At 63.7% G+C, this 53,163-nt stretch carries 64 protein-coding genes and 1 tRNA gene (2 of these 65 running past the window's edge); 33 read left to right on the forward strand and 32 right to left on the reverse strand.

From position 1 onward, the window contains the following. Positions 1-214 carry the 5' portion of a DMT family transporter gene (locus tag I6A82_RS01010; protein ID WP_198093370.1) on the reverse strand. Its footprint begins 683 nt before the window's first position, so 214 of the gene's 897 nt are visible here — the first part of the coding sequence; it begins with the start codon at positions 212-214; its stop codon lies off the left edge, out of view. A gap of 160 nt (positions 215-374) precedes the next feature. On the opposite strand from I6A82_RS01010, the gene I6A82_RS01015 reads away from it, so the two are divergent. Continuing rightward, positions 375-899 (forward strand): hypothetical protein, encoded by a 525-nt coding sequence (locus I6A82_RS01015; protein ID WP_198093371.1) that lies wholly within the window; start codon positions 375-377, stop codon positions 897-899. Here the strand turns inward: I6A82_RS01015 and I6A82_RS01020 are convergent. From I6A82_RS01020 to ispG, 3 genes are all read right to left on the reverse strand, one after another. Then, positions 890-1,828 carry a histone deacetylase family protein gene (locus tag I6A82_RS01020; RefSeq protein ID WP_198093372.1) on the reverse strand — a complete coding sequence of 313 codons (939 nt, stop codon included), beginning with the start codon at positions 1,826-1,828 and terminating at the stop codon, positions 890-892. The genes I6A82_RS01015 and I6A82_RS01020 overlap by 10 nt on opposite strands. 66 nt (positions 1,829-1,894) lie before the next feature. Further along, the gene (locus I6A82_RS01025; RefSeq protein WP_198093373.1) at positions 1,895-2,383 is read right to left on the reverse strand and encodes a GNAT family N-acetyltransferase; all 489 of its coding nucleotides are present in this window, start codon (positions 2,381-2,383) and stop codon (positions 1,895-1,897) included. Further along, on the reverse strand, positions 2,380-3,522 hold the full coding sequence (gene ispG / locus I6A82_RS01030; protein ID WP_198093374.1) for a flavodoxin-dependent (E)-4-hydroxy-3-methylbut-2-enyl-diphosphate synthase: 1,143 nt from the start codon (positions 3,520-3,522) through the stop codon (positions 2,380-2,382). Before ispG ends, I6A82_RS01025 begins: the two co-directional genes overlap by 4 nt. Before the next feature lie 102 nt (positions 3,523-3,624). Here ispG and I6A82_RS01035 point away from each other — a divergent pair, with 102 nt between their 5' ends. Continuing rightward, complete coding sequence (locus I6A82_RS01035; RefSeq protein ID WP_198093375.1) at positions 3,625-4,290, forward strand: SDR family oxidoreductase; 666 nt, start codon at positions 3,625-3,627, stop codon at positions 4,288-4,290. Positions 4,291-4,345: 55 nt separating this feature from the next. Here the strand turns inward: I6A82_RS01035 and I6A82_RS01040 are convergent, their stop codons facing one another. Beyond that, positions 4,346-5,641 (reverse strand): OmpP1/FadL family transporter, encoded by a 1,296-nt coding sequence (locus tag I6A82_RS01040; RefSeq protein ID WP_187334634.1) that lies wholly within the window; start codon positions 5,639-5,641, stop codon positions 4,346-4,348. Positions 5,642-5,847: 206 nt separating this feature from the next. Here I6A82_RS01040 and I6A82_RS01045 point away from each other — a divergent pair, with 206 nt between their 5' ends. The 3 genes from I6A82_RS01045 (at position 5,848) to I6A82_RS01055 (ending at position 8,330) form a co-directional block, all read left to right on the forward strand. After that, positions 5,848-6,975, forward strand: a complete 1,128-nt coding sequence (locus tag I6A82_RS01045; RefSeq protein ID WP_232343189.1) for an isoaspartyl peptidase/L-asparaginase family protein — start codon at positions 5,848-5,850, stop codon at positions 6,973-6,975. A 47-nt stretch (positions 6,976-7,022) separates the two neighbouring features. After that, positions 7,023-7,862, forward strand: coding sequence for a S1/P1 nuclease (locus I6A82_RS01050; RefSeq protein ID WP_198093376.1), 840 nt, complete (start codon positions 7,023-7,025; stop codon positions 7,860-7,862). Positions 7,863-8,087: 225 nt separating this feature from the next. Then, entirely contained in the window at positions 8,088-8,330 is a 243-nt protein-coding gene (locus tag I6A82_RS01055) for a hypothetical protein (protein ID WP_187337197.1), read from the forward strand. 205 nt (positions 8,331-8,535) lie between these two features. Here the strand turns inward: I6A82_RS01055 and I6A82_RS01060 are convergent, their stop codons facing one another. Then, the gene (locus I6A82_RS01060) at positions 8,536-10,743 is read right to left on the reverse strand and encodes a M3 family metallopeptidase (protein WP_232343190.1); all 2,208 of its coding nucleotides are present in this window, start codon (positions 10,741-10,743) and stop codon (positions 8,536-8,538) included. Positions 10,744-10,953: 210 nt separating this feature from the next. Between I6A82_RS01060 and I6A82_RS01065 the strand changes: the two genes are divergently transcribed. Then, positions 10,954-11,883: a hypothetical protein gene (locus I6A82_RS01065; RefSeq protein ID WP_198093377.1), complete on the forward strand. Its 930-nt coding sequence runs from the start codon at positions 10,954-10,956 to the stop codon at positions 11,881-11,883. A 27-nt stretch (positions 11,884-11,910) separates the two neighbouring features. Here the strand turns inward: I6A82_RS01065 and I6A82_RS01070 are convergent. Then, a tRNA-Val gene (locus I6A82_RS01070) sits at positions 11,911-11,986 on the reverse strand. A gap of 33 nt (positions 11,987-12,019) precedes the next feature. After that, positions 12,020-12,646 carry a TlpA family protein disulfide reductase gene (locus I6A82_RS01075; RefSeq protein WP_232343192.1) on the reverse strand — a complete coding sequence of 209 codons (627 nt, stop codon included), beginning with the start codon at positions 12,644-12,646 and terminating at the stop codon, positions 12,020-12,022. A 16-nt stretch (positions 12,647-12,662) separates the two neighbouring features. On the opposite strand from I6A82_RS01075, the gene argH reads away from it, so the two are divergent. From argH to I6A82_RS01095, 4 genes are read left to right on the forward strand one after another with little or no spacing between them, the layout of a single operon-like run. Continuing rightward, positions 12,663-14,033, forward strand: coding sequence for an argininosuccinate lyase (gene argH / locus I6A82_RS01080; RefSeq protein WP_198095431.1), 1,371 nt, complete (start codon positions 12,663-12,665; stop codon positions 14,031-14,033). Continuing rightward, a complete protein-coding gene (locus tag I6A82_RS01085) occupies positions 14,030-14,320 on the forward strand; it encodes a hypothetical protein (RefSeq protein WP_232343194.1) in 291 nt (96 codons plus the stop codon). The genes argH and I6A82_RS01085 overlap by 4 nt, the downstream gene beginning before the upstream one ends. Before the next feature lie 5 nt (positions 14,321-14,325). Further along, entirely contained in the window at positions 14,326-15,588 is a 1,263-nt protein-coding gene (lysA, locus tag I6A82_RS01090) for a diaminopimelate decarboxylase (protein WP_198093379.1), read from the forward strand. 7 nt (positions 15,589-15,595) lie between these two features. After that, positions 15,596-16,363 carry a precorrin-2 dehydrogenase/sirohydrochlorin ferrochelatase family protein gene (locus I6A82_RS01095; RefSeq protein WP_198093380.1) on the forward strand — a complete coding sequence of 256 codons (768 nt, stop codon included), beginning with the start codon at positions 15,596-15,598 and terminating at the stop codon, positions 16,361-16,363. 79 nt (positions 16,364-16,442) lie between these two features. Here the strand turns inward: I6A82_RS01095 and I6A82_RS01100 are convergent, their stop codons facing one another. The 3 genes from I6A82_RS01100 to I6A82_RS01110 form a co-directional block, all read right to left on the reverse strand. Continuing rightward, a complete protein-coding gene (locus I6A82_RS01100; RefSeq protein ID WP_187334641.1) occupies positions 16,443-17,060 on the reverse strand; it encodes an opacity protein in 618 nt (205 codons plus the stop codon). Positions 17,061-17,189: 129 nt separating this feature from the next. Beyond that, positions 17,190-17,603 (reverse strand): PaaI family thioesterase, encoded by a 414-nt coding sequence (locus I6A82_RS01105; protein ID WP_442945040.1) that lies wholly within the window; start codon positions 17,601-17,603, stop codon positions 17,190-17,192. Then, entirely contained in the window at positions 17,600-18,061 is a 462-nt protein-coding gene (locus tag I6A82_RS01110) for a PaaI family thioesterase (protein WP_187334642.1), read from the reverse strand. The genes I6A82_RS01105 and I6A82_RS01110 overlap by 4 nt, the downstream gene beginning before the upstream one ends. Before the next feature lie 94 nt (positions 18,062-18,155). Between I6A82_RS01110 and I6A82_RS01115 the strand changes: the two genes are divergently transcribed. Continuing rightward, on the forward strand, positions 18,156-18,641 hold the full coding sequence (locus tag I6A82_RS01115; RefSeq protein ID WP_187334643.1) for a DUF2721 domain-containing protein: 486 nt from the start codon (positions 18,156-18,158) through the stop codon (positions 18,639-18,641). A gap of 60 nt (positions 18,642-18,701) precedes the next feature. Here I6A82_RS01115 and I6A82_RS01120 read toward each other — a convergent pair whose 3' ends face one another. The 6 genes from I6A82_RS01120 to I6A82_RS01145 form a co-directional block, all read right to left on the reverse strand. Then, positions 18,702-20,285 carry an amidase gene (locus I6A82_RS01120; RefSeq protein ID WP_198093381.1) on the reverse strand — a complete coding sequence of 528 codons (1,584 nt, stop codon included), beginning with the start codon at positions 20,283-20,285 and terminating at the stop codon, positions 18,702-18,704. Beyond that, on the reverse strand, positions 20,285-21,097 hold the full coding sequence (locus tag I6A82_RS01125; protein ID WP_198093382.1) for a pyrroline-5-carboxylate reductase family protein: 813 nt from the start codon (positions 21,095-21,097) through the stop codon (positions 20,285-20,287). Before I6A82_RS01125 ends, I6A82_RS01120 begins: the two co-directional genes overlap by 1 nt. Before the next feature lie 92 nt (positions 21,098-21,189). After that, positions 21,190-21,681 carry a YbjN domain-containing protein gene (locus tag I6A82_RS01130; RefSeq protein ID WP_187334646.1) on the reverse strand — a complete coding sequence of 164 codons (492 nt, stop codon included), beginning with the start codon at positions 21,679-21,681 and terminating at the stop codon, positions 21,190-21,192. Positions 21,682-21,832: 151 nt separating this feature from the next. Beyond that, positions 21,833-22,171 carry an accessory factor UbiK family protein gene (locus I6A82_RS01135; protein WP_198093383.1) on the reverse strand — a complete coding sequence of 113 codons (339 nt, stop codon included), beginning with the start codon at positions 22,169-22,171 and terminating at the stop codon, positions 21,833-21,835. A 25-nt stretch (positions 22,172-22,196) separates the two neighbouring features. Further along, positions 22,197-22,745: a TspO/MBR family protein gene (locus I6A82_RS01140; RefSeq protein WP_198093384.1), complete on the reverse strand. Its 549-nt coding sequence runs from the start codon at positions 22,743-22,745 to the stop codon at positions 22,197-22,199. A gap of 58 nt (positions 22,746-22,803) precedes the next feature. Next, positions 22,804-23,589, reverse strand: coding sequence for a TlyA family RNA methyltransferase (locus I6A82_RS01145; RefSeq protein ID WP_198093385.1), 786 nt, complete (start codon positions 23,587-23,589; stop codon positions 22,804-22,806). 51 nt (positions 23,590-23,640) lie between these two features. Between I6A82_RS01145 and I6A82_RS01150 the strand changes: the two genes are divergently transcribed. Beyond that, complete coding sequence (locus I6A82_RS01150) at positions 23,641-24,213, forward strand: hypothetical protein (RefSeq protein ID WP_198093386.1); 573 nt, start codon at positions 23,641-23,643, stop codon at positions 24,211-24,213. Positions 24,214-24,791: 578 nt separating this feature from the next. Next, positions 24,792-26,666, forward strand: coding sequence for a signal peptide peptidase SppA (sppA, locus tag I6A82_RS01155; protein ID WP_198093387.1), 1,875 nt, complete (start codon positions 24,792-24,794; stop codon positions 26,664-26,666). A 7-nt stretch (positions 26,667-26,673) separates the two neighbouring features. On the opposite strand, the gene I6A82_RS01160 is transcribed toward sppA, so the two are convergent. From I6A82_RS01160 to I6A82_RS01185, 6 genes are all read right to left on the reverse strand, one after another. Then, entirely contained in the window at positions 26,674-27,390 is a 717-nt protein-coding gene (locus I6A82_RS01160) for a PepSY domain-containing protein (protein WP_332310920.1), read from the reverse strand. A 13-nt stretch (positions 27,391-27,403) separates the two neighbouring features. Continuing rightward, positions 27,404-27,868: a crossover junction endodeoxyribonuclease RuvC gene (gene ruvC, locus I6A82_RS01165; RefSeq protein ID WP_198093388.1), complete on the reverse strand. Its 465-nt coding sequence runs from the start codon at positions 27,866-27,868 to the stop codon at positions 27,404-27,406. Positions 27,869-27,878: 10 nt separating this feature from the next. Continuing rightward, positions 27,879-28,631, reverse strand: a complete 753-nt coding sequence (locus I6A82_RS01170; RefSeq protein ID WP_187334653.1) for a YebC/PmpR family DNA-binding transcriptional regulator — start codon at positions 28,629-28,631, stop codon at positions 27,879-27,881. Positions 28,632-28,734: 103 nt separating this feature from the next. Next, positions 28,735-29,052: a heavy metal-binding domain-containing protein gene (locus tag I6A82_RS01175; protein WP_198093389.1), complete on the reverse strand. Its 318-nt coding sequence runs from the start codon at positions 29,050-29,052 to the stop codon at positions 28,735-28,737. Between the two features lie 92 nt (positions 29,053-29,144). Next, positions 29,145-29,393 carry a DUF2312 domain-containing protein gene (locus tag I6A82_RS01180; protein ID WP_187334655.1) on the reverse strand — a complete coding sequence of 83 codons (249 nt, stop codon included), beginning with the start codon at positions 29,391-29,393 and terminating at the stop codon, positions 29,145-29,147. A gap of 157 nt (positions 29,394-29,550) precedes the next feature. Beyond that, on the reverse strand, positions 29,551-29,862 hold the full coding sequence (locus I6A82_RS01185) for a DUF1244 domain-containing protein (RefSeq protein WP_187334656.1): 312 nt from the start codon (positions 29,860-29,862) through the stop codon (positions 29,551-29,553). A gap of 121 nt (positions 29,863-29,983) precedes the next feature. Here I6A82_RS01185 and pyk point away from each other — a divergent pair, with 121 nt between their 5' ends. Next, entirely contained in the window at positions 29,984-31,435 is a 1,452-nt protein-coding gene (gene pyk / locus I6A82_RS01190; protein ID WP_198093390.1) for a pyruvate kinase, read from the forward strand. Between the two features lie 36 nt (positions 31,436-31,471). On the opposite strand, the gene I6A82_RS01195 is transcribed toward pyk, so the two are convergent. Continuing rightward, the gene (locus I6A82_RS01195; RefSeq protein WP_198093391.1) at positions 31,472-32,080 is read right to left on the reverse strand and encodes an HAD family hydrolase; all 609 of its coding nucleotides are present in this window, start codon (positions 32,078-32,080) and stop codon (positions 31,472-31,474) included. Between the two features lie 160 nt (positions 32,081-32,240). Next, positions 32,241-32,366, reverse strand: a complete 126-nt coding sequence (gene ykgO, locus I6A82_RS01200) for a type B 50S ribosomal protein L36 (protein WP_022673177.1) — start codon at positions 32,364-32,366, stop codon at positions 32,241-32,243. Between the two features lie 147 nt (positions 32,367-32,513). On the opposite strand from ykgO, the gene I6A82_RS01205 reads away from it, so the two are divergent. The 10 genes from I6A82_RS01205 (at position 32,514) to I6A82_RS01250 (ending at position 39,395) form a co-directional block, all read left to right on the forward strand. Further along, a complete protein-coding gene (locus I6A82_RS01205; RefSeq protein WP_198093392.1) occupies positions 32,514-33,134 on the forward strand; it encodes a hypothetical protein in 621 nt (206 codons plus the stop codon). Further along, positions 33,131-34,255 (forward strand): M14 family metallopeptidase, encoded by a 1,125-nt coding sequence (locus I6A82_RS01210; RefSeq protein WP_198093393.1) that lies wholly within the window; start codon positions 33,131-33,133, stop codon positions 34,253-34,255. The genes I6A82_RS01205 and I6A82_RS01210 overlap by 4 nt, the downstream gene beginning before the upstream one ends. Beyond that, positions 34,255-34,398 (forward strand): hypothetical protein, encoded by a 144-nt coding sequence (locus I6A82_RS01215; protein WP_198093394.1) that lies wholly within the window; start codon positions 34,255-34,257, stop codon positions 34,396-34,398. The genes I6A82_RS01210 and I6A82_RS01215 overlap by 1 nt, the downstream gene beginning before the upstream one ends. Positions 34,399-34,488: 90 nt before the next feature. Continuing rightward, positions 34,489-35,175, forward strand: a complete 687-nt coding sequence (gpmA, locus tag I6A82_RS01220) for a 2,3-diphosphoglycerate-dependent phosphoglycerate mutase (RefSeq protein ID WP_198093395.1) — start codon at positions 34,489-34,491, stop codon at positions 35,173-35,175. Positions 35,176-35,275: 100 nt separating this feature from the next. Beyond that, a complete protein-coding gene (gene purE, locus I6A82_RS01225; RefSeq protein WP_198093396.1) occupies positions 35,276-35,761 on the forward strand; it encodes a 5-(carboxyamino)imidazole ribonucleotide mutase in 486 nt (161 codons plus the stop codon). Next, positions 35,758-36,831 carry a 5-(carboxyamino)imidazole ribonucleotide synthase gene (locus I6A82_RS01230; RefSeq protein ID WP_198093397.1) on the forward strand — a complete coding sequence of 358 codons (1,074 nt, stop codon included), beginning with the start codon at positions 35,758-35,760 and terminating at the stop codon, positions 36,829-36,831. Before purE ends, I6A82_RS01230 begins: the two co-directional genes overlap by 4 nt. Before the next feature lie 32 nt (positions 36,832-36,863). Further along, complete coding sequence (locus I6A82_RS01235; protein ID WP_198093398.1) at positions 36,864-37,352, forward strand: dihydrofolate reductase; 489 nt, start codon at positions 36,864-36,866, stop codon at positions 37,350-37,352. Between the two features lies 1 nt (position 37,353). Then, positions 37,354-38,298, forward strand: a complete 945-nt coding sequence (locus tag I6A82_RS01240) for a bifunctional riboflavin kinase/FAD synthetase (RefSeq protein WP_198093399.1) — start codon at positions 37,354-37,356, stop codon at positions 38,296-38,298. 97 nt (positions 38,299-38,395) lie between these two features. Then, positions 38,396-38,905, forward strand: coding sequence for a signal peptidase II (lspA, locus tag I6A82_RS01245; RefSeq protein ID WP_187334666.1), 510 nt, complete (start codon positions 38,396-38,398; stop codon positions 38,903-38,905). Beyond that, the gene (locus tag I6A82_RS01250; RefSeq protein ID WP_198093400.1) at positions 38,898-39,395 is read left to right on the forward strand and encodes a DUF3035 domain-containing protein; all 498 of its coding nucleotides are present in this window, start codon (positions 38,898-38,900) and stop codon (positions 39,393-39,395) included. Before lspA ends, I6A82_RS01250 begins: the two co-directional genes overlap by 8 nt. Before the next feature lie 62 nt (positions 39,396-39,457). Here the strand turns inward: I6A82_RS01250 and I6A82_RS01255 are convergent, their stop codons facing one another. From I6A82_RS01255 to I6A82_RS01270, 4 genes are all read right to left on the reverse strand, one after another. Then, positions 39,458-39,862, reverse strand: a complete 405-nt coding sequence (locus I6A82_RS01255) for a hypothetical protein (RefSeq protein WP_198093401.1) — start codon at positions 39,860-39,862, stop codon at positions 39,458-39,460. Positions 39,863-39,875: 13 nt separating this feature from the next. Then, positions 39,876-41,822, reverse strand: a complete 1,947-nt coding sequence (gene dxs, locus I6A82_RS01260) for a 1-deoxy-D-xylulose-5-phosphate synthase (RefSeq protein WP_198093402.1) — start codon at positions 41,820-41,822, stop codon at positions 39,876-39,878. Positions 41,823-41,871: 49 nt separating this feature from the next. Next, a complete protein-coding gene (locus I6A82_RS01265; RefSeq protein ID WP_198093403.1) occupies positions 41,872-42,330 on the reverse strand; it encodes a Fur family transcriptional regulator in 459 nt (152 codons plus the stop codon). A 70-nt stretch (positions 42,331-42,400) separates the two neighbouring features. Beyond that, positions 42,401-42,769 carry a MerC domain-containing protein gene (locus I6A82_RS01270; RefSeq protein ID WP_198093404.1) on the reverse strand — a complete coding sequence of 123 codons (369 nt, stop codon included), beginning with the start codon at positions 42,767-42,769 and terminating at the stop codon, positions 42,401-42,403. A 131-nt stretch (positions 42,770-42,900) separates the two neighbouring features. Here I6A82_RS01270 and I6A82_RS01275 point away from each other — a divergent pair, with 131 nt between their 5' ends. The 5 genes from I6A82_RS01275 (at position 42,901) to I6A82_RS01295 (ending at position 47,207) form a co-directional block, all read left to right on the forward strand. Further along, positions 42,901-43,971 carry a COX15/CtaA family protein gene (locus I6A82_RS01275; RefSeq protein ID WP_198093405.1) on the forward strand — a complete coding sequence of 357 codons (1,071 nt, stop codon included), beginning with the start codon at positions 42,901-42,903 and terminating at the stop codon, positions 43,969-43,971. Next, positions 43,968-44,288, forward strand: coding sequence for a divalent-cation tolerance protein CutA (cutA, locus tag I6A82_RS01280; RefSeq protein ID WP_198093406.1), 321 nt, complete (start codon positions 43,968-43,970; stop codon positions 44,286-44,288). The genes I6A82_RS01275 and cutA overlap by 4 nt, the downstream gene beginning before the upstream one ends. A gap of 150 nt (positions 44,289-44,438) precedes the next feature. Further along, entirely contained in the window at positions 44,439-44,918 is a 480-nt protein-coding gene (gene rplM / locus I6A82_RS01285) for a 50S ribosomal protein L13 (RefSeq protein ID WP_187334674.1), read from the forward strand. Next, entirely contained in the window at positions 44,918-45,439 is a 522-nt protein-coding gene (rpsI, locus tag I6A82_RS01290) for a 30S ribosomal protein S9 (protein WP_198093407.1), read from the forward strand. The genes rplM and rpsI overlap by 1 nt, the downstream gene beginning before the upstream one ends. A gap of 139 nt (positions 45,440-45,578) precedes the next feature. Beyond that, positions 45,579-47,207, forward strand: coding sequence for a methyl-accepting chemotaxis protein (locus I6A82_RS01295; RefSeq protein ID WP_198093408.1), 1,629 nt, complete (start codon positions 45,579-45,581; stop codon positions 47,205-47,207). A 49-nt stretch (positions 47,208-47,256) separates the two neighbouring features. Here the strand turns inward: I6A82_RS01295 and I6A82_RS01300 are convergent, their stop codons facing one another. Further along, complete coding sequence (locus I6A82_RS01300) at positions 47,257-47,985, reverse strand: metallophosphoesterase family protein (protein ID WP_198093409.1); 729 nt, start codon at positions 47,983-47,985, stop codon at positions 47,257-47,259. Further along, positions 47,982-48,818, reverse strand: coding sequence for a diacylglycerol/lipid kinase family protein (locus I6A82_RS01305; protein ID WP_198093410.1), 837 nt, complete (start codon positions 48,816-48,818; stop codon positions 47,982-47,984). Before I6A82_RS01305 ends, I6A82_RS01300 begins: the two co-directional genes overlap by 4 nt. Positions 48,819-48,963: 145 nt before the next feature. Here I6A82_RS01305 and I6A82_RS01310 point away from each other — a divergent pair, with 145 nt between their 5' ends. From I6A82_RS01310 to zapE, 3 genes are read left to right on the forward strand one after another with little or no spacing between them, the layout of a single operon-like run. Next, complete coding sequence (locus I6A82_RS01310) at positions 48,964-49,746, forward strand: succinate dehydrogenase iron-sulfur subunit (RefSeq protein WP_187334679.1); 783 nt, start codon at positions 48,964-48,966, stop codon at positions 49,744-49,746. A 49-nt stretch (positions 49,747-49,795) separates the two neighbouring features. Then, positions 49,796-50,284, forward strand: coding sequence for a PaaI family thioesterase (locus I6A82_RS01315; RefSeq protein ID WP_198093411.1), 489 nt, complete (start codon positions 49,796-49,798; stop codon positions 50,282-50,284). Next, a complete protein-coding gene (zapE, locus tag I6A82_RS01320) occupies positions 50,281-51,393 on the forward strand; it encodes a cell division protein ZapE (RefSeq protein WP_198093412.1) in 1,113 nt (370 codons plus the stop codon). The genes I6A82_RS01315 and zapE overlap by 4 nt, the downstream gene beginning before the upstream one ends. On the opposite strand, the gene I6A82_RS01325 is transcribed toward zapE, so the two are convergent. Next, positions 51,329-52,510 (reverse strand): acyltransferase family protein, encoded by a 1,182-nt coding sequence (locus I6A82_RS01325; RefSeq protein WP_198093413.1) that lies wholly within the window; start codon positions 52,508-52,510, stop codon positions 51,329-51,331. The two genes, zapE and I6A82_RS01325, sit on opposite strands and share 65 nt — an antisense overlap. 72 nt (positions 52,511-52,582) lie before the next feature. On the opposite strand from I6A82_RS01325, the gene I6A82_RS01330 reads away from it, so the two are divergent. Continuing rightward, positions 52,583-53,163, forward strand: partial view of a GNAT family N-acetyltransferase gene (locus I6A82_RS01330; protein WP_198093414.1) — the 5' portion only. It continues 349 nt past the right edge of the window; the window shows 581 of its 930 coding nt (coding positions 1-581); it begins with the start codon at positions 52,583-52,585; its stop codon lies off the right edge, out of view.

Consider the following 53,163-nt stretch of genomic DNA (forward strand, 5'->3'; position numbering starts at 1 on the left):
GATGCAGCCGCATCGCCGCGCGCGTGGGCCGCTGTCGGCGGCGCAGGATTAGGTATAGCGGCAACAGCATCGCCAGCGCGGCGAGCGAGCGCCATAACATCGCATCGTACACACCGATGGTCAGCACCAGCTGCTTCATCAGCGCGTCCATCAGCGAAAAGCAGCCGATACCAAGGCAGGCGGCGAGAAAGGGCAGGATCGGACGCTCGGCCATGATGGGCGCTATCGGTTGGCGGACGGGGTGTGTCTACAGCAATGCTGCTCGATCCGTTCGCCCTGAGCTCGAAAGGGGGTCGGGAAGGAAGCAATTCGGAACTCCCCACGCTCCCGGCGCGTCGTTTTGGCAGAGCCCTACCAATTCGGAGACCCGCCCTATGATGCGCACCATCGCCCTCTTCGCCCTCCTGCCGCTCGCCGCCTGCGTCTCGCAGGACATTGCCGGGCCAAAATCGCCTTATGAGGTGCAGCAGCAAGTGCGCGCGGAAGCGCCCGCAGGCACGCTCGATATGGAGCAGACGAACGGTACGGTGGTGGCGAGCGAGGAAGCGCTCGACCGGCTACGGAACAATAGCGGCATCACGCTCCAGTGGATCGGCTGGGAGAAGCGCGGAGAACTGGAGGTGACGCAGCCGGACAATGTGGTGATGCTGAAAGGACGCCAGCAGGGCAGCGATGAGCGGCCTGGCACACTCAGCATCGACGGGAAGGTGACCGCGATCGAGAAGGACCGCTTCACCTTTGACGGTACGGTGCGCATCGCAGACGCGCCCGATCCGGGCCGCGATTGCGTCCGTAGCGGGCCGATGGAATTTCTCGTGACGCAGGACCGCAAATATTGGCGGCTGCAGGACATGGTCGCCTGCGACGGGCTGACCGATTATGTCGATATCTACTTCTGACGCGCAGCCCGCTGCTCGGGCGGCGGCGGGAACTTCGCATTTTCATCAGCCATCGCCAGCATGGCATTGGCGTGACGCTGCGCGACGGCGCGCTGATCCTGTCCGTAGCCGCCGCCCATGGCGCTGGCGACCGGCAGCCCGCGCCGGCGGACCTCTCCGATCACGAACCGGTCCCGCCCTTCTAGCCCGGCGTCGGTGAGCGCCAGGCGGCCCAATTTATCGTCTCCATGCGGATCTACCCCCGATTGATAGAGCACCAGATCGGGCCGCACCTCGTCCAGCAGGCGGGGAAGATGCGTGGACAGCACCTCCAGATAGGCTTCGTCCCCGGTGCCATCGGGCAGGCCGACATCGCAATCGGACCGCGCCTTGCGCGTCGGAAAATTCTTCTCGGCGTGCATCGAGAAGGTGACAATGTCGTCGCGTCCCGCGGTGAGCGAGGCGGTGCCGTCGCCCTGATGCACATCGCAATCGACGATCAGGATGCGCCCCGCATCGCGCTGCGCGATCAGCCGGTTGGCGGCTACGGCAAGATCGTTGAACACGCAGTAACCCGCACCGGTATCGTGCAGCGAATGATGGCTGCCGCCCGCGCTGTTCGCGGCAAAGCCGTGCTCCATGGCGAGATGCGCGGCGCGCCAGGTGCCGCCATTGGTGTGCTGAACGCGCTGCGCGATATGCGGCGTCACCGGAAAGCCGATGCGCCGTTCCTTTTCGCGCGGTACATCGGCAGCCAGCACGCTGTCGACATAATCGGGATCGTGCACCGCCGCGAGCCAATCGCGCGGCATGGGCGGGGGCGCATGCTCGGTCATCGCCGCGCCGCTTTCGCGCAGGCAGATCATGACGAGCTGATATTTGTCGAACTTGAAGGTGCCGCGCTCGGGCGGCGGCGCCATGTAATCGCGATGGTGGACGACATGCAGCATCGGGAGAATGTGGCGATTGGGAACAACGGATCAACCGACCCGAGTATAAGCGAGAAACCGAACCCTTTATCGGGCGGTGCTTGCAAATTCCGTCAGCGCATCGCCTTCCATGCGCATGACGCGCCATTCGGGCTGCATCTTCGCGCCGATATGTTCATAGACGCGGATCGCGCTCTCATTCCAATCGAGCACCACCCATTCGAAGCGCGCGCAATCGCGCTCGACCGCGATTTCCGCCAGCCGTTTCAGCAGCGCGCTGCCGATGCCGTGGCCCCGCATCGCCTCGCCGACATAGAGGTCCTCCAGATAGAGGCCCTTGCGGCCCTCCCAGGTCGAGAAATTGTGGAAGAACAGCGCAAAGGCAGCAGGATCGCCGTCCCACTCCGCGATCAGAGCCTCGGCCACCGCATGCTCGCCGAACAGCGCGTCATGCAGCCGCTCCGGCGTCGCCTTCACCGCGCCCGCCGGTGCTTTCTCGAACGCGGCCAGTTCCTCGACGAAACGCAGGATGGTGGAAACGTCGTTCCGAGTGGCGCTGCGGATCGAAAGGCTCATTCCGCGGGCACCGGCTCGGCGTCCGCGTTCGCCGCCTCGATCTCAGCCGCCTTGGCCTCGACCAGGGAAACGATGTGATCGAGCATGTCGCCGTCCGCCACATGATGGTCGGTCACACCGCTCAGATAGACCATATGCTTGCCCTTGCCGCCGCCCGTCAGGCCGATGTCGGTCTCACGCGCCTCGCCAGGCCCGTTGACCACGCAGCCGAGGACGGAGAGCGAGAGCGGCGTGTTGATGTGCCGCAGCCGGTCCTCCAGCGCCTGCACCGTGCGGATCACGTCGAAGCCCTGCCGCGCGCAGCTGGGGCAGGAAACGATCCGAACGCCGCGCGTGCGCAGGCCCAGCGTCTTCAGGATTTCATAGCCGACGCGCACCTCTTCCTCCGGCTCGGCGGAGAGCGAGACGCGCAGCGTATCACCGATGCCGGCCCAGAGCAGATTGCCGATGCCGAGCGCGGATTTCACCGTGCCGCCGATAAGCCCGCCCGCCTCGGTAATGCCGAGGTGCAGCGGGCAATCGACCGCATCGGCCAACTGCATGTAGGCGGCGACGGCGAGGAACACGTCGGAAGCTTTGACGGCCACCTTATATTCGTGGAAATCCTGATCCTGCAGCAGCTTGATATGGTCGAGCGCGCTTTCCACCAGCGCTTCCGGGCAGGGCTCGCCATATTTTTCCAGAAGATCGCGTTCCAGCGAACCGGCATTCACGCCGATGCGAATGGCGCAATTGTTAGCCTTGGCCGCATCCACCACTTCCTTCACGCGCGCTTCGGACCCGATATTGCCGGGGTTGATGCGCAGGCAGGCCGCGCCTGCATCGGCCGCTTCCAGCGCGCGTTTGTAGTGAAAGTGGATGTCCGCGACGATCGGCACGCGCGCCGCGCGCACGATCTGCTTCAGCGCGGCGGTGGACGCTTCGTCCGGGCAGGAAACGCGGATGATGTCCACGCCCGCCTCCTCGCAGCGGCGGATCTGATCGATCGTCGCCTTCGCGTCCTCGGTCGGCGTGTTCGTCATCGTCTGCACGGTGATGGGCGCGTCGCCGCCCACGGGCACATCGCCCACCATGATCTGCCGGCTCTTGCGGCGTTCGATGTCGCGCCAGGGGCGAAGGGAAGGATTGTCGGCGGTCATGGGAACGGGCCTCGATGCTCGGTGGTTGCCCCCATATAGCCGCTCGATCTTACAGTTGCGAGTGGTGCCTTGCCCCTTCCCCTTACGCAAAGGAACTCTCCCATGCCCACCATCCTCATCACCGGCGGCAGCCGCGGCATCGGCGCCGAACTTGTGCAGCAATATGCCGCAGACGGCTGGGACGTGATCGCCACCGCGCGTTCGGACAGCGACCTCAAGGAACTGGACGGCATGGACAATGTGACGGCGATGGAACTGGACGTGGCCAAACCCGATAGCGTCGCCGCCTTTATCGACGGGGTCGGCGACCGGCCCATCGACGTGTTCCTGAACAGTGCCGGCGTTTACGGCCCCCGAACGCCGGAGCGGGACGGCTGGATGGATGTGCTGGAAATCAACGTCGTCGCGCCAACCCTGCTCGCCGAGAAGCTGAAGCCGAATGTCGCCGCATCGGAGAAGAAGGTCATGGCGGTGGTGACCAGCCGCATGGGTTCCATCGGCGACAATGGCGGCGGCGGATCGATCCCCTATCGCAGCAGTAAGGCCGCGGTGAATGCGGCCTGGAAGAGCCTGTCGATCGATTGGAAGGATGACGGCATCGCCATCGTCATGCTGCACCCCGGCTGGGTAAAGACCGATATGGGGGGCGACAATGCGCAGATCGACACGAAGACCAGCGTAGACGGTCTGCGCGATCGGATTGCGGAGACCGATCTGTCCAACAGTGGCCGCTTCGTCGCTTATGATGGCGCGACGATCGAGTGGTAAGTCGTTTGCGCCCGCCGCTCTCTGATGATGAAGAGAGCGGCGGGCGCATGTTCAATTAGAAGCGGGCGTTCAGCGCCAGCCCGAACTGATCGACATCGCCGCGATTGGTGGACCGCAGCGTCGTGTTGATCTGCGCAGGCGTGCCCTCGTAGAAATTGTCCGACCGGTTCAGCGTCGCCGATGCCACGAAGACATGGGCATAGCTGAAGTCGATGTCGAACCGGTCATTCAGACGATAGGTCGCGCCCACCGTCGCCCAGGTGCGGTCGCCATCTGGAACGCGGGTGCTGAGAAACGCATCGGGAACCGGCGTTGCATCGTACATCGTGCCCGCGCGCAGCGTCAGGCGATCCGTGAAGTCATGCTCCGCACCCAGAGCCATCGACCAGCTGTCCTCGTAATTCTGCGGGCTGGACTGCGCCGGGCGGCCTTCGGGGAAGACGGTGATCGCATCGAAAGTGGACCAGTTGTACCAGTTCCAGCTGCCGTAGACGCGCGTGGCGCTATCGACACCGAACATCGCGCTGACCGTGGCGATATCCGGCAAGGTTAGCGGCGCGGTGGCGGTGGTCGAACCGTTCTGGCCCGCCAGCGGACCGACCAGACCGGACAGATCGAACGTACCTTCCAGGTTGTGCTTCATGCGCGAACGGTAATGCGCGCCCAGCCGCACCTTTTCGACTTCTAGCTGCGCGCCGACATTCCAGCCGACCGACACATCGTCGCCCTGCACCCGCAGGAAGCCATCGCCGCTTGCCGGGTTGAGATTGGGCAGCGCGTTGGTCAGCTCCACATCGATATATTGTACATCGACGCCTGCACCGATCGAGAGGTTGTCGTTGATTTTGTAGGCAAGGCTCGGCTGCACATTCACCGTGAACACGTCGGAACGCAGCGAGTCGTAACGGCCGAAGAAATCGTCATCATAGTCCACGACCACGCCGAAGGGACTGGAAACGCCCAGACCCGCCCACAGCCGATCGGTGATCTGCGCGGTGGCATAAGCCTGCGGCACGACGATCGGCTGGGAGAACGGGTTTCCGCCATCGCCGCCGGGCACGGGGATCGACACCGGAACGCCGGGAACGGTGCGGGTGGTGCCGCGATTTTCCTGGCGGGAGTTCACCAGCAGGAGCTCGCCGCCCAGCTGGAAGTTGATCCCTTCCAGCTCGGTCATGCCGGCCGGGTTGTAGTATACGGTGGAGGCGTTGTCGGCCGAAGCGGCTTCGCCCGAAAAAGCGCGGCCCAACTCGCGCGCAGACTGTTCCTGCAGATAAAAGCCGCCGGCCATGGCCGGGGCGGCGCTGCCGAGCAGCAAGGTAAAGGCGAGCATTTTGTAGCGAAGGGACATGTTTGGATGGTCCTGATTGGTTTGGGTAGCGGCCTGCCCCCTAATCGCCGATTGCGCGCAAAGCTCCTGCGAAAAACCGATTCCGGTGCAGCTGTGACATCGACGCATCAGATTTCGCCGTCGCCGCACCCGATCCCGTCATGGCCGGGGCGATTGCGCGCGACCGGACACCGCCATAGGGTGCACGCCCGACAAAGGGGGTTCGAATGAAACGATCGACGATGATGTGGGCGGCGGCTTTGGCGCTGGGCCTAGGCTCTGCGGCGCAGGCGCAGGACGGCGGCATGGGGGCGCAGCAGGCGCCGGAATGGGCGCTTACCATCCATGGCGGAGCCGGGGTGATCGAGCGAGACAAACTTTCGCCCGAAAAGGACGCGGAAATCCGCGCGGCGCTGAACCGGGCGCTCGCCGCTGGATCGAAGGTACTGGCCGAAGGCGGCGCGGCAATGGATGCGATCACGGCGACCATCACGGTGCTGGAGGACGATCCGAACTTCAACGCAGGCCGCGGCGCGGTGTTCACCTGGGACGGTGCGAACGAGATGGACGCCGCGATCATGGACGGTCAGACGCTGGACGCCGGCGCCGTGACCGGCGTTACCCGTACCAAGAACCCCGTACTGCTGGCGCGCAAGGTGCTGGAGGACAGCGAGTTCGTGTTCCTGAGCCGCGAAGGCGCCGACCAATTCTCGCGCGAGAACGGGCTGGAGCAAGTCGACCCCGGCTACTTCGCCACCCCCGAACGGCGGCGGCAGCTCGATCAGCTGAAGGCCGCAGAGGCGGCAGGTAAAACCATGTCGCAGCTCGATATCGATCATAAATATGGGACCGTTGGCGCGGTGGCTCTGGACCAGGCGGGCCATGTCGCCGCAGCCACCTCCACGGGCGGGCTGACCGGCAAGCGCTGGGGCCGGATCGGCGATGCACCGGTGATCGGCGCTGGCACCTATGCCGACGATCGCTCCTGCGCGATTTCCGCCACGGGCGCGGGCGAATATTTCATCCGCTTGGGCGTCGCGCATGAAATCTGCGCGCGCCTGCGCTTCGCTGCGATCGACAAGGCTGCCGAGGAACAGGCTGCGCTGCCGCTGGGGCCGGACGGCGCGCCGCCGCGCGTGGTGACGCCGGACGAAGTTTCGCTGTCGGACGGCGAGGTGCAGGACATCGTTGCCGGCGTAATCGACGAGCTGGGCGACCTGGGCGGTACCGGCGGCGTGATTTACGTCACCCCCTGGGGCAATCAGGGCTGGAGCTTCAACACGCCCGGCATGTACCGCGGCAAGGCGGCTGCGGACAACGAGCCGATGGTCGCGATCTATGGGGATGAGGAGTAGGACGCCCCGTCTTTCCCTTGCCATAAATCGGGATTAGGGCGCGCGGCATGATCCGTATTCTTCTGGCGCTTTCTGCAGCAGCCGCGTTCCTGCTCCCCTCCCCAGCTTTCGCATGGGGCGAATATGGGCACCGCACCGTCGCCGCCATCGCGATGGATAATATCAGCCCGCACAGCCGCACAGTGATCCGCCGCCTGCTGAAGGCCGCGCCGCTGCTCGGCACACCCGATTGCGCGCTGAAGTCGATCGGCGATGCCAGCGTCTGGCCGGACTGCATCCGCCGCGACCGGGACCGCTGGGGCTATACCTCCCCCTGGCATTACCAGAATGTCGATATCTGCGAGCCATTCGCGCTGGAACCCAATTGCCCGAACGGCAACTGCGCCTATGCGCAGGTCGAGCGGAACATGAAGATCCTCTCCGACAAGTCCCTGCCCGACAATGTACGGCTGGAAGCGCTGGCCTTCCTCGTCCATTTTACGGGCGATCTACACCAGCCGATGCATGCGGGAGACCGGCACGATCGCGGCGGTAACGACGTGGACGCCGATTACGGCATCATCCCCGGCCTCAATCTGCACTGGATCTGGGACGGCCCACTGGCGGAACGCGCCATCTCCACGCCCCCTGCACTGGTGCGGCGCTATAGCGCGGCGGAAAAGGCCGCGATCGATCAGGGCACGCCCGAGGATTGGAGCCGCGAGGCTTGGGAGGCGAGCCGCGATATCGCCTACACCCGCGCTCTGGATGGAGACCCTTGCGGTCCGAAACCGAAAGAAGCTGTGTTAATCGACGAGGCCGATGTCGTTGCCTCCGCCGATACGCTGCGGCTGCAGATCGAGCGGGCGGGGCTGCGTCTCGCCGATATGCTCGACAAAGCCCTATAATCCAAGAAACTATGTAACCGGCAAATTTTTATAAAGCGCGGTTGCTCCAAACGACCGCTTCTGCGCGCGCGGCTATGACCAGTGCGTAATTGCCACTTACGTCAGAACCCGCGCGTCTCCTGCCCTTTGATGTGGCCGATATGTCACAAGCGCCCATCGGTTCAACGCTCGTGGAAACCTTTTCGCCGCGCCGCGTTGATTGGTGCAGTGCGAAAGGACAGTATTATGACAATCCAGACCACGGCCACGAGTTTTGGCATCCATGGCGCGATGGAGCGTTATTCCTTCATGTATCATGATGGAGAGGCAAATCATTGCCCGGGATGTGGACAGAGCCACTGGCATATCGGCCGCGCGACTGCCGAATGCGCGCATTGCGGAACGGCCATGCCGCTGTCCGAGGTGTCCTCCACTCCGGCGCGTCCGCTTTTCTACGTGCGCAATAGCAAGACCGCGATGGCGGCCTGAACTATAGCGGCAGGGTTTGCTCCCTTCCGCTGATCCATGAACGCGGGCGCGCGATTTGTCGCAGTGCCCGGCGTCATCATTGCTTTGCACCACAGGCAGTACGAAAAAGGGCGAGCCGTAAGGCCCGCCCTTTTCGATTCCGGTCTTCTGATTTCGTGCGGGAGGGCTTGAGGCTCTCGCCTCGGGCCCTCCTACTGATATTTTCTTATTCGCTGACCGAATCGGTCGGGAAACCACGCTTTTCCAGGATGAAGCGAACGTCCGGATCGCGGCCACGGAAGGCGCGATAGGCGTCGATCCGATCGGTCTCGTTGCCGGTGGACAACAGGATCTCGCGGAAGCGATCCGCGGTTTCCTTGTCCCACGGGCTGCCGGCCTCTTCGAACGCGGCCCACGTGTCCGCGTCCATCGTTTCGGACCACAGATAGCTGTAATAGCCTGCCGAATAGGCGTCCGAGGAGAACAGGTGGTTGAACTGCGGCAGACGGTGCCGCATCACGACCTCCTTCGGCATACCGATATCGGCCAGCGTTTCCCGCTCGAACTCATCGACGTCCGTCACCGGCTCGGTGCGATCGTGCAGCTTCATATCGACGATCGCGCTCGACAGATATTCCACCGTCGAGAAGCCTTCGTTGAACTTGGACGAGGCTTCGATCTTGTCGACCAGCTCCTGCGGAATCGGCTCGCCGGTTTCATAATGCACGGCATAGTTGTTCAGAATGTAAGGCGTCAGCAGCCAGTTTTCGTTCACCTGGCTGGGATACTCCACGAAGTCACGCGGCGTGCCGCGCAGGCCCGGATAGGTGACGTCGGTCATCAACGCGTGCAGCGCATGGCCGAATTCGTGAAACAGCGTGCTGGCATCGTCGACGCTGATCAGCGCCGCCTCGCCCTCCGCGGGCTTCACGAAATTGTTGTTGTTGGAGGAGAGCACATTGCGCTCTCCGCCAAGCGACTGCTGCGAACGATAGGTGGTCGCCCACGCGCCAGAGCGCTTTCCGGTGCGCGCATAGGGGTCCATGTAGAACACGCCGACATTGCTGCCGTCGCGCGCATCGGTGACGACCCAGGTGCGCACATCCGGGTGGAACACCGGAATCTCGCCGGTATTCTCGGTGAACTTCAGATCATAGAGGCGCCCGGCGGCATCCATCATGCCGTCGATCATCTTGGAGAGCTGGAAGTAGGGTTTGATCTCGTTCTGATCGAGATCATACTTATCCTTGCGCACCTTCTCCGCGTAGAAGCGATAGTCCCAGGGCTGGATCGTGATGTCCGCGCCTTCCTTGTCGGCGATCGCCTGCATATCGGCGACTTCTTCCTTCACGCGCGCGACCGCGGCGGGCCAGACCTTCATCATCAGGTCCATCGCACGCTCCGGCTCCTTCGCCATGGTATCGGCCATGCGGTAATCGGCATGGGTGTCGAAACCGAGCAGCTCGGCGCGCTGCTGACGCAGTTTCAGAATGTTGGCGATGGTCTGGTTGGTGTCGTTCTCCCCGCCGTTGTCGCCGCGATTGGCATAAGCGGTGAACACCTTTTCGCGCAGATCCCGTCGCGTGGAGTTTTCCAGAAAGGGCTGCATGAAGCTGCGCGTGTTGACGACGGCCCATCCCTGTTCACCATTTTCCTCGGCTGCGCTCTTCATCGACGCGATCAGGCTGTCCGGCAGGCCGGCCAGGTCCGCCTTGTCGGTGAGGAGGATGTAGCTTTCCTCGTCCGCCAGCACCTTGTTCGAGAAATCGGAGAACTGGCTGGCCAGTTCGGTCTCGATCCCGATGACCTGCTGCTTCTGCTCGGGCGTCAGCAAAGCGCCCCCGCGCACCAGATCTTCATATTGGCGGGTGAGAAGGCGCATCTGCTCGGCATCCAGACCGAGCGAATCGCGCCGGTCGTAGAGCGACTTTACGCGGGCAAACAGGCGCGGATCGAACTGCAGTTCGTTGAAAAAGGCGCTGAGCTTCGGGCTCCATTCGGCCTGGATCGCGCGGACTTCGGGGCTGGAAAGGTTGGAGGTGTAAACGCCCCAATAGCTGAACAGGCGGCCAACCTCTTCGCCGGCCAATTCCAGCGGCACCATCGTGTTCTCGAAGGTGGGCTCGTCCGGATTGGCAAGGATTTGCTCATATTCGGCCTTGGTGTCGGCCATCGCGGCCTCGAACGCGCCGGGAAAATCGGACACGCTGACGGCATCCCATTGCGGCACGCCGCCATAGGGGCCGGTCCAGTCACGCAGCAACGGGTTGGCATTGGGCATGGCAGTGCTTTCATCATCGGCGCCGACATCGGGCGCTTCGCCGGCTGCTGTTCCGGCCGCCGGGCCGGTGGAGCCTTCGGCCTGCGCGAATGCGGGCGCACCAAGGGCGAGCGTGGAAACGGAAAGAGCGAGAGTCGCGAGGGTCTTGGTCAAGAAAATACCTTTCGGGCGTCTGTTCTATGGGGCTGTTGTGGCCCAGCGTCCCGATGCCTGCAAGGGCACGCCGGACGGTGTTGCAGGTCCAATCGATTGGCGGCGGTGGGACCAACCCGCAAAAGTCTCAACCGAAATGGACCTAATCAGAACGCTAGTGTAATCCATGCCGCCTGAACACGCGGTTACGGTCTTGGGGGAGGCACTCGGGTGGAAGATTACAGCAATAGCAGTCCCTTACTGTGGATTGTCACAGCGGACGCCGCACTGGAAAGCATCGTCGCCGAAATCGCGGCGCTTGCCGGATGGCGGGCGGCGCCGCGGCTCGCAGCCATGGATGAGGCATCGACAAGCATGCCCGCCACGCCGCCCCGCGCGATCCTTGCCGATATTCGCTCCGGATCGGAGACAGAGCCACGCGAAATCGCGAAGGCAGCGGAATATGCGGGGCGGCATGACATCGCCTTCATTGTCTGGACCGATATGCGGCGTCTCGATGAGGCGGACGCGCTTGCCGATGGAAGCGATGCTGCGCTGCTCGTCGATCCAGAGCCGGCCGAGGCGGTCTACGCCTTGACGCGGGCACGCAGCCGCCAGGGCAACCGCGCGCGCGAAAAACGCGGCGAAAGTCGTGAACTGATGCGCCTCAGCGATGAACTGGTGGAGATGGCGCGGCGGGTTGCCGCGCTCACCCGCGACGATGAAGGCGGCGGCGTGCGCGCCGATCCGCTAAGCTATCGCGGCGCGCCGCCCGGCCACGACGGCGCCTTGGGCGCGGCTGGCGCGGCACCGACCATCGCGCCCGAACGCATTCGCGAAATGATTCGTCTGCGCCGGATGCGCGAAGATGAATTTGCCAGTGATCTGTTCGCAGACCCCGCCTGGGACATGCTGCTCGATCTCACCGCCTCGCGGATCGAGGACAAGCCCGTCTCTGTCTCCAGCCTGTGCATCGCCTCCGCCGTTCCGGCAACGACGGCGCTGCGCTGGATCAAGTTGATGACCGATCGTGGAATGCTGGAACGGCGCGCCGATTCGGCGGACGCGCGGCGTATCTTCATCGATCTGAGCGATGAGACCTATGTTCGCATGCAGCGCCTGCTCGGCCAGATGCTCGCCGGGCAAACCCCACCCGTCTAAAGAGACCGGTGTAAATGAGCGCGGAAATGGTGGGCGATGACAGGCTCGAACTGCCGACCCTCTCGGTGTAAACGAGATGCTCTACCAACTGAGCTAATCGCCCGCGCCCCCGGCTCTACTCAAGCCGCCGGGCAGGTCAAGTGGCTTCGGGCTCACCTGCCTCTGCCAACATGTCGGCAACGGCGGGATCGGTCCATTCCGTTGGCCCGATCAGGCGCCAGACTTCCTGCCCCTTAGCGTTGTAGAGGATAGTGGTGGGCAGTTGCGCATTGCCGCCCAGCGCGGTGAGCAGGTTGTTGTTGGTGTCTGTATAAGGCTGGATCGTCGTGAACCCGTTCATCACCCAGAACGGATCGACCGCCTGTCGTCCATCGAGATCCTGCGAGACGGTGAGCACCTGAAGCTTATCATTGCCGGCGGCCAGCGCATCCAGCGTCGGCATTTCCTTGACGCATGGCGCACACCAGGTTGCCCACAGGTTCACGAGCAGCGGCCGCCCCTTGAAATTTGCCAGATCGATCGTCTGGCCATCGGGATCGGTGAAGGTGCCCGCCAGATAGGGACTGCCCTGATGATCGTAGGTAAGCTGCGCTTTCATGCCGTCCGCGGTTTCGATCTGTGCGCCCTCGCCGCGCTTGGCGGCCTGGCTTTCGTTGCCGACCTGATCCTGCGCCCCTTGCGGCTGTTCGGGCGTACCACTATCGCAGGCGGCCAGCGCCGGTAAGGCGGCAAGAGCAAGGGCGATGGGAAAGAGTGCGCGCATGAGCGATTCCAACAGCATGTGGGGCGGGCGCTTTTCGGGCGGCCCTTCGGCGGTGATGCGCGAGATAAACGCCTCCATCCCCTTCGACAAGCGCCTGTGGCGACAGGACATCCGCGCGAGCAAGGTCCATGTCGCCATGCTGGCAGCTCAGGGCATCGTGAGCGAAGAGGATGCCGCCACGATCCGCGAGGGTCTCGATCGCATCGCTGCGGAATATGAAGCGGACGGGGTACCGGAGAATTTCGACCTCGAGGATATTCACATGACCGTCGAGGCGCGGCTGACCGAGCTGATCGGCCCCGTCGCCGGACGCCTGCACACCGCGCGCTCACGCAACGATCAGGTGGCGACGGACTTTCGGCTCTGGGTGCGCGAGGCTTGCGAAGAGATGGAGGCCGGCCTTGCCGCGTTTCAGCGCGCGCTGCTTGCCCGTGCCGAAGAGCATGCCGATACGGTAATGCCGGGCTTCACCCATTTGCAGGCCGCCCAGCCGGTGACGCTGGGCCACCATATGATGGCCTATTATGAGATGGCGAAGCGTGATCGCAGCCGCTTTGCCGATGCCCGCGCGCGCGCTGCCGAATGCCCGCTCGGCTCTGCCGCGCTTGCTGGCACCAGTTTCGATCTGGACCGCGATCGGACCGCTGGCGAGCTGGGTTTCGCGCACCCCACCGCCAATTCGCTCGACGCCGTATCGGACCGCGATTTCGCGCTCGATTATCTGATGGCCGCGACCACCGCCTCGCTGCACCTTTCGCGCCTGGCTGAAGAATTCGTAATCTGGGCGAGCCAGCCCTTCGGTTTCGTGAAGCTGTCCGATGCCTACAGTACCGGCAGCTCGATCATGCCGCAGAAGCGCAACCCTGATGCGGCAGAGCTGGTGCGCGGTCATTCCGGGCGGATCGCGGGCTGTATGCAGGCGCTCGTCATGGTGGTGAAGGGCCTGCCGCTGGCTTACGCCAAAGACACGCAGGACGACAAACCGCCGGTGTTCGAAGCGCACGACCTGCTCGCGCTGTCGATCGCGGCGATGACGGGCATGGTGGAAACCAGCGATTTCCGCAGCGAGCGGATGCGTGATCTAGCCGCAGGCGGTCACAGCACTGCGACCGATTTTGCCGACTGGCTGGTACGCGCCATCGGCCTGCCCTTCCGCGAGGCGCATCATCTGACCGGCGCCGCCGTGAAACTGGCCGAGGAAAAGGGCTGCGATATATCCGAGCTGGACGACGCCGCGCTGCGCGGTCTCGATCCGCGACTGGCCGAGGCGCAGCTGCCCGATCTCAGCGTCGAGGGATCGGTTGCCAGCCGGATGAGCTATGGCGGCACCGCACCTGCGCGGGTAAGGGAAGCCATCGCCCGCGCGCGCAAGGAACTGGACCAATGAAGACCGCCGCCGCCCTGCTGGTCGCCACCGCCGCGCTTTGCGCGTGCGGCAAGGTGGGTCCGCTGGAACCCGCACCCGGTGCCAGCATGCCGCCCAAAACCTATGGCCAGACGAGCGCGGTGGACCCGCAGGCGCTGATCGAACCCTCCACGCAGGCGCGGCCCGCGCGCAGCGATGAGCTCTTACAGCGCTCTCAGGTGCGCGAGCCCGATCCGTTCGATCTGCCGCCCGCAGGCCGCCAGTCCACCAACGACGCCGACGTGGCGCCCCCGCCCCCGACTAGCTGAGACCTATGGACCATTTTTCTTATCGCGACGGCATTCTTCATGCCGAGGACGTCCCGCTGCCCGCCATTGCTGAGGCGGTCGGCACACCCGTCTACATCTATTCGCGCGCCACTTTCGAACGGCATGCCCGCGTGTTCCGCGAGGGGCTGTCGGGTATCAAGGACAAACGGATCGCTTTTGCGATCAAATCCAACCCCAACCTCGCCGTGCTCAACGTGCTGGCCCGCGAAGGCTATGGCGCGGATGTGGTGTCGGGCGGCGAGATGGCGCGCGCGCTCGCGGCAGGCGTTCCGGCGGACGGCATCGTCTTTTCCGGCGTCGGCAAGACGCGCGCGGAACTTGCCATGGGGCTCGATCAGGGCATCGGCCAGTTCAATATCGAACATGAGCCGGAAGGCGCCGCGCTCGCCCAGATCGCGTATCAAAAGGGCCTTCGCGCGCCTGCAACGCTGCGCGTCAATCCGGATGTCGATGCGCGCACCCATGCGAAGATCTCCACCGGCAAGGCGGAGAACAAATTCGGCGTCGGCATCGATGCCGCGCCCGAAATCTACGCGCGCCTGGCCGGACTGCCGGGCCTGGACCTGCGCGGGATCGCGGTTCACATCGGCAGTCAGCTGTTCGATCTGGAACCCATGGAAGCCGCGTTCGAGCGGGTCGGCGCGCTGGTGCGCGATCTGCGCGCGTCGGGACTTTCGGTTACCCATGTCGATCTCGGCGGCGGGCTCGGCATCCCCTACAAGGCGGGCGAGGCGCTGCCCCCCAGTCCGGCCGATTACGGCGCAATGGTGACGCGCGTGACCAAGGACTGGGACGTGCATCTGACATTTGAGCCGGGCCGCGTGATCGCGGGCAATGCCGGCGTGCTGCTGACCGAAGTGCTCTGGGTAAAACCGGGCGCTGCCGCCCCGTTCGTGGTGGTGGATGCCGCGATGAACGATCTTGCCCGGCCCGCCATGTACGACGCGTGGCATGATTTCGAGCCGGTGCGCGAGACCGCCGAGCGCATGACCGCCTCCATCGTCGGCCCGGTCTGCGAGAGCGGCGACACCTTTGCCCTGTCGCGCGATATCGGCGTGGTGGGCGAAGGTGATCTTGCCGTGTTTCGTACTGCGGGCGCTTATGGCGCGACCATGGCGAGCACTTATAACAGCCGATCGCTGGTGCCCGAAGTGCTCGTGGATGGAGACAAGTTCGCGGTCGTCGCGGATCGCATCGCAGCCGGCACCATCATGGCCGCCGAGCGCGTGCCTGACTGGCTGGACTGAGGCCGCCATGCGCCAGTTTCCGCTGTTCGCGAACCTGGCGGGCCGCACCGTCATCCTGTTGGGAAGCGGCGAGGCGGCCGATGCGAAGCGGCGGCTCTATGAACGCGCGGGTGCCGTCATCTCGGACAATCCGAATGCTGAAGGTGCCGCGCTGGGCATCGTCGCGCATGAGGATGACGAACTGGCCGAACTGGACGCCGCGCGGCTGAAGCGGCGCGGTCTTCTGGTCAATGTGGTCGACCGGCCCGAACTGTGCGATTTCACCACTCCTGCGATCGTGGACCGCGATCCGGTGACGGTAGCGATCGGCACCGCCGGCGCCTCCGCAGGGCTTGCAAAAGCGCTGCGCCAGCGGATCGAAGCGCTGCTGGCCCCGCAGCTGGGTACGCTGGCGAGCGACCTGTTCGCCGCGCGCGATGCGATCCGCGCCCGCTGGCCGGAATCCGCAGACCGTCGCCGCGCGATCGACGCCGCGCTGGCCGAAGGCGGCCCGCTCGATCCAGGCGGCACCGGCGCGTTCGATGTCTCAGCCTGGCTCACGGGCGAAGAAACGCTCGTCGAAAGCGGCCTGCACAGTTTCGATTTGATGAGCGACGATCCGGACGACCTTACGCTGCGCGCCGCGCGCCTGCTGGGCCAGGCGGACCGCGTCTATCATGACACTGCCGTACCAGCCGTCATCCTGGAACGCGCCCGCGCCGACGCTGAACGAATCGCCGGCGCACCGCCCGAAAACCTTTCGGAAGGCCTAAGCCTCCATCTCCGCCGTCGATAGGCGCAACGAAAAACGGCGCCGGCTCCTACTGGAACCGACGCCGCCGTTCATCGAACCGGGGCGCGCCCCGGCTACTCGATCAGAAGTGGAACACCGCCGCCGCGCTCGGGCGGAAGGATTCGAAATCCTTGAACGTGTCCACGCCGAAGCGCAGGCGCACGCCGCTGTTGCCGGTGATGCCACCGAGGCCGATGTCCTTGGGGCCGACTTCGGCGCCGATTCCGTAGATCACGCCGTCGCGATCGCGGATGCTGCCTTCATATTGCAGCGGGTTGCCATTGGCGTCGAGCAGCAGCGGATCATGCGATTCGCGGCCTTCGACCCACATGTAACCGACGCGGCCGTAGAACAGGCCGCTGTCGCCCACGCGCACGCCGAAACGACCGGCTGCGCCATATTCCCAATCGATGTCGTTGAAGCCCTTCGATCCGAAGCCTTCCGCGCCCACGAAGACGGGGCCGAGGGGCACGTTCGCACCGATGATCCCGTTGATCACCGCGCCTTCGGTCGAGTTGACGCCGAATTCTGCGGGTTCGTTTGGCGTATCGTAAATATCATAGCCCCCACCGATCGCCACATAGGGCTCGATGCCGAAAGCGGGCGTGCCGTCGGGCGCATCGGCGTCGGTGTTCTGCGCCATCAGCGGCGCGGGAGCGAGGGAGAGGGCAGCTGCGCCCAGAAGGAGACGTGCGTTCATGTTTTTGTCCTTGGTCTTGGTATTCACCGGCCCCTGAGACCGGACCGCACCAATGGACCACCGGAACATGCGTTCCCAAGATTGTCATAAAAATGCGACGAACCGTTAAAAGGTTCCATTCATGACAAATTAATCTTCTGTACTGCGCAATAAATAATGCATCTGGGCCGATGCGATCAGCCGGTTGCGGTCGTCCTGCCAGGCCACCGCTTCGACATTGGCCAGCGTGCGACCAAGCCGCGTAATGCGGCCGATCGCGAAGGTATCCTGATCAATGCCGCCGCGCATGAAATCCACCGTCACATTGATCGGCTTGATGCGCACTTTGGTCTCGCTCTCCGCCAGAGCCGCGCGCAGAGCTGCGATCGAAGCGATCTCGAGCAAGCCTGAGATTGCGCCGCCGTGCAGGAAACCGGGGCGCCCGACCACGTCTTCGCTGAACGGCATGACGAGCACGGGAACGCCGTTTTCTTCGCCTGCGCCGCGCAGCTTCAGCGCGCGGGCATAAGGCGACACCGCTTGGGCGATATCGAGCCCGCTCACCGCCCAAATCCTTTGGTGCGAATGAAGGTGCCGGTGACATGCGCCACCGGATCGTCCGGATCGCCATTATGCGCAGTGCCATGTACGAAGCCGATCGAGCGGGTGACATGATAGCACTGGCCGCGCCCGATCACCGCCTGCCCCGGTGGGGACGGACGCATATAATCCACGCGCAAATCCATCGTGGCATGCGGGCGGAATTTGCCGAGTTTGGTCCAGATGGCGAGGCTGGTGGCCATATCCATCAACGAGATGATCGGGCCCGACGCCAGGATCTGTGTCTCCTCGTCCCCCACCAGATCCTCGCGCCAATCGAGCTTCAGCTCGACCCAGTCCTGCCCGTGATCGTGATAGCCGATGCCCAGCATGCCGCCATGGCCAAGCTTTCCCATGAACGCGATGATCTGCGCCGGATCGAACCGCTCGCCATCCTTCATTTGTGCCGGTGCCTTGCTCATGCCCCCGCCCATAGCGGTTTTTGGCGGTCGTACAAATGTCGCACCGCGTAAGCCTACTTGCGCGGGGTGCCCCCGTGGCTACATCGCCCGTGAAATGGAAGATTTACTGAGCCAGGGCCCCGGCACCGCCACGGTGCTTGAGGTGCTTCAAACCGCGCTGACACCGGCCTTTCTGCTGGTGGCGCTCGGCAGCATGCTCAATCTGTTCACCGGCCGCCTGACCCGCATCATAGACCGCGCGCGCGACCGCGAGGCCCTCTACGACCAGACGACAGGCCCCGAGCATGAGCGACTGGTCTACGAATTGCGGATGCTGGAGCGGCGCATGACGGTGACGGGCCGCGCGATCTGGTTCGGCGTCGCCGCCGCGGTGGTGGTATGCGTGATGATCGGGATGTTGTTCCTGATCGGCCTTGCCGATGCGGAGCTTTCCGTCGCGATCGTCGCGACCTTCCTTTTAGCCCTGACGCTGATGGCCACCGCGCTCGCCCATTTCATGTTCGAGGTGCAGCTGTCCACGCGCGTCCTGCATGTGCGCGCGGAATATCTGGAATATGAGGAGGGACGCTCCCGGTCCTGAGCGCCCTCCTGCGCCCGCGCTGCGTGCGGGAGGGCGCGCGAATTCCCTCCCTCTAAGGCGCTACTGCCCCACCGTCGGCAGATAACGGGGCGGGACGCGGGCTTTGCTTGCGCGCTCATAGGCATCGCCGACTTGCAACAGGAAGTCGTCGGTCCAGGCGGTGCCGATGAAGCTGATGCCGACGGGCAGACCGTCGATCAGACCCATCGGCACGGTGAGGTGCGGATAACCGGCCTGGGCGGGAAGCCCGCTGGCGCTGGGGCCGGAAAAACTGTCGCCCTCTCCCAACGTACTGAGCCATACGGGACTGCGCGTCGGCAACGCGAGCACGGTGACTTTGGCATCGGCGAGCATCTTGTCGATACCCATCTGACCGGCCAGGCGCTTGGCCGTCTCACGCGCCTTCAGATATTTGGGATCGGTCAGATCGCCTTGCTTTTGCGCTTCCAGAAACAGCGATTGGTCGAAATATCGCAGCTCGCGCGCCTTGTCCGCTTCGTTGAAGGCAATGAGGTCCGCCAGCGTCTTTGCCGTCACGTCGTTATCGGGCAGGCCCTGCAGATAGTCCGCCATGTCGGCCTTGAATTCGCTTAGCAGGACCTGAAACTCGGCCTCGCCCACGCCCTCGGTGGCCTCGCGGCTCTCGTCGATGTCCACGACCGTCGCGCCCTGTGCGCGCAGCACATCGAGCGCTTCCTCGAACTTGGCGGTCAGCGCGGCGTCATCTCCTACGCGGTCGCGCGGCACGCCGATCTGAAGGCCCTTCAGAACATCACGGCCGAGCAGCCCCGCATAATTGGACACCCGGCCCGCCGCGGCGGCGGTAGCCGGATCGCCCGGATCTACGCCCGCCATCGCGCCTAGCATGATCGCGGCATCGCGCACCGTGCGCGTCATCGGCCCTGCGGTATCCTGGCTATGGCTGATCGGAACGATGAAGCGCCGCGAGACGAGGCCCAGCGTCGGCTTCAGTCCGACGATCCCGTTGGAACTGGCCGGGCAAGTGATCGAGCCGTCAGTCTCGGTGCCGACGGTGCCCGCAGCCAGGCTGGCGGCCGCGGCCACCGCGCTACCGCTCGACGAGCCGCAGGTGTTGCGGTCCAGCGCATAGGGGTTGCGGGTCAGACCGCCCACTGCGCTCCAGCCGCTGGTGGAATCATTGGAGCGGAAATTGGCCCATTCGCTGAGATTGGCCTTACCGAGGATCACCGCGCCGGCCTCACGCAGTTTCGCGACCAGCGGGGCATCGCGGTCCGTGACGTTGTTCTCCAGCGCGTAAGAGCCCGCCGTGGTCGGCACCGGTCCCTTCGTCTCGATATTATCCTTCACGATAACGGGAATGCCCAGCATCTGGCCGCTGCGTCCTGCCGCCCGCTCCGCATCGCGGCGGCGCGCCTCTTCCAGCGCGCCGGGGAGAACAGCAATCACGGCATTCAGCTCAGGCCCCGCATGGTTCATCGCCGCGATGCGATCGATATAGCGTTGCGTGATGGCGGCACTGGTCGTCTCGCCCGACTGCATGGCCGCTTCCAGCTCGGAAATCGACTTTTCCTCTACCGGATAATCGCCGTTCGGGCGCGCGTCCTGTGCGGCCAGCGGGGCCGCCAGAAGCGCGAGCGGGGCGAGCAGCCGGACCGCGCGCATCAGGCGTCGACCATCTTGGCAAGCTCGCCATTGCGATCACGCGCGGCCTCCAGCACCTCGGTGAGCAGTTTCACCAGGCGGTCGTCCGCATCGAGTACATTCATGCCTTCGCGCGTCGAGCCACCGGGGCTCGCCACCTTGTCGGCGAGAGCGCCGGGATCATCATCCGCCTGCACCGCCAGTGCCGCGGCGCCTTCGACTGTCGCCAGCGCCATGCGTGCAGCCTGGTCTTCCGGCAGCCCCAGCTTGTGTGCGGCAGTCGCCAGCGCATCGGTGAAGCGGTAGACATAGGCCGGGCCGGAGCCTGCAAGCGCAGCGACAAGGTCCATCTTGCCTTCCTCGTCGATCCATTCTGCGGTGCCGGTGGCATCCATCCAGCGCGTGATGGCAGCCTTTTCACCCTCGGTGAGCGCATCGGAATACAGGCCCAGCGGTGATTTGCCGAGCGCTACGCCGAGATTGGGCATCAGGCGGACGTTCTTGGCATGCGGAAACAACCGGTCCAAAGTCGCGATCTCGATACCGGCGAGAATGGAGATGACCACGGTGCCGGGCTTGATCGTCTTGCCGATCTGATCTGCCAGATCGCCCAGCATCTGCGGCTTCACGCCCAGAAGTACGATGTCATAGGCCTCGGTGGGCGGTTCGCTGACATGCTTCACACCGTCGGGAACGCCGCCCGGATGCGGATCGAACGCGGTGAAGTTCGATGGATCGGCGCCTGCGCGAATCCAGCCCTTGAGAATGGAGCCCGCCATATTGCCGCAGCCATAAGCGAGCAGGTTCGTCGGAAAATCAGTCTGTTCGTTCATGCGTCACGATGTGACATGTGCCGGGGGCAGGTTCAAGCGCGTGCCAACGACCTATGGAAATCGGTTCAGGCGAACGGAAGGGCACGTAGGCCCTAAGCCTCTCCCGCCGTATCGATCAACGCGGCATCGATCGCCTCGCGCGGAGTCTTGCCGCCCCAGATGATGAACTGGAACACCGGATAAAAGCGCTCGCACTCATCGATCGCGGCGTCGACCAGCACCTGCGCCTGATCCAGGCCGAGCATGCCGCCCGGCCCCAGCAGCGCGCCGTGGCGCATCAACAGAATGCCGTTCGCAGACCACAGATCGAAATGACCGAGCCAGAGCTGTTCGTTGATAAGGCCGACCGCCTCGTACATGCGCGCGCGTAAATCTTCCGGCACAGTGATGTCCGGCAAGACGAGGATCTGAACGACATTGTCGTCTTCGCGCGCAATCACGCGCAGCTGATAGCTGGTCCAACTGCCCTTTACTTCGGCGGCAAGCTCGTCCTCGCCGGCCAGCTCGCAAGGCCAGCCGCGCGCCTCGAAGAGGGCAGCGAACATGTCGACGGCGGGGGCATCGCCCTCGTCCAGTTCGCTCATGTCCTCATCATGCCCTTGCACGGCCCGTCCCCGATCGATCGTTCAGCACGGCCGAATCTGATCGGCGATCGGCCGTTGAGCAAGGTTTTTCGCGGACTTGCCCGATTGCTCTGGGGAGCTGTTGTGGAAAAGCGCAGGTGTGAAAGCGGCCTCAGAGAGCGCCGGGACCTTCCTTTTTCGGCGGTGCCTTGTGCGGACCGTCCGGCGCGGCGGGGCCGTCTTTGGCCGAAGCGCCGGGCTTCGGCTTTACATTCCCGGCTTCCAGCGCATCGAGCCGGGCCTTCAGCGTCTCCACCTCTTCGCGGGCCTTGGCGGCCATCGCCTTCACCGCATCGAATTCCTCGCGGCTCACGAAATCCATGCCGCCCACAAACTGGCGGGTGCGCTCCTTGAAGCCAGCCTCCGCCTCGCGGCCCATGCCGGCGACGGTGCCGGCCATGCCGTTCACGAATTTGACGATATCGTCGACGATGCGGTTTTCGCTCTGCATGACGGGTCCTTTTGCTGCCGTTCGCTTATATCTGGGTTCTGGCGGCGGGCGCGTAAAGGGTTTCCGCGTCCGGGTTCAGCCGGTCGATCTGAAAATTCAGGATCGCGGCGAAGCACAGCCACGCCAGATAGGGCACCATCAGCCAAGCGGCGAGCGGGCGAATGCGCCCGAAAAGAAGCGTCGCGCCGATTGCCAGCAGCAGGATCAGAAGGATCAGGAAAAACGCGCTCGACACCTGATGCATGCCGAAGAACAGCGGGCTCCAGACCATATTGGCCAGAAATTGCAGCGCGAACATGCCAACCGCCGTCCAGCGCAGACGCGCGCTGCGCGCGTTCAACACCATGGCCAGCGCCAGGCCCTGCAGGAAATAAAGGGTCGGCCAGACGATTCCGAAAACATAGCCGGGCGGCTGCGCAGCCGGCTGCCGGAGCGCCTGATACCAGGCATTGGTATCGCTCGATCCCGCGATCTGCCCCGAAAGCCAGCCCAGCACCATCAGCAAGGGCACGGTAAACAGCGCCCAGCGGACAAAAGACATGCGCAGCTGCGATCGGGATGCCAGTTCGCTCATTTTCCGTCGCCTCTTTCCAGGTCGAACAAGGGGGCGGAACGCGCCTTAACCGGGGGTTTCAAGATTTTCCACAGGACGTTGGTTCCCCATTGTCCCGTAAAGGGCCGCCCAGTTGCGCCCCGATAAGAAACTCGACATTGCCGCTCGGCCCGGTGATCGGACTGCGATCGATGCCGAGGACATGCCAGCCTTTTGTTTCAAGCCAGTGTCGCACCTCTTCGCACACCCTGGCATGCACCGCAGCGTCCCGCACCACGCCGCCCTTGCCCACCTCGCCGCGCGCGGCCTCGAACTGCGGCTTGATCAGCGCCACCAGCACTGCGCCATGTTCGGCAAAGGTAAGCGGCACTTCGAGCACCTTGGCCAGCGCGATGAAGCTTGCATCGCATACGATCAGGCTAACCGGTTCGGGAATGTGATCGGCGGTCAGGATACGCGCGCTGGTCTGTTCGTGCACGATCACGCGCTCATCCTGCCGGATTTTCCAGGCGAGCTGGTTGGTGCCGCTGTCCACCGCATAGACACGGGCTGCGCCGCGGCTCAGCATCACATCGGTGAACCCGCCGGTCGAACTGCCGACATCGATCGCCACCGCGTCTGCCGCATCGATCCCGAACGCATCGAGCCCGTGCGCCAGCTTGATGCCGCCGCGCGAAACCCAGGGATGATCGCGCCCGCGCACGTCGACGACGGCGTCCTCGGCCACCTGCTGGCCGGGCTTCGCCGCCTTGGTCTCCCCGATATAAACGAGGCCCGCCATGATGAGCGCTTGCGCCCGCGTGCGGCTCTCCACCTCGCCGCGGTCGACGAGAAGCTGGTCGAGGCGTGTCTTTTTTCCGGCCATTGCGGCGATACGCCTAGCCGCCCTCGGGCCGCGATGCCATAAGCTGTAACGATGACGCGTTCTGTTACCCGCTCCGCTTTCCGGCTGGCCCCTCTTCTGGCCGCCACGCTGATCCTGTCCTGCTGCGTCGCGCCGGAGCGCGAACAGGCACCGGAAACCACCCCCGTGGCGGTGCGTCCGGCACCCACGCCTCAGCCCACCCCCTCGCCCACCCCGACGGTGGAGCTATCGGGCGAGTGGACCGAATGGCCGGCCAGTGCGGGCGAATGGATCTATCGGCAGGATGGGCGCGGCAGCATTGCACTGTTCGGCATGGCCAACGAAGACGCTGAGCTGACGCTGCGATGCGACCGGAATGCGCGCCGGATCTTCCTGACGCGCGCGGGCGCGGCGAACACGCCGGTGCCGCTCACTATCCGCACCACATCTGGGGCGCAGAGCTTCACCGCCCAGCCGACGGGGGGAGAGCTGCCCTATCTCGGCATCGCGCTGGCACCGACGGACATGATTCTGGACCGGATGATCTACAGCCGCGGGCGCTTCCTGGTGGATGGCGGCGGCGCGCCGCTGGTGGTGCCGAGCTGGCCGGAAATCGCCCGCGTTGTGGAGGATTGCCGCGCCTGAAGCGCTGGAATGCGGCCTGACGTAACAGACACGCAATGAAAAAGCGCCGAAGTTACCCGACGCGACACAGACTGCGTGTTCTGACGCCAAAAAAAGAAAATTCAAGACTTGCATCGAAAGTGCATCTGACTCACCTTGCCGATGTGGAGGGCAAAATGATGCACACCATATTTGAGTTTCAACAAGCGAAAGGAGGTGATCCGATGTCTCATGGTTCAGCTAAGGGGTCGGATAATTCCGTTCGGGAGACTGCCCGCTGACGCGCCGGCGTTCACGCCAAGAACAATAATTAGCGTTAGCCGATAAGGCCTATCTTCCGGCAGCGGACACTTCCGACCGCTGACCATGTTCTGGGGCCGCCCCGTTGCCGATGAGGCGCGAGGTGGCCCCTTTTCATGTCCGGCATCCGGATTTCGCCTTTGCCTGCTCCGCCCCGCGCTTAGCGTTTGCCGGGAAACGCTTTTGTCCGTCGTCGCTGATCGGCCGCTGATCGAAAGCGGCATGGACCCGCCGGACCATCGCGTTAAAGCCCAGCCTGCGCAATTTTCTATCATCATAACTACCAAGGTCTCCCCCTCATGAGCTTCGTCAAAGGCGCCTGGAAAATCCTTGTCGGCATCAAGGATGCGCTGGCCCTTCTCCTGCTGCTGATGTTCTTCGCGCTTCTGTTCGCGATCCTGAGCGCGCGTCCCAATGCCGCCGACATCAAGGACGGCGCGCTGATGCTGAAGCTGCAGGGCACGATCGTCGAACAGCCGGCCACGCCGGATCCGTTCGGGGCGCTGCTGGGCGATGGGCCGGTGGTACGCGAATATGCGGTGCGCGATCTTATCCGGGCGATCGAGACGGCCAAGGACGATGCGCGCGTGAAGGCCATCGTGCTCGATCTCGACGGATTTGCAGGCGGCGGCCAGGTGTCGATCTCCGCGGTCGGCCGTGCGCTCCACGATGCGAAAAAGGCAGGTAAGCCGGTTTACGCTTATGCCACCGCTTATGCGAATGACGGCTATCAGCTCGCCTCACACGCCAGCGAGATCTGGGTGGACCCGATGGGCGGCGCCATGGTTGCCGGGCCGGGCGGATCGAGCCTCTATTTCGGCAACGCGCTCGACAAGTTTGGCGTGAAGGCCAATGTCTACCGCGTCGGCACCTATAAGAGCGCGGTGGAACCCTTCACCGGCAGCAAGGCGTCTGAACCGGCCAAAGAGGCCCTTTCCGCGCTGCTGGAGGAAATCTGGGGCGACTGGCTGGCCGGCGTGAAGAGCGTCCGGCCAAAGGCGAACCTTCAGCCGATCATCATGCAGCCCGCCGAGATGGTGGAAGCGGCCAATGGCAATCTGGCGCAGCTCGCGCTGAACGCCGGAATGGTGGACAAGCTCGGCTCGCGGCAGGCTTTTGGCGATTATGTAGCCGAGAAGGCGGGCAAGGGCCTGGACGAGACCCCCGGCAGCTTCGCGCAGATCGATTATGACGATTGGCTGGGCGAGAACGAGCCGGAGGATGAGGGCGACGCGATCGGCCTGATCACCATTGCCGGCACGATTACCGATGGCGAAGCCGGACCGGGCACCGCGGGCGGAGAAACCGTCTCCAAACTGATCTACGACGCGCTGGCTGAGGACGATCTGAAAGCGCTGGTGGTGCGCGTGGATTCGCCGGGTGGCTCTGTGCTGGCATCGGAACAGATCCGCCTCGCTATCCAGGCCGCCAAGGACAAGGGTCTGCCGGTCGTTGTCTCGATGGCCAATCTGGCGGCCAGCGGCGGCTACTGGATTTCCACCCCGGCCGACGCGATCTTTGCCGAGCCGGACACGATCACCGGATCGATCGGCATCTTCGGCATCATCCCGAGCTTCAATGAAGCGCTGAACAAGATCGGCGTCACCACCGACGGCGTGACCACCACGCCGCTGTCCGGTCAGCCGGATATCTTTGCCGGACCGAATGAGGCGTTCAACCGCGTCGCCCAGTCGTCGATCGAAAACGGCTATCGCGACTTCCTGACCCGCGTTGCCAAATCGCGTAACATGACGCTGCAACAGGTTGATGCCATCGGCCAGGGCCGCGTCTGGGCGGGCGGCACGGCGCGTCAGCTGGGCCTGGTTGACCGGTTGGGCGGCCTTGACGAAGCCCTTGCCGATGCCGCGCAGCGCGCCAAGCTGAAGACCGGCGGTTATCATGTGAAGACGATCGAGGAAGAGCCGGACGCCTTTGCCAAGTTCCTGATGGACGCGACGCGGAGCGACGACCCGAAAACGGTTCGGCTGGACCTGTTCGGCCACGCATCGCTGCGCCAGCAGCAGATGATGTGGCAAGCCGCGGCGACCGCGCAGGAACTCGTCGGCACCACCGGTGTGCAGGCTCGGTGCATCGAGTGCGAGCTGATGGTGCCGGGCGGCAACGTCTCGGCGGCGCGCAGCGGCTGGGCGGCGCTTCTGGCGAAATGGCTGTAGCCGTCGTCTAGGCCTTTGCGCGTGGCTTACCTTCGGTGCGGGGCCTGGCCTTACGCCGGCGAAACATGAGGATCGATCCGATCAGCATGCCGCCAAAGGCCAGCGCGGCGAAGATGACGAGCAAAGGATTGTTGACATCCTCGCGGGTCTGCAGGTCCATGATATGCAGGCCCCAGAGAAAATCGAACCAGCGCCAAAGCCGTGTGCGGACCGCCATCAATTCACCGGTATCGGCATCGATGTAGAAACGTGCGCCATCGGCGAATTGCACCGCCCAGGCGGGGCGTTCGCGGCGCAGGTCCAGCGGCGGATGCTGGGCATCGCTACGGGTGACCGAGACGATCGCTTCATCGCCCCTTCGCGCGGCGCGGGCAATGGCCGAGGCTTCGGACGCACCGACCGCCGGTAGCAGTGCGCCGTCCGCCGGATCGGCCCGGCGCCGTCCCCCATCCTTATAGGCCACCACCCAGACTGCTTTGCCGCCGATAGTGAGCAGCTGCAATTGGTCTGCCGCGCGCCCTTCCAGCATCGGCGCGATCGGCGTGATCGGTGGCAGCGCGGGCGCTTCTGAGCGAAGATGCGCGCCGCGCACCCGCTCGATCGGCGCTGCAGCCATGAAGAGACCGCTACCTGTCCATAGGATCAGCGGCACGCCGATCAACCAGCCGAGCCGCACATGACATTTGCGCAAGGCCATCATGCGCGGCGTGCGCCCTTTCCTCACGATCCCGGTTCCATCAGCGATGGTGCGCGTGGGTGATCGCCACGGCCAGCGCGTCGGCGGCGTCCGCCCCCGCCGCCTTCGCGCCCGGCAGCAGGATCTTGAGCATCGCCTGCACCTGAGACTTGTCCGCGCCGCCCGTCCCGACGACCGATTTCTTGACGAGACGGGCGGCATATTCGTGCACCGGCAACCCCGCCTTGGCCGCGGCAAGCAGCACGACGCCGCGCGCCTGCCCCAGCTTCAGCGTCGATTGCGGGTTGGCGTTGACGAACACATCCTCCACCGCCGCCGCCTGCGGGCGGTGTGCGGCGATCACCTCCGCCAGCGCGGCATCGATCTGCACCAGGCGTTCTGCCAGCGGCCGCTTGGCGTCGGTCTTCACCTGGCCGTTGGCAATATGCGTCAGCCGGTTGCCCTCGGCCCGGATCACACCCCAGCCGGTGCAGGAGAGCGAGGGATCGAGACCGAGGATCAGCACCGGGACGCGCTCAGGCGTCCTGGCCGAGCTTTTCCATAATGGCGTCGGAAACTTCGTAATTGCCCCAGACGGTCTGCACATCGTCATCGTCGTCCAGCGCGTCGATCAGACGGAACAACGTATCGGCATCGCCCTCGGCGACATCGACCGTGAGGTTCGGCTTCCAGGCAAGCTTCACCGTCTCCGCCTCACCCAGCGACTTTTCGAGCGCGCTCGCAACTTCGTGCAGATCGTCACCAGCGGTCCAGATCTCGTGCTCGTCTTCGCCAGACTGAATGTCTTCAGCGCCCGCCTCGAGCGCAGCTTCCAGCACCTTTTCCTCGCCGCCGACCGAGGCCGGATAGACGATCAGGCCCAGCCGCTCGAACCCGTGCGAGACGGAGCCGGAAGCGCCCAGATTGCCGCCATTCTTGCTGAAGGCGGTGCGCACATTGGTGGCGGTGCGGTTGCGGTTGTCGGTCAGCGCCTCAACAATCAGCGCAACGCCGCCGGGACCGTAGCCTTCGTAGCGGATTTCTTCATAATCATCGCCTTCATTGGCGGACGCCTTGTCGATGGCACGCTGGATATTGTCCTTCGGCATCGACTGCGCCTTGGCGTTATTCACTGCCAGGCGCAGGCGCGGGTTCATGTCCGGATCGGGCATGCCGGACTTGGCCGCCACGGTAATCTCGCGGCTGAGCTTCGAAAACTGGGCGGAGCGCTTCTTGTCCTGCGCGCCCTTGCGATGCATGATGTTCTTGAATTTGCTATGGCCTGCCATGGCCTCATTCCTTCGATCTAAGGTTGTGCTGTCCCTTTAGGACAGGGCGCGCGCGGCGTGCAAGCGGGAGCGAGGCCCGCCGATGTGCCGCCGTCAATCGCTGTCAGATCCGCACTGCCGTGCCGCTGACGCTGACCATCAGCATCGATCCGTTCTGGCCGATCACTTCATAATCGATGTCCACGCCGACAACGGCGTTGCCGCCGCGCTTGGCCGCCTTCTCTTCCATTTCCGAAAAGGCTTCTTCGCGCGCCTTCCCCAGCGCCCGCTCATAGCTGCCCGAGCGGCCGCCGACGATATCACTGATATTGGCAAACAGATCGCGAAAGATATTGGCGCCGATAATCACCTCGCCGGTGACGACGCCATAATATTCGGCGATCGGCCTGCCTTCGACGGTGGGGGTGGTGGTGACGATCATGAAGCGCTCTCCTCGTTGAATTATGCCGAGAAGATAGCACTGCGATCGGAAGCTCGCCATCCTCCCCCGGTGAGGGGGAGGATGGGTACTATTTAGCCGATGCCTAAGGCGGCTTTGTAGGTTTCGATCAGCAGTTCCATTTCCTTGCGCTCTTCCGGCTTCAGCTTCCGCAGACGCACGATCTGGCGCATGATCTTGACGTCGTAACCCTGGCTCTTGGCTTCGGAATAGACGTCGCGGATGTCGTCGCTGATGCCCTTCTTTTCTTCCTCAAGACGCTCGACGCGCTCGATGAACAGGCGCAGCTGCTGATCGGTGGTGGTGGCTTCTTCTTCGGCCATGACTCATCTCCTGATAAATGCCGTGAGCCCTGAGCTTGTCGAAGGGCGTCTTTCGTCACGGACAGAAGGGCTTCGACACGCTCGGCCCTGATGGATTGTGGAATGGACCCGGCCGTTCAATTCGGCCCGAATCGCGAACGGGCCGTGACTAGCCAGCCTAAGCGTTCTTCGCCACGCTTTCCTTCATGCGCTGGAGCTGCTCCTCGCTCGCGGGCGTCTGATGGCGGTCTTTATAGTCGCCATAAGGCATGCCGTAGACATATTCGCGCGCCTCTTCCTTGCTGAGCGATCCATCCGCTTCCATCAGCCAGTCGGCCAGGCAATTGCGGCAGAAGCCGGCAGTGCCCATCACATCGACATTCTGCACGTCGGTGCGGTGGCGCAAATGCGCGAGCAGCCGTTCGAAAGTGGCGGCGATGGCGGCGTCGCTGGGCTGCGGACGGGCGGATTGTTCGGTGCTCTCGGTCATTTTATACCTATTCATCGGCTTTGGGGAGGGCGCGGAAGCATCTTGCCCCCGCAATAGTCTTGGGTCCTTCAAACTATGCCGCTAAGCCTTGCCCCGCAAGCACAGCGCCCGAGGAGCCCGCATGTCCGATCATACCCAGCCCCGCACCCGCAAGATCCGCATCCTCGCCACGCTCGGCCCGGCCAGCGAAAGCGCCGAGGCGATCGAAGCGCTGCATCGCGCGGGCGCCGACGCCTTCCGCATCAATATGAGCCACGGCGCGCAGGAGGATAAGAAGAAGCTGTTCGAACATATCCGCGCGCTGGAGGAAAAGACCGGGCGGCCGACCACCATCCTCGCAGACCTGCAGGGCCCGAAGCTGCGCATCGGCACCTTCGCGGACGGCAAGATCGTGCTGAAGGAAGGCGAGCCCTTCACGCTGGACCGGCTGGATGAAGCGGGCACGCAAACGCGGGTGAAGCTGCCGCACAAGGAAATCTTCGAGGCGCTGGCCAAGGGCGACCGGCTGCTGCTCGACGACGGCAAGATCGCGCTGCGGATCACCGAGGCCGGGCCGGACCGCATCGATACGACGGTGGAAGTCGGCGGGCCGCTGTCCAACCGCAAGGGCGTGAACGTGCCCGATGTGGCGATCCCGATGAGCGCGCTGACCGACAAGGATCGTTCGGACCTGGCTTATGCGCTGGATCAGGGCGCGGACTGGATCGCGCTCAGCTTCGTGCAGCGGCCCGAGGACGTGGCCGAGGCGCGCCGCCTGATCGGCAAGCGCGCCGCACTGCTGGCCAAGATCGAAAAGCCTTCGGCCATCGGACGGCTAGAGGAAATCCTGGAGTTGTCCGACGGTGTGATGGTGGCGCGCGGCGATCTGGGTGTGGAACTGCCGCCCGAAGCCGTGCCGACGCTGCAGAAGCGCATCGTCGCCACCGCGCGCGCAATGGGCAAGCCGGTGGTGGTCGCCACCCAGATGCTCGAATCGATGATCCAGGCCCCCACGCCGACGCGCGCGGAAGTATCGGACGTCGCCACTGCCGTCTATGACGGCGCGGACGCGATCATGCTTTCGGCCGAAACCGCGGTGGGCGATTTTGCCATCGAGGCGGTGTCGATCATGGACCGCATCGCCACCAGCGTGGAGAGCGATCCGGGCTATGCCGAGCGCGTGCACTTCACCGAAACGCGGCCCGATTCGACGACGTCGGACGCCATCGCGGCCTCGTCGAGTTCGATCGCGGACACCATTTCGGTTTCCTGCATCGCCTGCTTCACCAATTCCGGCTCCAGCGCGCGGCGCATCTCGCGCGAGCGTCCGTCGGCACCGCTGATGGTACTGACCCCGCAGCGCGAAACCGCGCGGCGCGTCGGCCTGCTCTGGGGCGCCTATGCCGTCGTCACCCGCGACGTTTCCAGTTTCGAGGAGATGATCGCGAAATCCAAACGCATGGCTCTGCGCCACGGCTTCGGCGGCGCGGGCGAGCGGTTGATCGTGATTGCCGGCGTTCCCTTCGGCACGCCGGGCAGCACGAACCTGCTGCATGTGGTGACATTGAAGGGCGACGAGCTGAAGGGGCGGTGAAGGGGGGCACATCTGAAGCCCTATTCAAGGCAGGCTTCAGAGCAGTTCCACCCGCTCCAGTTCCGCCCGGAGCGTTTCGGCGTCTTGGAAGACATGGCCGTGCATGCCGGCCGCCTCTGCGGCGCGGACGTTTTCGATGCGATCGTCGATGAACAGGCTTGCCGCCGGATCGACGCCGAATCGCTCGATCGACAGCGCGTAGATTGCGGCGTCCGGCTTCATCAGCTTCTCGGTGCCCGAAACCAGGATATCCGCAAACAGATCGAAGATCGGTTGTTCCGGCCGGAATCCGGCCCAGAATTCATGGCCGAAATTGGTGATCGCATAGAGCGGGACGCCGCGCCCTGACAGTTCGCGGACGATTTCGTGGCTGCCGGAAATGGGGCCGGGCACCGTTTCGTTCCAGCGTTCCGCATAAGCGCGAATCAGTTTCTCATGGTCGGGAAATTCGGCGATCCGCTCTTCCAGCATCAGCGCCAGCGGACGGCCGGCATCCGCCTGGAAATGCCAGTCTTTCGTGACGACATTATCGAGAAACCAGTCCAGCTCCTCGGGATCGTCGATCAGCTTTTCGAAAAGGAAGCGTGGGTCCCATTGGAACAGCACATGGCCGATGTCGAAGATGGCGGTGGTGATGGGCGGCATGGGGTCGGTCGCACCGATGCGGGCCGGTGCCCTCTCAAAGGTTTCGAAAGCGCGCGGGCTGCAGGCCGAAAAAGCTACGGCGCGAAGTCGCCTGTGCAACTTCGCGCCGTGCTCAATCGATTGGCACCAGCCTGAAGGCTGGCGTGACCTGTCGGCCGAATCAGCCCTGGCGGGCCTTGAAGCGACGGTTGGTCTTGTTGATGACGTACACGCGCCCACGGCGACGGATCACGCGATTGTCGCGATGACGGCCCTTGAGCGACTTCAGCGAATTGCGGATCTTCATGGCTGGAGCTTCTTTGTTGGGGTGGAAATGTCGAAATTCGAAGGCGCGCACCTAAGAGGCGGTCAGCGCAAAGTCAAGCGCGGCAACCGCAAAGAGCGCCCGCGCGTTGGTGCGGCTGACTGTATCATTTTTCAAGGAGACTATTCCATGCCGCGTATCCTGGCCCCCGTCCTCCTCGCCGCCGCCGCAACCGTATCCCTTTCCGCCTGCGCCTCCACGCAGGCCGGCCCGGTAGAGGTTACTCGTTTCCACCGCGCCGAGGCGACGCCCATAGCGCGCGGCACCATTTCCGTGGGCGCCCTGCCCGCCAGCCAGATCGACCCGCAGAGCATCGAGGCGCGCACTTATTATCAGGCGGTGGGCGCCGAATTGAACCGGCTCGGATACACCGTAGTCGAATCGGGCGGGGACTACCGCGCACAGGTAGATGCGCAGCGCGGCACCGCCGCACAGTTCGCCCGCCGCGGATCGGGCGTATCGGTGGGGGCTGGCGGATCGACGGGCAGTTTCGGCAGCGGTGTAGGGCTCGGCGTCGGCCTCGACCTCACCCGCCTGCTCGGCGGCGATCCGGGGCCGCGCATCGTGACCGAGCTCGACGCGCGTATCCTGCGCAATTCCGACGATCTGGTGATTTGGGAAGGACGCGCGCAGCAGGAAACCTTTGCCCGGACGGAAGCCTCGCAGCTCGACGTTATCTCAGCCAAATTGGCCGCCGCTTTGTTCCAGGGGTTTCCCGGAAACAGTGGTGAGACTATCAGGGTGAAATGACCTTACAGATCACGTCCGCGTTCGACAGCGGCAACATCATCGTCGAATCCATCGATGGCGACAGCGCGAGCCTTCGCATCGCCAAGGACCATCAATCCGACTTCTACCAGTGGTTTCATTTCCGCGTCACCTGCGAGCCGGGCACCACGCTGAAACTCGCGATCACCGATCTGGCCGACAGCGCCTATCCGGGCGGGTGGGAGAATTACGATGCGGCGGTGACCGAAGACCGCATGGAGTGGCTGCGTGCGCCCAGCAGCTGGGACAAGGACGCCGGCACGCTCACCATCCAGTGGGAATGCGAAAGCGGCAGCGCCTGGTTCGCCTATTTCGCGCCTTATAGCTACGAACGCCATCAGAACCTCGTCGCCGACGCGGCCTCCTGCGAAGGCGTAACCTATCGCCAGCTCGGCACCACCGGCGATGGTCGCCCGGTCGATTGCCTGGAAATGGGCGAAGGGGAAAAGCAGGTCTGGCTCTATGCCCGCCAGCACCCCGGCGAATCGATGGCGGAATGGTGGATGGAAGGCGCGCTCGCCAAGCTGACCGACCCCGCAGATCCTCACGCGCGGCTGCTGCGCCAGAAGTGCCGCATCCACGTCGTACCGAACATGAACCCGGACGGCAGCGTGCGCGGCCATCTGCGCACCAACGGCAAGGGCGTAAACCTGAACCGCGAATGGCATGAGCCGAGCGAGGAGCGGAGCCCGGAAATCCTGTGCGTCCGGAACGCGATGGACGAAAGCGGCGTCGATTTCGCGATGGACGTTCACGGCGACGAAGCGATTGCCGCGGTATTTCTGGCAGGCTTCGAAGGCATCGAAAACTGGACCGACGAGCTTGGCGACAAATTCTATCGCTATCAGAATTTGCTGAGCCAGCGCACGCCCGATTTCCAGAAGGAGCTTGGCTACCCCAAATCGAAGCCCGGCACCGCCAATCTGACGATCAGCACCAACCAGATCGCCCAGCGCTTCGGCGCGGTATCGATGACGCTGGAGATGCCGTTCAAGGACAACCAGTTCCTGCCCGACAAGCAGCGCGGCTGGAGCCCGGAACGCTGCATCCGCCTAGCCGACGATTGTCTCGCCGTGCTGGCGGAAATGGTCGACGACATCTGATGACGCGCATGAAGTCGGCAATGACGGGGAAAGGCTTTGCCATCGCGCTCTGCCTGATTGCCATTGTCGGCTATCAATTCGGTAAGGACATGGCGCTTCGCGACAATGCGAGCGATCGGATAGCCGAGCGTCAGGCAAGCTAATGGAAATACGCGACTGACGCCCGCAGGTCCTTCGACAAGGTTGGTCCAAGCGGTTAAGCGGTCGCAATCGCCACGGAAAAGGAGCCCTTCATGCCCAAACTCATCCTTCTGCGCCACGGCCAGTCCGAATGGAATTTGCAGAACCGCTTCACCGGCTGGTGGGATGTGGATGTGACCGACAAGGGCATCGAGGAAGCGCGCGCGGCCGGACGGCTGATGCGCGACAAGGGCATCGATCCGGACATCTGCTTCACCTCGCTACAGACCCGCGCGATCAAGACGCTGCATTTGGCGCTGGAAGAGATGGACCGCCTGTGGTTGCCGGAAATCAAGGACTGGCGCCTGAACGAGCGCCATTATGGCGGGCTTACCGGCCTCAACAAGGACGAGATGCGCGAACGCCATGGCGAAGAGCAGGTGCATATCTGGCGCCGCAGCTTCGATACGCCGCCGCCCGAGCTGGAGGCGGGCAGCGAATATGATCTGTCCGCCGATCCGCGCTATGCGGACATCAAGGTGCCGACGACGGAAAGCCTGAAGCTGACCATCGAGCGCGTCCTGCCTTACTGGAACGAAACCATCGTGCCGGAGCTGAAGGCGGGCCGGGTGGTGCTGATCAGCGCCCATGGCAATTCGCTGCGCGCGCTGGTGAAGCATCTCTCCAACATTCCGGACGATGAGATTACGAGCCTGGAAATCCCGACCGGCCAACCGATCGTCTACGATCTCGACGACGATCTTGCGGAAGTGGAGCGCTATTATGTGAAGGACCGGTAGGCTTGACCGTCTCCGACACGGGCGGCGCGCTAACCCATTGCCCTTGCGCGCGCCCTTCCCTATCGCAAGGCGCTTCAGGAAGGGCAGCGCGGGGCGGAAAATGAGCCAGGAACCGGCGATCGGAATCATCATGGGCAGCCAGTCTGACTGGCCAACCATGCAGGCAGCCTCCCGCATTCTGGATGAGCTCGGTATTCCCTACGAAGCCCGCATCGTTTCGGCCCATCGCACGCCGGACCGGCTCTATGACTATGCAAAGTCCGCCGAGGGGCGCGGCCTCAAGGCGATCATCGCGGGCGCAGGCGGCGCGGCGCATCTGCCTGGCATGGCTGCAGCGATGACGCGGGTGCCGGTGTTGGGCGTTCCGGTACAATCGCGCGCGCTGGACGGCATGGATAGCCTGCTGTCGATCGTGCAAATGCCGGGCGGCGTGCCCGTTGCAACTTTTGCGATCGGTGAGGCGGGGGCCAAGAACGCAGCCTTGTTCGCTGCCGCCATGCTCGCCACCACCGACGCGGAAGTGGCCGGTCGACTGAACGAATTTCGCGAACAGCAGACGCAGAACGTAACCGAGGTACCCGAGTGAAAACCCCATTGGCGCCGGGCGCGACGATCGGAATTCTGGGTGGCGGTCAGCTTGGCCGGATGCTTGCGGTAGCTGCGGCGCAACTCGGCTATCGCTGCCATGTCTATGCGCCGGAAGGTCGCGCGGTGGCCGCCGATGTCGCGGCGCAGCGCACCACCGCCTCCTTCGAGGACCAGGACGCGCTATCTCGCTTTGCGGATGGGTGCGACATCGTTACCTATGAGTTCGAGAATGTACCGACCGCGCCGCTCGCCGCGCTGAACCTTGGCGACAAGGTGCGTCCCGGCATCAAGGCGCTCGACATCGCACAGAGCCGCATCGCGGAGAAAACTTTCTTCCGCGATCTTGGGGCGAGCACTGCGCCTTTCGCTTTTGTCGACAGCGCTGAGTCCCTCCAAGCCGCGATCGCGGACATCGGCGCGCCTGCGATCTTGAAGACGGATCGGTTCGGTTATGACGGCAAGGGTCAGGCGCGGATCATGGCGCCCGGCGAAGCAGGCCACGCTTGGAAATCCATTGGCGAGCGGCCCGCGGTTCTGGAGGGCTTTGTCGATTTCCAGGCGGAATTTTCGGTGGTTACGGTGCGCAGCGCGGACGGCGAGGTGCGCTTCTGGGATTCCACCCGCAATGAGCACAAGGACGGCATCTTGCGCCGCTCGCTCTGGCCGGCGGGCGATGCCGTGACAGCGCAGATCGAGGCCGCCCGCGACATCGCGCGCAAGGCGATCGAGGCGATGGAGGCAGTGGGCGTGCTCACCTTCGAATTCTTCGCCACGAAGGATGGACCGGTCGTCAACGAATGCGCGCCACGCGTCCACAATAGTGGCCATTGGACGATAGAGGGCGCGGTGACGAGCCAGTTCGAAAATCACATCCGCGCAATCACCAGCCTACCGCTCGGCGACTGCGGCGTGGTCGGCACCCGCATCGAAATGGCGAACCTGATCGGCGATGAAATTGAAGACGGCAATGCCATCCTCTCCGATCCGGCAGCGCATCTGCACCATTACGGCAAGGTCGAAGCGCGGCCCGGCCGGAAGATGGGTCATGTCACCAAGCTATATTTTTGAATAGCGCTGGGTTAAGCGGCGAATCTAGCGACATGAACCATCCCGAGATCATCTTCGTCCTCGCCAGAGCCGACAATGGCGTGATCGGTGCCGATGGCGACATGCCCTGGCACCTGCCGGCCGATCTGCGTCACTTCAAACAGGTGACGGGCGAAAAGCCCATGATCATGGGCCGCAAGACGTTCGACAGCCTGCCCGTCGCCCTGCCCGGCCGCCGTCACATCGTGATGACCCGCAACGAAGACTGGTCGGATGAGGACGCCGAGGTGGTGCACTCCCCGGAAGCGGCGCTTGCCGCCGCCAATGCGCCGCATGTCGCTGTCATCGGCGGCGCGGAAATTTTCGCGATCTTCCGCGACCGTGCCGACAAGATCGAACTGACCGAAATTCATGCCGAGCCGGAGGGCGACACCTTCGTCCCTGCCTTCGCAGCAGACGAATGGACCGAGACCGCGCGCGAATCGCACCCGGCCGAAGCGGGCCGCCCGGCATTCGATTTCGTCACGCTCGTTCGGAAATAGCATGGCGATCCCGCGCTTTTACGCCGATGCGCCGTTGCCCGAGCATATGCGCGGCGCCATCATCGCGCTCGGCAATTTCGATGGGTTTCATCAAGGCCATCAGGCAGTTGCCGGAGAGGCGATTCGCTGGGCTCGTGAAGAAGGCCGCCCTGCGATCATTGCCACGTTCGATCCGCATCCGGTGCGCCTCTTCAAACCGGACACGCCCCCGTTTCGCCTCACCACGCTCGACCAACGCCAGCGTCTCTTCGGCGCGGCAGGTGCGGACGCGATGCTGGTATTCGCCTTCGACAAGGCGCTGGCCGCGACCAGTGCGGAGGATTTTGCGCGCGCCCTTCTGGCGAACCACCTTGGCGCATCGGGCGTCGTGACGGGTGAGGACTTTACCTTCGGCAAGGGCCGTGAGGGTGAAGCGCCTATGCTGGGTACCCTCGCCAGTGATCTGGGCCTGCGCGGCCGCATTGTGCGTCCGGTGCAAAGCGGTGATGCGGTGGTATCTTCCAGCCGCATTCGCGAGGCGCTGAAATCCGGCCATCCGCAAATCGCCGCTAAATTGCTGACGCGGCCATTCACGATCGAGGGTGTGGTGCAGCATGGGGCGAAGGAGGGCCGCAAGCTCGGCTTTCCCACCGCCAATCTTGACCTCGGCAATTATCTGCGCCCCGCATACGGGATTTACGCGGTCCGCGGGCGCCTTCCCGACGGGCGCGTGCTGGACGGCGCAGCCAATGTCGGCATTCGCCCGAGCTACGAACCACCGGTGGAGCTACTGGAGCCCTATTTCTTTCAGTTCTCCGGCGACCTCTACGGCCAGACCATCGCGGTCGAGCTGCACGACTTCCTGCGCTCCGAACAAAAGTTCGACGATCTGGAGGCCCTGAAACGCCAGATGGCAGCGGATTGCGACGAAGCGCGCGTGCGGCTGGCGGATGCACCGGCCGGTTAGGCATGCGTTCATGGCGAACCATGCAGGGCAGTGGACGCTGGGGCGCTTTCGTGCAATCGGGGCCCCTTCATTACACGGGACGGAGCCTTAGAGCCGTATGACGCGAACCAAGATTTACGGGCTGGTACTGGCCGCGTTCGTCGTGCTGCTCGATCAGGCGGTGAAATATGCGATGATCGTGCCGCTCTCCTTGCAGAGCAAAGGCACCATCTATCTGTTGCCGGTGTTCAATCTCACCTGGGCGGAGAATCGCGGCGTTTCGATGGGCATGTTTCAGGCGGGCACCGATGCGCAGCGCTGGGGGCTCGTCGCGCTGACCGGAATTCTTGCGCTTGCGGTTCTGATCTGGATGTGGCGCGAGCGCCGCACGGGGGACATCCTGGCACTCGGCCTCGTCCTCGGCGGCGCGGTCGGCAATATTATCGATCGGGCCCGCTTCGGATTCGTCGTCGACTATGCCGATTTCCATATCGGCGGCATTCGTCCCTTCTTCATCTTCAACCTTGCCGATGCGTGCATCACCATCGGCGTCCTGATACTGCTTGCCCGCGCGCTGCTCATGCGCGAGAAGCCAGCCCAGACAAATTCGGAGAATGTCCATGCGTAAATCGCTCGCGATCCTTGGCGGCGCGCTTCTGGCCAGCGGCCTTTCGGCCTGCGGCGGCGGCGGCCTGTTCGACCGCGACCGGCCGGACGAGTTTGCCGTCTCGCGCAACGCCCCGCTGGTGATCCCGCCGGATTACGCGCTCGAGCCGCCGCAGCCCGGCGCCGCGCCGGTCCAGGGCAGCACGGATCAGGAGCAGGTTCTCGACGCGCTGTTCGGCGGCCCCGCGCCGCGCTCTCCGGTCGAGCGGGCGGTGAATCAGCAGGCAGGCGATGCCGAGCTGGGCATTCGCAGCGAAGTGGGCGATCCGCAGACCAATGTGGTGAAGAAGGGTTCGGTCACGCAAGACATCATCGCCGCGCCGGAAGGCGACGGCCAATATGCGCAGTCCGGCATCAACGCCACTACGGTTCCTGCGACCACGGCAGAAACCAACGATGCCAGCGATCCTTCGGTGCCCGAAGGCTACGAACCGACCCCCTCACCCAATTGAGCAAACGCCCGCGCGGTTGAACAGACCCCGGCGCCTCACGCAGCCGGGGAACTTCGCTTGATTCAGTCCGCGCGGCGCGGCGTTTTCAGGGTCAGATAGCGGACGAACTGCGCCACAGTCGGGTCCTCCGGCAAAACCTCCGGATCATCGGTGGTGGGCTGCGGAAGTGACCAGCGATTGAAATGCTCTCGGCCGATCGCGCAATAATCGTCCGGATCGATCGCGAGATCGGCGAATATTCGGTCGGTGGGATGTGGCTTCAGATAATCCGGCAAATGCACATCGAGCTGGCGATAGACCCAGCCGCCGATCAACGGATCGCAGCCGGAACCCAGCGATCGCACGAACGGCTCAGCCTCCAGATTGGGTCGTCGCCGCGAGAGACGGCGCTGCTTCTGCCACAGGAAACCGAGGCTGCCCGCAAAGAACAGCATGGCCGCGGCGAAGGTGACCAGCATCTCCGCCACGTCGTGTTTACCGTCAGGCGCGCGCGCCCGCCTCTTCCATATTGGCGCTGTTGTGGCGCAGCGCTTTCAGCACCATTTCCACGATGTCCGGCGCCATCAGGCCCGCCTCGGCATATTGCCGATCGGGCTTGTCCTGATCCTGGAAGATATCCGGCAGGCGCATGGTGCGCACCTTGAGGCCGGTGTCGGTCAGCCCCTCGTCGCTCGCCATCGTAAGCACATGCGCGCCGAGGCCGCCGACGGCACCTTCCTCGATCGTGATGCAGACCTCATGGCTCGCCATCAGCTTGCGGATCAGTTCGTTGTCGAGCGGTTTGGCGAACCGCATGTCCGCCACCGTAGTGCTAAGGCCCTTGGCATCGAGCGTGTCGGCAGCCTTCAATGCCTCGGCAAGCCGCGTACCGAGCGATAGGATCGCGACCTTCTTGCCCTCGCGCACGAGGCGGCCTTTGCCGATCTCCAGCTTCTCCGGGGTTTCCGGCAGCTTTACGCCCGTACCCGCACCGCGCGGATAGCGGAAGGCGATGGGGCCATCGTCATAGGCGGCGGCGGTGTGGACCATGTGGACCAGCTCCGCCTCATCCGCGGCGGCCATCACCACCATATTCGGCAAGGTGGCGAGATAGGCGATGTCGAAGCTGCCCGCATGGGTCTGTCCATCGTCGCCGACCAGGCCCGCACGGTCGATCGCGAAGCGCACCGGAAGGTTCTGGATCGCCACATCGTGCACCACCTGATCATAGGCGCGTTGCAGGAAAGTCGAGTAGATCGCGGCGAACGGCTTCATCCCCTGCGCGGCAAGACCGGCGGCAAAGGTGACGGCGTGCTGTTCCGCAATGCCGACGTCGAAGCTGCGATCCGGGAAGGCGGCGGCGAACTTGTCCACGCCGGTTCCGCCGGGCATCGCGCCAGTGATCGCACAGATGCGATTGTCCTTCTCCGCCTCGGCGATCAGCGCCTGCGCAAAGACATTGGTGTAGGTCGGCGGGCCGCCGCCCTTGCCCTTGTCCTGCTTGCCTGTGACGACGTCGAATTTCGACACGCCATGATATTTGTCCGCAGACGCTTCGGCCGGGCCGTAGCCCTTGCCCTTCTGCGTCACGACATGAATCAGGATCGGTCCCTCTTCGGCATCGCGCACATTTTCCAGCACGGGGATCAGATGGTCGAGATTGTGCCCGTCGATTGGCCCGACATAATAGAAGCCCAGCTCCTCGAACAGCGTGCCGCCGGTCACCATGCCGCGGGTATATTCCTCCGCCCGGGCGAGGCCCTTGTGGACCCGGCGCGAAAGCTTGGACGTCATCTTTTTGGCCAAGCTGCGCAGTCCGAGATATTCGCTGCTCGATATGAGTCGCGCCAGATAGGCGCTGAGGCCGCCCACCGGGGGAGCGATCGACATGTCGTTGTCGTTCAGGATCACGATCAGGCGATTGCCTGCCTGCGCGGCGTTGTTCATCGCCTCATAGGCCATGCCCGCGCTCATGGCGCCGTCGCCGATCACCGCGATCGCCTTTTCCGGTCGCTCGCCCAGCTTGTTGGCCACCGCGAAACCGAGCGCGGCGGAGATGGACGTGGAGCTGTGCGCCGCGCCGAAGGGATCATATTCGCTTTCGGAGCGCTTCGTGAAACCGCTGAGCCCACCGCCCTGACGCAGCGTGCGAATGCGGTCGCGCCGGCCGGTCAGGATCTTGTGCGGATAACATTGATGGCCGACGTCGAAGATCAGCCGATCATCGGGCGTGTTGAACACATAATGGATCGCGGCGGTCAGCTCGACCACGCCTAAGCCTGCACCGAGATGGCCTCCGGTGACCGAGACTGCATCGATCATTTCGGCCCGCAACTCATCGCACAACTGGCGAAGCTGGTCCGGCTTCAGCTTGCGCAGATCCTTCGGAGTGTCGACCGTGTCGAGAAGCGGCGTCTCGGGCCGCGGGGAATGGGTTTGTTCCGTCATAACCGAACCTTATACGCGTTGCGGAGCCAAGTCGATTGCCGCCAACAGCTCAGTCGCAGGCAGCACATTTGCCATGCACTTCAATCACCGGACGCTCCGGCGTGAAGCCGCGGGCGGTGGCCGTGTCGCGCACGCCATCGGCCAGCTTGTCATTATCGACATGCGTCACTTCGCCGCAGCTGTCGCAGATCATGAAGATGCAATCATGCACGCAGCCGGGATGGCTGTTCGCCACATAGGCGTTGGCGCTTTCCACGCGCTGCGCGAGATTGGTCTCAACGAAAAGATCCAGGATACGGTAGACGCTGTTGGGCGCCACACGCTTGCCGCGACGCTCCGACACCTTTTCAGCAATGTCATAGGCCGAGGCCGGCTTTCTGAAGGTTGCGAGCACGTCGAAGATCAGCGCGCGCATATCGGTCCACTGCTCGCCTGCGCCTTCCAGCGTGGCCTGGGCCTCGCGCTTCAGATCGGATCCGTGATGTTCGTGATGGGCATGGCCTGTCATCGCGTGAATGTAGGCGCGGGCGATGCCAAGGGCAATCCTTCCCCGGCCCTCATGCTAATCCCTAAACGGATCAGTGCGTGGCGCGGAAATTCAGATCATGGCCGAGCGCCAGGATCGAAACGCCGAGGATGGTCGAGATCACTTCACCGCCCCCATGCGGCATGCTGAGCGCGCCCGCCATCACGCCAAGGCCAAGCGAACCGATCGCGAGCGGGAGAATATAGCCGTGCTGCAAGACGCCGCGGCCCAGGCCGATCGCGCCGAGAACCATGGCAATGACCAGCCCGGCCTGGTGAATCCATTCGGCACCGAGAATCCCGCCAATCGACGCAGCGGCTGCAACGAATGCAGCGGTGGCGATGCAATGCACGACGCATAGCCCCGAGAGGCCCATTGCGGCCCTATCCCAGAAGCCTTCACGTTGCAGAAGCGTCGTCATATTCGAAGGTATAGAAGCGCCTTCGCCAAGATACAATATCACATTGCATTATTTTGCGCAGGGCCGTTCTCCGCGCTGCAGCCGAGCGAGCGCGCTTGCGGGCATCGCGGCGGCGCGCCATATCGCGGGCCATGACTTCGCTTGCCGCCCATGCCGCGCCAACCCCTGCGCGCACCCGTCCTATTGCGATCGCCAACTGGCTGCTTGCCGTCGGCTTCCTGGTTTTCTGCATGGTCGTGGTCGGTGGAATCACCCGGCTGACCGAATCGGGCCTGTCGATCACTGAATGGAAGCCCATTACCGGAGCCATTCCGCCGCTTTCCCTCAGCGGTTGGGAAATCGAGTTCGCGAAGTATAAAGCGACGCCCGAATATCAGGAGATCAACGGTCCGGCCGGTATGACGCTGGCGCAGTTCCAGTTCATCTTCTTTTGGGAATGGCTGCACCGGCTGCTGGGCCGCCTGATCGGCATCGCCTTCGCCCTGCCGCTGGCCTATTTCTGGCTGCGCGGCGCTATTCCGCGGGGATACAAGCTGCGTCTTGTCGCGCTGCTGGCGCTCGGCGGACTGCAAGGCGCGATCGGCTGGTGGATGGTGGTCTCCGGCCTCACGCTGCGCACCGATGTCAGCCATTACCGGCTTGCCGTCCATCTTCTGACAGCGCTGTTCATCCTCTCCGGCCTCGTCTGGACCGCGCTGGATCTTCGCCAGCTGGCAAAGGGCAACGCGCGACCCGCAAAACTCACCGGCAGGAACATCGCACTGCTCGCCATCATCGCGGTCCAGCTCCTGCTCGGCGCGTGGGTGGCCGGGATGGACGCAGGCTATATCGCCAGCGACTGGCCGCTCATGAACGGCCGTTTCTTCCCTGCTGGCGTCGACTGGAGCCATGGGCTGCTTTACGCCGCGTCCAACGATCCGTTCCTGGTCTACTTCCTCCATCGTTGGTGGGCCTTCGTCGCTTTGGCCGCGGTCATTATGCTGGCGCGCGGTGCGCGGCGCGCGGGCGTTCGGCCGGCCTCGATCATCCTGTCCGCCGCCATCGGCCTGCAGATCCTGCTCGGCATCGCGACGGCGATGAGCGGGGTCGACCTCGCATTGGCTGCAGCGCACCAGGCCGTCGGTGCCATATTGGTGGCGAGCGCGGTATGGGCTGCCCATGCAGCGGGACGGCGCAAACTGATCGAAGGCGTACCGGCATGAGCGGCGTTCGCATCATCTACACCCTCTTCGGCAGCGAAGAGGCCGCGCGCAGCGCTTGCGGGACGCTGCTGGAGGAAGGACTGATCGCTTGTGCCAATCGCCTTTCCCCGGCGACAAGCCAGTTCCGCTGGCAGGGCGAGCTACGTGAAGAGCGCGAGTGGCCCGTCATCCTGAAAACCGATGATGCCCGCGCGCCCGGCGCTGCCAATCGCTTGGCCGAACTACACGATTACGACGTCCCGCCGATCCTTCTGCTGCCGGTCGACACGGTGTTTCCGCCGTTCGAGCAATGGGTAGCAGAGCAGCTGCGTCGCTGAGCCGCCAAATTTCCATACGGTATCATTATACCCGCTCCAAAACGCCCGCTCAGCCTTGACTTGAAGCCCCTTTCCGGTCATTAGCGCGCCTTCACCGCCGTGGGGAAACCCGCGGCTTTTGCTTTTTCAATCCTCCAAGGACGGCTCCACATGAAGTCCCTTACCAAGACCACCCAGTCGGTGCGTCCGCAGGATGTCGAGAAGAAGTGGCACCTGATCGACGCCGAGGGTCTCGTCGTCGGCCGCGTTGCCACCATCATCGCCAATATCCTGCGCGGCAAGCACAAGCCCAGCTTCACCCCGCATGTCGATTGCGGCGACCATGTCGTCGTTATCAACGCGGACAAGGTGCGCTTCACCGGCAACAAGACCAAGCAGAAGGTCTATTACAAGCACACCGGTTATCCGGGCGGCATCAAGGGCGTGACCGCCGAGAAGGTGCTCGAGGGTCGTTTCCCCGAGCGCGTTCTGGAGAAGGCCGTTGAGCGCATGGTCCCGCGCGGCCCGCTGGGTCGTCAGCAGATGAAGGCGCTGCACCTCTATGCCGGCACCGAGCATCCCCATGAGGGCCAGCAGCCCGAGACGCTCGACATCGCTGCGCGCAATCGCAAGAACAAGGTAGGTGCCTAATGGCCGATAATCGTCAGTCGCTTTCCGACATCAAGGACATCGCCGGCGACGCCGCCGAAGCCAATGCCGCCGGCGCCGAAAACGGTGTCGACACCCGGCCCACCATGCCGCTGCGCGAACAGGAGCTCGACAAGCATGGCCGCGCCTACGCCACCGGCCGCCGCAAGGACGCGGTTGCCCGCGTCTGGCTGAAGCCCGGCACCGGCCAGATCATGGTCAATGGCCGCGATCAGAGCACCTATTTCGCACGCCCCTCGCTGCGCCTCGTCATCAACCAGCCGTTCGACGTTACAGAACGTCGCGGCCAGTATGATGTCATGGTCACCGTGAAGGGCGGCGGTCTCTCCGGCCAGGCCGGTGCGGTCAAGCACGGCATCAGCCAGGCGCTGACCCGTTACGAGCCTGCGCTGCGCAGCACCGTGAAGAGCGCCGGCTTCCTCACCCGCGACAGCCGCGTGGTCGAGCGTAAGAAGTACGGCCGGGCGAAGGCACGCCGGAGCTTCCAGTTCTCCAAGCGCTGATCGCTTTTCCAAACGCAATCACGAAAGGGCGGCCTTCCTGGGAAGGCCGCCCTTTCTGCTTTTGCGCCAGTCGCTTCCAGGTAAGGTTTAGCCGCTGTTTACCTTTCGCGGCTACCTGGGCCGCTGGAAGGAAAGCGGCATGCGCTACGCACTGACAAACTTCGCTTGGAAGAAGCAGCTCGGCTTTTATGGGCGAGAATTGCTGCGCTTCGATGCGATGCCGGGCACCACCCGCGCCGCAGCTCTGGACGAGCAGATATCCGCGTCATTGAAATCGCTGCGCAGTTTCTTGCCGTTTCTCACCTTCCTGGCACTTGGGCTTCCTCTGTTTCTGGCCGAATATGCCCTGTTCGGTTGGCTAATCGCCGGTTGCGGCGGTTTGCTGGTTGGCGCGATCATTGCCTATTTCCTCACGAATGAAACAATCCGCGCGCGGATACCGCATCGGCGGTTTATGCTCGCCCTGATCGCCAATACAATTCTGCTCGGCATATCCTGGACGATGCTTTTCGTCAGCGTTCTGAATTCCGGTAACGAGGAATTGATCCTCTTTATCACCTCCGTCCATGCGGCGATGATTTTCGTCGGAGCCTTGGTATTTATCAGCTTCCCGATTCTGTTCTGCTCCTTTTCGGCCCCCCTCTACCTGTTATTCATCACTGAGACGTTCGCGCGGCCGAACATCCCCATCATCACGCCGTTGATGCTTGTGGTGCTGGCCTCCATTCTGATCAAAACCGTTGTGGACCAATCACAGCGTATCGTTCAGTTGCAGATGCAGAGCGTTGAGCTGAAAAAGAAAAGTGAGGAGCTGCGTGCGGCACAGGTTGCCGAAGCCCTGTTGCGCGACCGGGAAACCGCACGCGAGCTGGACGAGGTCAACGCACGCGCCGCCGCACGCGAAGCCGCTGAGACCGAACGACGCGCCCATCTGCTGACGCTCGGCAACCAGTTCGAAGCCACCGTGATGGAAACGGGGGACCGCGTCAGCGCCGCAGTTGATAATCTGACATCCTCCGCCGGCGCTCTTGCCGAGATTGCCGGATCGACCAGCCATGAAGCTGGCGACATGCAGACGCGGTCGAAAGCCTCCGCAGAAGCAGCCCAGCAGGTCGCGATTGCCGCCGAACAGCTCGATCAGGCCGTCGGCGAAGTCGCCTCCCAAATTCAGGCTAATCTCGGCCATATTCTGGAAGTGGGTGACGCCACGCGCGAGAGCGAGGTCTTGATGACCGAGCTTGTCAAACGCTCCGGCGGGATCGGTGAGATCGTGACCACCATCTCGGACGTTGCGCGCCAGACAAATTTGCTGGCCTTGAATGCGACGATCGAGGCCGCGCGCGCCGGGGAAGCAGGCCGTGGATTCGCGATCGTCGCGCAAGAAGTGAAGGCGCTCGCCGGCCAGACCGCACGCATGACCGAAGACATCGCCGAGCGGCTTGGCGACATCGACCGATTCGTGAAGGATGCCGCTCAGGCGCTCGACAAGGCCGGGCTTGAGCTTAGCCACCTGGAAAATCGCGGCACCATGATCGCTACCGCAACGGAAGAACAACGCGCCGCCAGCCAGGAGATTCGCCGCCACAGTAGCCGCGCCGCCGATGAAAGCGAGCAGGTACAGGCGAGCGTATGCCGTGTCGCCGCCGCCGCCGCACAGGCGCGCGCGCACAGCGACGGTGTACGCGAAATTGCAGAGCAGTTGAATCAGCGCTCCGCGGACTTGCGCGACGGCACCGCGGGCTTCCTGAAGGAGTTGCGCGCCTCCTGATCTGTCTAAACGCCGGCGTAATGAGACCTACTGCGGCAGCACGCGCCGCTCAGATCATATACCGTGCTTCGACGTCGATCGCGCTGCCGTCGATGGTGATCCGATTATAGCTCGGCGGATTCTCGCGCACCCGTTCCGATAATGTGCCTGCGCCGATCAGACGGACCGAACCGCTCCCGGTCCGCCGCTCAATATCAAATGGATCGTGGACGTGCCCCGTCAGCACCGCCGCGGCCCCGGCCTCCTGCAATGCCATGAGCGCTTTAAGCCCGCCCCGGGTCGATCCGCTGCTGCGTGTATCCGCATCGACCAGCGGATGATGCGCCGCGATCAGCTTGACTGTGTCTGCCGGCAAGCTTCGCAGCGTGCGTAGCGATTCGCGCAGCGCATCACCGCTTACCTTACCTTTCGACCAGTTGAGACGCAGCTGCGCGCGCGCGGTGGTCTTCAGCGGCACCACCGATACGCCGGGCAGATTGATCTCCGCCTCCACCTTGTCTTCAATCCTCGAATAGCGCCGATAGGGATGGCGGAACCGTTCGTAGAGATTGAAATAGGGCAGATCATGGTTGCCGACCTCAACCGTCACGGGCGCCTTCAGATTGTGAATCCATTCGCCGGCCGCTGCAAATTCCCTGTGCCGCGCGCGCATCGTCAGATCGCCGGTAATAATCACCGCGTCGGGCTTGTTCGCGCGGACTTCCTCCGCAAACCAATCAAGCGCAGCCCTGTCTTCCGCGCCGAAATGGATGTCGCTGCAATGAAAAAGCGTGGTCATAGGTCTGGATTAGCGAGGCATTCCTCGGCGGTATAGACGAAGTCGATCGGCGACAGGCTGTGACGGAAATGGCAGCAAGCTGATCCCTCCGCCTCCTCGCCGTCGATCAGCAGGCCCACCGGCTTGCCGTCCGCTGCGCTGACCTCCAGCGCCTCTCGCATACCGAGATCCTCATGAGGCCCTTCGCGAAAGTCGCCCTTCAGCCAGGACAGGCCGTGGGCAAACATCTGCCCTGCCCCTTCCGCGGTGAACCCGGTGATGCGCAGCGCATCCATCTTCGGCTCGATGAATAGCGCAGGATAGGGTTCTCCCGTCCCGTCCAGCTGCACCTGCGCGCCGCCAAAGGTCTTGGTCCACGCCTCCGCGATCGAGCCGGGCATTTCAGCCAGATTGAAGTGCCGCATATCCTCGCGCACATCGCCCCAGGCGGTGGTGGGGCCGGCAATCACGCCGACCAGCGCGATCTCCCCTTCGCCCTCGGCCACCGGCATCCGCGCCAGCTTGATACGGCCCTGCGCATAGCGCTGCGCGATCGTCTCACTATCGACATCGCCGTGGAGCGAGCGGGAGAGGAGGTTCATCGTGCCGCCGGGCAGCACGAGCATGTGGCCGTCCCAACCCTTCGCCTGACGCATCGCGCCGTTCACTGTGCCATCGCCGCCGAAAACAGCGAGCGCATCGACACCGGCCTGCCGAAGCGTGGCCGCATCGGGCAAGTCTTCATGCGGGCATTCGATCAGCCGCGCCATTTCATGCCCCTCGGCAGAAAGCGCCTGGCTTACCTCTTTGCAAAGGCCCTCATCATAACTGCCGCTATTGATGTTAGCGGCCATCCATATCCTGCTCATACCTGTCGCAACGCCCCACCTCGATTTCAGTGCCGAAGCGAACAAGGTTGCACGGAAAAGCGCGGATTGCCCGTTGATCCTGAGGGCTATCGGTTCTACCTCGAAACTGAATTTCAGCATCGGAGCGACCATGGCCACCTTCACTCTGCCCAAGAACAGCAAGATCCGGAAGAAGGGCAAGGTTCATAAAGTCGAGGGCGCGGCGCGCACCAAGACGTTCAAGATCTATCGCTATGATCCCGATTCGGGTGAAAATCCGCGTTATGATACGTTCGAGGTAAATCTCGACGAATGCGGGCCGATGGTGCTCGACGCGCTCATCAAGATGAAGAGTGAGCAGGACAGCTCGCTCACTTTCCGCCGCTCCTGCCGCGAGGGTATCTGCGGCTCTTGCGCGATGAACATGGACGGCAAGAACGGCCTCGCCTGCACTACCGCGATCGAGGACGTGAAGGGCGATATCCGCATCACCCCGCTGCCGCATATGGACGTGATCAAGGACCTGGTGCCCGACTTCAAGCATTTCTACGCGCAATATGCCTCGATCCAGCCTTGGCTGAAGACCGTAACGCCCGAGCCGTCGGGCAAGGAACGCCTGCAATCGCCCGAGGAGCGCCATAAGCTGGATGGCCTGTATGAGTGCATTCTGTGCGCCTGCTGCTCCACCGCCTGCCCCAGCTACTGGTGGAATCAGGACAAGTTTCTGGGGCCGGCCATCCTTCTGCAGGCCTATCGCTGGCTTGCCGACAGCCGCGATGAAATGACCGGTGAGCGTCTTGACGAGCTGGAGGATCCTTACCGCCTCTATCGCTGCCACACGATCATGAACTGCGCGAATGTGTGCCCCAAGGGTCTTTCGCCCGCCAAAGCGATTGCCGAGACCAAGAAGATGATCGCCGAACGCGCGATTTGATCGTCGGCAATCCCAGCATCGTGACGGGCCACCGGCTTACAGCTGCTTCATGACGCGCACCATCGCGGATAATCCCTGGTTTGACCATCGGCCGGACCCGGACAATCCCGGCTGGATGACCTGGAACGCGAAGGACAATTCGCGCTTCAACGGCTTTCTCGGGCCGGTGTCCATCCGCGGCGATGACGCTGAGGACGCGGGCTGGGTGCGCATGACGCCCGAGCACAAGCACAGCAATTTCGGCGATAATGTGCATGGCGGCACGATTCTGGGCTTCATCGATGTGTGCCTGTTTGCCGGTAGCTATGCGCTCGGCATCGATCTGGGCGGCCGTGCGGTGACGGTGGAATTGTCGACCCAGTTCGTCGGCGCCGCGAAGGTTGGCGTAGCACTGGACTGCCGCCTGGAAAGCGTCCGCGAGACAGGGCGTCTGCTCTTCCTGCGCGGCATGCTGATGCAGCGTCCGACCAAAGACGCGGACTACGCCAATGTCGCCAGCTTCACCGCTATCCTGCGCAAGGGCCTGCCCCGCACGTGAAGGTCGCTGAACGGTATCGCGCGCTGGTCGACGCCGGCGAGCTGAAGGTTGATGCCGATCAGCAGCGCGCCGTCGATGCGCTGCAGCGCGTACAGGAGGAAATCGAGGCGCGGCCGGAGGCACCGGGCTTCTTCGCCAAGCTGATGGGCAAACGGCGCGAGCCGGTGCGTGGTCTGTATCTCTGGGGCGGCGTCGGGCGCGGCAAATCCATGCTGATGGACCTGTTCTACGAGTGCGTGGACACGCCGCACAAGGCGCGCGCGCATTTCCATGAATTCATGATCGACGTCGATCGCCGCCTTGCGGCCGAACGGGCCAAGAATGTGGGTGATCCGGTTGCCCCGGTGGTCGCGCAGCTGGCGGACGAGGCGCGGCTGTTCTGCTTCGATGAGATGCACATCACCAACACCGCCGATGCCGCGATCATGGGCCGACTGTTCGGCGGTCTGATCGAGGCGGGCGTTACCGTCGTCACCACCAGCAACCGGCCGCCGGAGGACCTGTTCAAGGACGGGCTCAACCGTACGCTCGTCACCGGTTTCATCACTTTGGTGCAGGAGCGGCTCGATATATTGCCGCTCGACGGGCCGACCGACTACCGGCGCGCTCGGCTCGGTGACGCGACCCTCTGGCATTGCCCCAATGGCGACGTGGCGACCGAAGAACTGAGCGAGGCGTTCTTCCGCCTGACCGACTATCCGCCCAGCGACGCGCAAAACGTGCCGTCGGAGGATATCGATCTTGGCGGCGGGCGCTCCATGCATGTGCCCAAGGCGCTGAAGGGCGTGGCGGTCTTCTCGTTCAAGCGGCTGTGCGGGGAACCGCGCGGGGCGGCCGATTATCTCGCCATTGCGCGGCGCTATCATACCGTCATCATCGTCGGCATTCCGGTGCTGGGTCCGGAGAATCAGGACCAGGCGGCGCGGTTCGTGAAGCTGATCGATGCGCTTTACGAATATCGCGTCAAGCTGCTGGCGAGCGCCGATGCAGCGCCGGAAGCGCTTTATCCGGAAGGCCCGGGCAGCTTCGAATTCGAACGAACGATCAGCCGCCTCTCCGAGATGCGCTCTGACGCGTATCTGGCACTGGGCCACGGCTCGGAGGGCTGAGCGGCAATAGCTGCGACATCAGGGCGCGCAGCCAGGGTTCGGCGGTGGACGCGATCAGCAAAGCCGCGCCGGTGATTGCAACCAGAGTGATCAGCGCGGCGGGCACATAAGCCAATCCCCCCTTCAGCAGAGCTGAGATCAGGACCAGCCCGATCGTCTGGTGAATAAGGTACAGCGGATAGGTCGCCAGACCGAGCAGCAGCACCGGTGCCCGCGGCAGATGCCGCTCGAGCATCGGTTGCAAGCGAGGGGAGAACGCGATGATCGCGAGACCACCGAAAAAGATGAGCGGACCGATCCAGCGCGGATAGGCGATTTGCATGCCGATCCCGGTCGCGCGGCTGATGAACAGGATTTCCTGAACGCCTGTGCCGATCATCAACAGCATGGCTGCCGCGCGCCACCAACCCCTATGCCCTGCGTGCCAGCGATGCAGAAAGATGCCGAGGGCGAAAAAGCACCCATGGGGAAGCAGGAGCAGCTGCGCGTCGCGCAGATCGAGCGCCAATTCCGCACCCAGACCATTCCAATAGAAGAGACTTGCCGTTCCCAATATAAGAGCCAGCGCTTCGATCCGGTTTCGCCATGGGCTGATCCAGAGTAGCAGCGCCACCAGGGCGTAGAACACACTCTCGACACCCAAGGTCCAGTAACTACCGTCGATATATTCGCCCCACGGCCACAGCATAGCGGAGCGGGCATATTCCTCGAAATGGGACGGTCTTGGATCGAACGGCCACAAACATGCCAGCGTTAGGCTCGCGCAGATAAGTGCGGCAGGCCAGAGCCGCAGCAACCGCCGCCGCGCAAACGGCAACGCCCGTGATCCACGCGCGGAAATGGCGATAACATAGCCGGAGATGACGAAGAATATCTCCACGCCGATCCAACCATAGCCAGCATAGAGCCTCCCGACATCCGGCAGCAGGCTTTGGTCGATCAAACGGCTGGCAAGCCGGTGCCCCGGGCTGGAATAGCCCGCAAAGAAATGGAAAAGCAGCACCAGCATCGCGGCGGCAAAGCGCAAGAGATCGATCGCATAGAGCGCGCCGCGCGGCCGCAGCGTGTCCGTCGGGCGCGAGGGAAGATCGGTACTCGGCTGCGGTGCGGAGGCCATGGCGGCTTGCTAGCAGCATCCATGGCCCGCGGCTTGGGGGAAATTTAACGGCTGCCCGTTAAGGCGGGGGCCATGGCCAGCGCCGCTTTGCCCCTCCAGCCTGTCGATCTTGGTCCGGTGATCGCCAGTCGCCGTCTGTGGCGCAGGCGCCTTCCGCTGCAGCAGATTGAGCCGACGCTCACGGCGCTGATTGAGGGGCGTCAACCGACGATTGATCCCTTGCCGGATGACGCGGCGGGCTATCGTTTCCAATCCTGTCCGCGCGCCTTCATCGACAGCCTGTCGCGGCGCTTACCCGGCATGGCGGCCGGGCGGCGGCAGGATTTTCCGCGCCATTATATCGACATGACGACGGGCTTCGACGCTCATCTGGCGCGCTTCTCCGGCAAGACGCGTTCCACCTTGCGGCGTAAAACCCGCAAACTGGTCTCGGAAAATGGCGGCACGCTGGATGTACGAAGCTTTCACCGCGCCGAAGAAAGCGAAGCCTTCTTTTCCGATGCCCTTCCGCTCTCGGCGCGCACCTATCAGGACCGATTGCTGGACGCCGGCTTGCCCGGAGACGCGCTGTTCCGCGCCGAGGCCAAACGTCTGGCGGGGCAGGAGGCTTTGCGCGCCTGGGTGCTCTATCTGGCGGGCCGCCCCGCCGCCTA

Source organism: Novosphingopyxis sp. YJ-S2-01 (assembly GCF_016093175.1).
Lineage (GTDB): Bacteria > Pseudomonadota > Alphaproteobacteria > Sphingomonadales > Sphingomonadaceae > Novosphingopyxis > Novosphingopyxis iocasae.

Bases quoted from the DNA above. Each gene is read 5' to 3' on its own strand.
- I6A82_RS01150 (WP_198093386.1), top strand. From the start codon at position 23,641: ATGACGCGTTCTGTTACCCGCTCCGCTTTCCGGCTGGCCCCTCTTCTG.
- argH (WP_198095431.1), top strand. From the start codon at position 12,663: ATGTGGGGCGGGCGCTTTTCGGGCGGCCCTTCGGCGGTGATGCGCGAG.
- ispG (WP_198093374.1), bottom strand. From the start codon at position 3,522: ATGACCGCCGACAATCCTTCCCTTCGCCCCTGGCGCGACATCGAACGC.
- I6A82_RS01295 (WP_198093408.1), top strand. From the start codon at position 45,579: ATGCGCTACGCACTGACAAACTTCGCTTGGAAGAAGCAGCTCGGCTTT.
- I6A82_RS01085 (WP_232343194.1), top strand. From the start codon at position 14,030: ATGAAGACCGCCGCCGCCCTGCTGGTCGCCACCGCCGCGCTTTGCGCG.
- I6A82_RS01135 (WP_198093383.1), bottom strand. From the start codon at position 22,171: ATGCAGAGCGAAAACCGCATCGTCGACGATATCGTCAAATTCGTGAAC.
- I6A82_RS01095 (WP_198093380.1), top strand. From the start codon at position 15,596: ATGCGCCAGTTTCCGCTGTTCGCGAACCTGGCGGGCCGCACCGTCATC.
- I6A82_RS01185 (WP_187334656.1), bottom strand. From the start codon at position 29,862: ATGACCGAGAGCACCGAACAATCCGCCCGTCCGCAGCCCAGCGACGCC.
- rplM (WP_187334674.1), top strand. From the start codon at position 44,439: ATGAAGTCCCTTACCAAGACCACCCAGTCGGTGCGTCCGCAGGATGTC.
- I6A82_RS01175 (WP_198093389.1), bottom strand. From the start codon at position 29,052: ATGATCGTCACCACCACCCCCACCGTCGAAGGCAGGCCGATCGCCGAA.
- I6A82_RS01075 (WP_232343192.1), bottom strand. From the start codon at position 12,646: ATGCGCGCACTCTTTCCCATCGCCCTTGCTCTTGCCGCCTTACCGGCG.
- I6A82_RS01210 (WP_198093393.1), top strand. From the start codon at position 33,131: ATGACCTTACAGATCACGTCCGCGTTCGACAGCGGCAACATCATCGTC.
- I6A82_RS01045 (WP_232343189.1), top strand. From the start codon at position 5,848: ATGAAACGATCGACGATGATGTGGGCGGCGGCTTTGGCGCTGGGCCTA.
- I6A82_RS01015 (WP_198093371.1), top strand. From the start codon at position 375: ATGATGCGCACCATCGCCCTCTTCGCCCTCCTGCCGCTCGCCGCCTGC.
- I6A82_RS01310 (WP_187334679.1), top strand. From the start codon at position 48,964: ATGGCCACCTTCACTCTGCCCAAGAACAGCAAGATCCGGAAGAAGGGC.
- I6A82_RS01110 (WP_187334642.1), bottom strand. From the start codon at position 18,061: ATGAGCAAGGCACCGGCACAAATGAAGGATGGCGAGCGGTTCGATCCG.
- I6A82_RS01315 (WP_198093411.1), top strand. From the start codon at position 49,796: ATGACGCGCACCATCGCGGATAATCCCTGGTTTGACCATCGGCCGGAC.
- I6A82_RS01250 (WP_198093400.1), top strand. From the start codon at position 38,898: ATGCGTAAATCGCTCGCGATCCTTGGCGGCGCGCTTCTGGCCAGCGGC.
- I6A82_RS01240 (WP_198093399.1), top strand. From the start codon at position 37,354: ATGGCGATCCCGCGCTTTTACGCCGATGCGCCGTTGCCCGAGCATATG.
- I6A82_RS01050 (WP_198093376.1), top strand. From the start codon at position 7,023: ATGATCCGTATTCTTCTGGCGCTTTCTGCAGCAGCCGCGTTCCTGCTC.
- purE (WP_198093396.1), top strand. From the start codon at position 35,276: ATGAGCCAGGAACCGGCGATCGGAATCATCATGGGCAGCCAGTCTGAC.
- I6A82_RS01035 (WP_198093375.1), top strand. From the start codon at position 3,625: ATGCCCACCATCCTCATCACCGGCGGCAGCCGCGGCATCGGCGCCGAA.
- I6A82_RS01215 (WP_198093394.1), top strand. From the start codon at position 34,255: ATGACGCGCATGAAGTCGGCAATGACGGGGAAAGGCTTTGCCATCGCG.
- I6A82_RS01055 (WP_187337197.1), top strand. From the start codon at position 8,088: ATGACAATCCAGACCACGGCCACGAGTTTTGGCATCCATGGCGCGATG.
- sppA (WP_198093387.1), top strand. From the start codon at position 24,792: ATGAGCTTCGTCAAAGGCGCCTGGAAAATCCTTGTCGGCATCAAGGAT.
- dxs (WP_198093402.1), bottom strand. From the start codon at position 41,822: ATGACGGAACAAACCCATTCCCCGCGGCCCGAGACGCCGCTTCTCGAC.
- I6A82_RS01100 (WP_187334641.1), bottom strand. From the start codon at position 17,060: ATGAACGCACGTCTCCTTCTGGGCGCAGCTGCCCTCTCCCTCGCTCCC.
- I6A82_RS01325 (WP_198093413.1), bottom strand. From the start codon at position 52,510: ATGGCCTCCGCACCGCAGCCGAGTACCGATCTTCCCTCGCGCCCGACG.
- I6A82_RS01170 (WP_187334653.1), bottom strand. From the start codon at position 28,631: ATGGCAGGCCATAGCAAATTCAAGAACATCATGCATCGCAAGGGCGCG.
- I6A82_RS01130 (WP_187334646.1), bottom strand. From the start codon at position 21,681: ATGAGCGAACTGGACGAGGGCGATGCCCCCGCCGTCGACATGTTCGCT.
- I6A82_RS01125 (WP_198093382.1), bottom strand. From the start codon at position 21,097: ATGAACGAACAGACTGATTTTCCGACGAACCTGCTCGCTTATGGCTGC.
- lspA (WP_187334666.1), top strand. From the start codon at position 38,396: ATGACGCGAACCAAGATTTACGGGCTGGTACTGGCCGCGTTCGTCGTG.
- I6A82_RS01195 (WP_198093391.1), bottom strand. From the start codon at position 32,080: ATGCCGCCCATCACCACCGCCATCTTCGACATCGGCCATGTGCTGTTC.
- I6A82_RS01275 (WP_198093405.1), top strand. From the start codon at position 42,901: ATGACTTCGCTTGCCGCCCATGCCGCGCCAACCCCTGCGCGCACCCGT.
- I6A82_RS01300 (WP_198093409.1), bottom strand. From the start codon at position 47,985: ATGACCACGCTTTTTCATTGCAGCGACATCCATTTCGGCGCGGAAGAC.
- cutA (WP_198093406.1), top strand. From the start codon at position 43,968: ATGAGCGGCGTTCGCATCATCTACACCCTCTTCGGCAGCGAAGAGGCC.
- I6A82_RS01205 (WP_198093392.1), top strand. From the start codon at position 32,514: ATGCCGCGTATCCTGGCCCCCGTCCTCCTCGCCGCCGCCGCAACCGTA.
- I6A82_RS01020 (WP_198093372.1), bottom strand. From the start codon at position 1,828: ATGCTGCATGTCGTCCACCATCGCGATTACATGGCGCCGCCGCCCGAG.
- gpmA (WP_198093395.1), top strand. From the start codon at position 34,489: ATGCCCAAACTCATCCTTCTGCGCCACGGCCAGTCCGAATGGAATTTG.
- I6A82_RS01145 (WP_198093385.1), bottom strand. From the start codon at position 23,589: ATGGCCGGAAAAAAGACACGCCTCGACCAGCTTCTCGTCGACCGCGGC.
- I6A82_RS01235 (WP_198093398.1), top strand. From the start codon at position 36,864: ATGAACCATCCCGAGATCATCTTCGTCCTCGCCAGAGCCGACAATGGC.
- lysA (WP_198093379.1), top strand. From the start codon at position 14,326: ATGGACCATTTTTCTTATCGCGACGGCATTCTTCATGCCGAGGACGTC.
- I6A82_RS01270 (WP_198093404.1), bottom strand. From the start codon at position 42,769: ATGACGACGCTTCTGCAACGTGAAGGCTTCTGGGATAGGGCCGCAATG.
- I6A82_RS01115 (WP_187334643.1), top strand. From the start codon at position 18,156: ATGGAAGATTTACTGAGCCAGGGCCCCGGCACCGCCACGGTGCTTGAG.
- rpsI (WP_198093407.1), top strand. From the start codon at position 44,918: ATGGCCGATAATCGTCAGTCGCTTTCCGACATCAAGGACATCGCCGGC.
- ykgO (WP_022673177.1), bottom strand. From the start codon at position 32,366: ATGAAGATCCGCAATTCGCTGAAGTCGCTCAAGGGCCGTCATCGCGAC.
- I6A82_RS01140 (WP_198093384.1), bottom strand. From the start codon at position 22,745: ATGAGCGAACTGGCATCCCGATCGCAGCTGCGCATGTCTTTTGTCCGC.
- I6A82_RS01040 (WP_187334634.1), bottom strand. From the start codon at position 5,641: ATGTCCCTTCGCTACAAAATGCTCGCCTTTACCTTGCTGCTCGGCAGC.
- I6A82_RS01305 (WP_198093410.1), bottom strand. From the start codon at position 48,818: ATGGCCGCTAACATCAATAGCGGCAGTTATGATGAGGGCCTTTGCAAA.
- I6A82_RS01265 (WP_198093403.1), bottom strand. From the start codon at position 42,330: ATGACAGGCCATGCCCATCACGAACATCACGGATCCGATCTGAAGCGC.
- I6A82_RS01180 (WP_187334655.1), bottom strand. From the start codon at position 29,393: ATGGCCGAAGAAGAAGCCACCACCACCGATCAGCAGCTGCGCCTGTTC.
- I6A82_RS01120 (WP_198093381.1), bottom strand. From the start codon at position 20,285: ATGCGCGCGGTCCGGCTGCTCGCCCCGCTCGCGCTTCTGGCGGCCCCG.
- pyk (WP_198093390.1), top strand. From the start codon at position 29,984: ATGTCCGATCATACCCAGCCCCGCACCCGCAAGATCCGCATCCTCGCC.
- I6A82_RS01025 (WP_198093373.1), bottom strand. From the start codon at position 2,383: ATGAGCCTTTCGATCCGCAGCGCCACTCGGAACGACGTTTCCACCATC.